At 60.4% G+C, this 55,349-nt stretch carries 58 protein-coding genes, 1 tRNA gene and 1 pseudogene (2 of these 60 only partly in view); 17 read left to right on the forward strand and 43 right to left on the reverse strand.

Annotation, left to right across the window (positions count from 1 at the left end; translation table 11 throughout):
• Positions 1-60: the final stretch of a glutamate 5-kinase gene (proB, locus tag MK745_RS08175; protein ID WP_243612796.1), read on the forward strand. Its footprint begins 1,047 nt before the window's first position; only the last 60 of its 1,107 coding nucleotides appear in the window; its start codon lies off the left edge, out of view; the stop codon is at positions 58-60.
• A gap of 33 nt (positions 61-93) precedes the next feature.
• Positions 94-1,359, forward strand: coding sequence for a glutamate-5-semialdehyde dehydrogenase (locus MK745_RS08180; RefSeq protein WP_243612797.1), 1,266 nt, complete (start codon positions 94-96; stop codon positions 1,357-1,359).
• A 6-nt stretch (positions 1,360-1,365) separates the two neighbouring features.
• On the opposite strand, the gene MK745_RS08185 is transcribed toward MK745_RS08180, so the two are convergent.
• On the reverse strand, positions 1,366-1,968 hold the full coding sequence (locus tag MK745_RS08185) for a histidine phosphotransferase family protein (protein WP_243612798.1): 603 nt from the start codon (positions 1,966-1,968) through the stop codon (positions 1,366-1,368).
• A gap of 32 nt (positions 1,969-2,000) precedes the next feature.
• On the opposite strand from MK745_RS08185, the gene MK745_RS08190 reads away from it, so the two are divergent.
• The 5 genes from MK745_RS08190 (at position 2,001) to tsf (ending at position 5,828) form a co-directional block, all read left to right on the forward strand.
• A complete protein-coding gene (locus MK745_RS08190) occupies positions 2,001-2,192 on the forward strand; it encodes a DUF3553 domain-containing protein (protein ID WP_243612799.1) in 192 nt (63 codons plus the stop codon).
• Between the two features lie 113 nt (positions 2,193-2,305).
• Entirely contained in the window at positions 2,306-3,085 is a 780-nt protein-coding gene (locus MK745_RS08195; protein WP_243612800.1) for a GNAT family N-acetyltransferase, read from the forward strand.
• A complete protein-coding gene (locus MK745_RS08200) occupies positions 3,082-3,915 on the forward strand; it encodes a lysophospholipid acyltransferase family protein (RefSeq protein ID WP_243612801.1) in 834 nt (277 codons plus the stop codon). The genes MK745_RS08195 and MK745_RS08200 overlap by 4 nt, the downstream gene beginning before the upstream one ends.
• A gap of 190 nt (positions 3,916-4,105) precedes the next feature.
• Positions 4,106-4,879 (forward strand): 30S ribosomal protein S2, encoded by a 774-nt coding sequence (rpsB, locus tag MK745_RS08205; protein WP_243612802.1) that lies wholly within the window; start codon positions 4,106-4,108, stop codon positions 4,877-4,879.
• A 73-nt stretch (positions 4,880-4,952) separates the two neighbouring features.
• Entirely contained in the window at positions 4,953-5,828 is an 876-nt protein-coding gene (tsf, locus tag MK745_RS08210) for a translation elongation factor Ts (RefSeq protein ID WP_243612803.1), read from the forward strand.
• A 375-nt stretch (positions 5,829-6,203) separates the two neighbouring features.
• On the opposite strand, the gene MK745_RS08215 is transcribed toward tsf, so the two are convergent.
• The 13 genes from MK745_RS08215 to MK745_RS08275 all read right to left on the reverse strand — a co-directional run bounded on the left by MK745_RS08215 (position 6,204) and on the right by MK745_RS08275 (position 18,538).
• Entirely contained in the window at positions 6,204-6,968 is a 765-nt protein-coding gene (locus tag MK745_RS08215) for a LuxR family transcriptional regulator (protein WP_243612804.1), read from the reverse strand.
• On the reverse strand, positions 6,965-7,411 hold the full coding sequence (aroQ, locus tag MK745_RS08220) for a type II 3-dehydroquinate dehydratase (protein ID WP_243612805.1): 447 nt from the start codon (positions 7,409-7,411) through the stop codon (positions 6,965-6,967). Before aroQ ends, MK745_RS08215 begins: the two co-directional genes overlap by 4 nt.
• Before the next feature lie 139 nt (positions 7,412-7,550).
• Positions 7,551-8,819 (reverse strand): NAD(P)/FAD-dependent oxidoreductase, encoded by a 1,269-nt coding sequence (locus MK745_RS08225; protein WP_243612806.1) that lies wholly within the window; start codon positions 8,817-8,819, stop codon positions 7,551-7,553.
• 111 nt (positions 8,820-8,930) lie between these two features.
• Positions 8,931-9,620, reverse strand: coding sequence for a phosphate regulon transcriptional regulator PhoB (gene phoB, locus MK745_RS08230; RefSeq protein ID WP_243612807.1), 690 nt, complete (start codon positions 9,618-9,620; stop codon positions 8,931-8,933).
• A 24-nt stretch (positions 9,621-9,644) separates the two neighbouring features.
• Positions 9,645-10,358, reverse strand: a complete 714-nt coding sequence (gene phoU, locus MK745_RS08235; protein WP_243612808.1) for a phosphate signaling complex protein PhoU — start codon at positions 10,356-10,358, stop codon at positions 9,645-9,647.
• 14 nt (positions 10,359-10,372) lie between these two features.
• A complete protein-coding gene (gene pstB / locus MK745_RS08240; RefSeq protein ID WP_243612809.1) occupies positions 10,373-11,170 on the reverse strand; it encodes a phosphate ABC transporter ATP-binding protein PstB in 798 nt (265 codons plus the stop codon).
• Positions 11,171-11,187: 17 nt separating this feature from the next.
• Complete coding sequence (gene pstA, locus MK745_RS08245) at positions 11,188-12,552, reverse strand: phosphate ABC transporter permease PstA (RefSeq protein WP_243612810.1); 1,365 nt, start codon at positions 12,550-12,552, stop codon at positions 11,188-11,190.
• Positions 12,549-14,045, reverse strand: coding sequence for a phosphate ABC transporter permease subunit PstC (gene pstC / locus MK745_RS08250; protein WP_243612811.1), 1,497 nt, complete (start codon positions 14,043-14,045; stop codon positions 12,549-12,551). The genes pstA and pstC overlap by 4 nt, the downstream gene beginning before the upstream one ends.
• Before the next feature lie 87 nt (positions 14,046-14,132).
• Positions 14,133-15,161 (reverse strand): substrate-binding domain-containing protein, encoded by a 1,029-nt coding sequence (locus MK745_RS08255; RefSeq protein WP_243612812.1) that lies wholly within the window; start codon positions 15,159-15,161, stop codon positions 14,133-14,135.
• A 128-nt stretch (positions 15,162-15,289) separates the two neighbouring features.
• Positions 15,290-16,324, reverse strand: coding sequence for a sensor histidine kinase (locus tag MK745_RS08260; RefSeq protein WP_243612813.1), 1,035 nt, complete (start codon positions 16,322-16,324; stop codon positions 15,290-15,292).
• 151 nt (positions 16,325-16,475) lie between these two features.
• Complete coding sequence (locus MK745_RS08265; protein ID WP_243612814.1) at positions 16,476-16,997, reverse strand: gamma carbonic anhydrase family protein; 522 nt, start codon at positions 16,995-16,997, stop codon at positions 16,476-16,478.
• On the reverse strand, positions 16,997-17,638 hold the full coding sequence (gene gmk / locus MK745_RS08270; protein ID WP_243612815.1) for a guanylate kinase: 642 nt from the start codon (positions 17,636-17,638) through the stop codon (positions 16,997-16,999). The genes MK745_RS08265 and gmk overlap by 1 nt, the downstream gene beginning before the upstream one ends.
• A 9-nt stretch (positions 17,639-17,647) precedes the next feature.
• A complete protein-coding gene (locus tag MK745_RS08275; protein WP_243612816.1) occupies positions 17,648-18,538 on the reverse strand; it encodes a YicC/YloC family endoribonuclease in 891 nt (296 codons plus the stop codon).
• A 204-nt stretch (positions 18,539-18,742) separates the two neighbouring features.
• On the opposite strand from MK745_RS08275, the gene MK745_RS08280 reads away from it, so the two are divergent.
• A complete protein-coding gene (locus MK745_RS08280) occupies positions 18,743-19,354 on the forward strand; it encodes a PAS domain-containing protein (protein ID WP_243612817.1) in 612 nt (203 codons plus the stop codon).
• A gap of 76 nt (positions 19,355-19,430) precedes the next feature.
• On the opposite strand, the gene MK745_RS08285 is transcribed toward MK745_RS08280, so the two are convergent.
• The gene (locus MK745_RS08285) at positions 19,431-20,798 is read right to left on the reverse strand and encodes a class II 3-deoxy-7-phosphoheptulonate synthase (RefSeq protein ID WP_243612818.1); all 1,368 of its coding nucleotides are present in this window, start codon (positions 20,796-20,798) and stop codon (positions 19,431-19,433) included.
• 159 nt (positions 20,799-20,957) lie between these two features.
• Here MK745_RS08285 and MK745_RS08290 point away from each other — a divergent pair, with 159 nt between their 5' ends.
• A complete protein-coding gene (locus tag MK745_RS08290) occupies positions 20,958-21,962 on the forward strand; it encodes a GlxA family transcriptional regulator (RefSeq protein WP_243612819.1) in 1,005 nt (334 codons plus the stop codon).
• Here the strand turns inward: MK745_RS08290 and MK745_RS08295 are convergent.
• Positions 21,959-23,041, reverse strand: a pseudogene (locus MK745_RS08295) (PQQ-dependent sugar dehydrogenase). The gene MK745_RS08290 and the pseudogene MK745_RS08295 overlap by 4 nt on opposite strands.
• Before the next feature lie 169 nt (positions 23,042-23,210).
• Here MK745_RS08295 and MK745_RS08300 point away from each other — a divergent pair.
• From MK745_RS08300 to MK745_RS08320, 5 genes are all read left to right on the forward strand, one after another.
• On the forward strand, positions 23,211-24,395 hold the full coding sequence (locus tag MK745_RS08300; protein ID WP_243612820.1) for an ABC transporter substrate-binding protein: 1,185 nt from the start codon (positions 23,211-23,213) through the stop codon (positions 24,393-24,395).
• A 93-nt stretch (positions 24,396-24,488) separates the two neighbouring features.
• Positions 24,489-25,271, forward strand: coding sequence for an ABC transporter ATP-binding protein (locus MK745_RS08305; RefSeq protein WP_243612821.1), 783 nt, complete (start codon positions 24,489-24,491; stop codon positions 25,269-25,271).
• 48 nt (positions 25,272-25,319) lie between these two features.
• Positions 25,320-26,027, forward strand: a complete 708-nt coding sequence (locus MK745_RS08310; RefSeq protein ID WP_243612822.1) for an ABC transporter ATP-binding protein — start codon at positions 25,320-25,322, stop codon at positions 26,025-26,027.
• An 88-nt stretch (positions 26,028-26,115) separates the two neighbouring features.
• On the forward strand, positions 26,116-27,126 hold the full coding sequence (locus tag MK745_RS08315) for a branched-chain amino acid ABC transporter permease (protein WP_243612823.1): 1,011 nt from the start codon (positions 26,116-26,118) through the stop codon (positions 27,124-27,126).
• Positions 27,123-28,424, forward strand: a complete 1,302-nt coding sequence (locus MK745_RS08320) for a branched-chain amino acid ABC transporter permease (RefSeq protein ID WP_243612824.1) — start codon at positions 27,123-27,125, stop codon at positions 28,422-28,424. The genes MK745_RS08315 and MK745_RS08320 overlap by 4 nt, the downstream gene beginning before the upstream one ends.
• A gap of 64 nt (positions 28,425-28,488) precedes the next feature.
• Here MK745_RS08320 and MK745_RS08325 read toward each other — a convergent pair whose 3' ends face one another.
• Entirely contained in the window at positions 28,489-30,030 is a 1,542-nt protein-coding gene (locus MK745_RS08325) for a helicase HerA-like domain-containing protein (RefSeq protein WP_243612825.1), read from the reverse strand.
• Between the two features lie 454 nt (positions 30,031-30,484).
• On the opposite strand from MK745_RS08325, the gene MK745_RS08330 reads away from it, so the two are divergent.
• Positions 30,485-31,066, forward strand: coding sequence for an invasion associated locus B family protein (locus MK745_RS08330; RefSeq protein WP_243612826.1), 582 nt, complete (start codon positions 30,485-30,487; stop codon positions 31,064-31,066).
• A gap of 71 nt (positions 31,067-31,137) precedes the next feature.
• Here the strand turns inward: MK745_RS08330 and MK745_RS08335 are convergent, their stop codons facing one another.
• Genes MK745_RS08335 through MK745_RS08350 form a run of 4 tightly spaced genes read right to left on the reverse strand, consistent with a single transcriptional unit; the run spans position 31,138 to position 35,389 of the window.
• A complete protein-coding gene (locus MK745_RS08335; RefSeq protein ID WP_243612827.1) occupies positions 31,138-32,346 on the reverse strand; it encodes a beta-ketoacyl-[acyl-carrier-protein] synthase family protein in 1,209 nt (402 codons plus the stop codon).
• 27 nt (positions 32,347-32,373) lie between these two features.
• The gene (locus MK745_RS08340; protein WP_243612828.1) at positions 32,374-32,631 is read right to left on the reverse strand and encodes an acyl carrier protein; all 258 of its coding nucleotides are present in this window, start codon (positions 32,629-32,631) and stop codon (positions 32,374-32,376) included.
• A gap of 31 nt (positions 32,632-32,662) precedes the next feature.
• The gene (gene lpxD, locus MK745_RS08345; protein ID WP_243612829.1) at positions 32,663-33,754 is read right to left on the reverse strand and encodes a UDP-3-O-(3-hydroxymyristoyl)glucosamine N-acyltransferase; all 1,092 of its coding nucleotides are present in this window, start codon (positions 33,752-33,754) and stop codon (positions 32,663-32,665) included.
• 27 nt (positions 33,755-33,781) lie between these two features.
• The gene (locus MK745_RS08350; protein WP_243612830.1) at positions 33,782-35,389 is read right to left on the reverse strand and encodes a L,D-transpeptidase family protein; all 1,608 of its coding nucleotides are present in this window, start codon (positions 35,387-35,389) and stop codon (positions 33,782-33,784) included.
• Between the two features lie 307 nt (positions 35,390-35,696).
• On the opposite strand from MK745_RS08350, the gene MK745_RS08355 reads away from it, so the two are divergent.
• Positions 35,697-36,263, forward strand: coding sequence for a YcbK family protein (locus tag MK745_RS08355; RefSeq protein WP_243612831.1), 567 nt, complete (start codon positions 35,697-35,699; stop codon positions 36,261-36,263).
• A 350-nt stretch (positions 36,264-36,613) separates the two neighbouring features.
• Here the strand turns inward: MK745_RS08355 and MK745_RS08360 are convergent, their stop codons facing one another.
• From MK745_RS08360 to MK745_RS08465, 22 genes are all read right to left on the reverse strand, one after another.
• Complete coding sequence (locus MK745_RS08360; protein ID WP_243612832.1) at positions 36,614-37,276, reverse strand: cytochrome b/b6 domain-containing protein; 663 nt, start codon at positions 37,274-37,276, stop codon at positions 36,614-36,616.
• A complete protein-coding gene (locus tag MK745_RS08365; RefSeq protein ID WP_243612833.1) occupies positions 37,269-38,891 on the reverse strand; it encodes a tetrathionate reductase family octaheme c-type cytochrome in 1,623 nt (540 codons plus the stop codon). Before MK745_RS08365 ends, MK745_RS08360 begins: the two co-directional genes overlap by 8 nt.
• Positions 38,892-39,016: 125 nt before the next feature.
• Positions 39,017-39,658 (reverse strand): ChrR family anti-sigma-E factor, encoded by a 642-nt coding sequence (locus tag MK745_RS08370; RefSeq protein ID WP_243612834.1) that lies wholly within the window; start codon positions 39,656-39,658, stop codon positions 39,017-39,019.
• The gene (locus MK745_RS08375) at positions 39,655-40,239 is read right to left on the reverse strand and encodes a sigma-70 family RNA polymerase sigma factor (RefSeq protein ID WP_279391765.1); all 585 of its coding nucleotides are present in this window, start codon (positions 40,237-40,239) and stop codon (positions 39,655-39,657) included. The genes MK745_RS08370 and MK745_RS08375 overlap by 4 nt, the downstream gene beginning before the upstream one ends.
• Before the next feature lie 108 nt (positions 40,240-40,347).
• Complete coding sequence (rfbA, locus tag MK745_RS08380) at positions 40,348-41,223, reverse strand: glucose-1-phosphate thymidylyltransferase RfbA (protein ID WP_243612835.1); 876 nt, start codon at positions 41,221-41,223, stop codon at positions 40,348-40,350.
• On the reverse strand, positions 41,220-42,071 hold the full coding sequence (gene rfbD, locus MK745_RS08385) for a dTDP-4-dehydrorhamnose reductase (RefSeq protein WP_243612836.1): 852 nt from the start codon (positions 42,069-42,071) through the stop codon (positions 41,220-41,222). The genes rfbA and rfbD overlap by 4 nt, the downstream gene beginning before the upstream one ends.
• Positions 42,068-43,120, reverse strand: coding sequence for a dTDP-glucose 4,6-dehydratase (gene rfbB, locus MK745_RS08390; protein ID WP_243612837.1), 1,053 nt, complete (start codon positions 43,118-43,120; stop codon positions 42,068-42,070). Before rfbB ends, rfbD begins: the two co-directional genes overlap by 4 nt.
• Complete coding sequence (rfbC, locus tag MK745_RS08395) at positions 43,117-43,683, reverse strand: dTDP-4-dehydrorhamnose 3,5-epimerase (RefSeq protein WP_243612838.1); 567 nt, start codon at positions 43,681-43,683, stop codon at positions 43,117-43,119. The genes rfbB and rfbC overlap by 4 nt, the downstream gene beginning before the upstream one ends.
• 69 nt (positions 43,684-43,752) lie before the next feature.
• Positions 43,753-44,670, reverse strand: coding sequence for a heparin lyase I family protein (locus MK745_RS08400; RefSeq protein WP_243612839.1), 918 nt, complete (start codon positions 44,668-44,670; stop codon positions 43,753-43,755).
• Between the two features lie 200 nt (positions 44,671-44,870).
• Positions 44,871-44,947 (reverse strand) — tRNA-Arg (locus tag MK745_RS08405).
• Positions 44,948-45,044: 97 nt separating this feature from the next.
• On the reverse strand, positions 45,045-46,061 hold the full coding sequence (locus MK745_RS08410; RefSeq protein ID WP_243612840.1) for an acetylserotonin O-methyltransferase: 1,017 nt from the start codon (positions 46,059-46,061) through the stop codon (positions 45,045-45,047).
• A gap of 120 nt (positions 46,062-46,181) precedes the next feature.
• Entirely contained in the window at positions 46,182-47,402 is a 1,221-nt protein-coding gene (locus MK745_RS08415) for a cysteine desulfurase (RefSeq protein ID WP_243612841.1), read from the reverse strand.
• The gene (locus MK745_RS08420) at positions 47,402-47,983 is read right to left on the reverse strand and encodes a Yip1 family protein (RefSeq protein WP_243612842.1); all 582 of its coding nucleotides are present in this window, start codon (positions 47,981-47,983) and stop codon (positions 47,402-47,404) included. The genes MK745_RS08415 and MK745_RS08420 overlap by 1 nt, the downstream gene beginning before the upstream one ends.
• Entirely contained in the window at positions 47,980-48,465 is a 486-nt protein-coding gene (locus MK745_RS08425; RefSeq protein ID WP_243612843.1) for a YIP1 family protein, read from the reverse strand. Before MK745_RS08425 ends, MK745_RS08420 begins: the two co-directional genes overlap by 4 nt.
• On the reverse strand, positions 48,465-49,760 hold the full coding sequence (gene sufD / locus MK745_RS08430) for a Fe-S cluster assembly protein SufD (protein ID WP_243612844.1): 1,296 nt from the start codon (positions 49,758-49,760) through the stop codon (positions 48,465-48,467). Before sufD ends, MK745_RS08425 begins: the two co-directional genes overlap by 1 nt.
• Positions 49,760-50,515, reverse strand: a complete 756-nt coding sequence (sufC, locus tag MK745_RS08435; protein ID WP_243612845.1) for a Fe-S cluster assembly ATPase SufC — start codon at positions 50,513-50,515, stop codon at positions 49,760-49,762. The genes sufD and sufC overlap by 1 nt, the downstream gene beginning before the upstream one ends.
• A gap of 45 nt (positions 50,516-50,560) precedes the next feature.
• Positions 50,561-51,172 carry a hypothetical protein gene (locus MK745_RS08440; protein WP_243612846.1) on the reverse strand — a complete coding sequence of 204 codons (612 nt, stop codon included), beginning with the start codon at positions 51,170-51,172 and terminating at the stop codon, positions 50,561-50,563.
• Positions 51,173-51,493 (reverse strand): heavy metal-binding domain-containing protein, encoded by a 321-nt coding sequence (locus MK745_RS08445; RefSeq protein ID WP_243612847.1) that lies wholly within the window; start codon positions 51,491-51,493, stop codon positions 51,173-51,175.
• A complete protein-coding gene (locus MK745_RS08450; protein WP_243612848.1) occupies positions 51,490-51,696 on the reverse strand; it encodes a hypothetical protein in 207 nt (68 codons plus the stop codon). The genes MK745_RS08445 and MK745_RS08450 overlap by 4 nt, the downstream gene beginning before the upstream one ends.
• Positions 51,697-51,726: 30 nt before the next feature.
• Positions 51,727-53,250: a Fe-S cluster assembly protein SufB gene (gene sufB, locus MK745_RS08455; protein WP_243612849.1), complete on the reverse strand. Its 1,524-nt coding sequence runs from the start codon at positions 53,248-53,250 to the stop codon at positions 51,727-51,729.
• 17 nt (positions 53,251-53,267) lie between these two features.
• Positions 53,268-54,311: a cysteine desulfurase family protein gene (locus MK745_RS08460; protein WP_243612850.1), complete on the reverse strand. Its 1,044-nt coding sequence runs from the start codon at positions 54,309-54,311 to the stop codon at positions 53,268-53,270.
• Entirely contained in the window at positions 54,308-54,769 is a 462-nt protein-coding gene (locus MK745_RS08465; protein WP_243612851.1) for an Rrf2 family transcriptional regulator, read from the reverse strand. The genes MK745_RS08460 and MK745_RS08465 overlap by 4 nt, the downstream gene beginning before the upstream one ends.
• Before the next feature lie 158 nt (positions 54,770-54,927).
• Here MK745_RS08465 and MK745_RS08470 point away from each other — a divergent pair, with 158 nt between their 5' ends.
• Positions 54,928-55,349: the 5' portion of an alpha/beta hydrolase gene (locus tag MK745_RS08470; protein ID WP_243612852.1), read on the forward strand. 235 nt of this gene lie beyond the right edge of the window; 422 of the gene's 657 nt are visible here — the first part of the coding sequence; the start codon lies at positions 54,928-54,930; its stop codon lies beyond the right edge, outside the window.

Consider the following 55,349-nt stretch of genomic DNA (forward strand, 5'->3'; position numbering starts at 1 on the left):
GAGATTCTCGGCTATCCGGGGCGCACGGCGCTTATTCACCGGGACGACATGGCGCTTTGAGGCGCAAGAGCATTGAACACGAAGGACCAGATGATGACGGACATCACAGACATTCCCGCCCTGATGGCAGAGATTGGCCAGAAGGCCAAAGCCGCAAGCGCGGAGCTGGCCTTTGCCCCGGCGGAGGTCAAGACCAAGGCGCTTGAGGCGGCGGCTGAGGCGGTCTGGGCGCGCCGGGCCGAGATCATTGAGGCCAACGCCAAGGACATGGATTTCGGGCGCGAGAAGGGGCTCTCCGACGCGATGATGGACCGCCTGATGCTCGACGAAGGGCGTATTCAGGGGATCGTGGACGGCCTGCGCGCCGTGGCGGCGCAGGATGATCCGGTGGGGGAAGTCCTGACCGAATGGGACCGCCCTTCGGGCCTTCATATCAAACGCGTGCGCACGCCGCTTGGCGTTGTCGGGGTGATCTATGAGAGCCGTCCGAATGTCACTGCGGATGCGGGTGCGCTCTGCCTCAAGTCGGGCAACGCGGTGATTCTGCGCGGTGGCTCGGAGAGCTTCCATTCCTCGGGTGCGATCCATGCCTGCCTTGTCGAGGGCCTAAAGGCGGCGGGGCTGCCGGAGGATGCGATTCAGCTTATTCCCACGCGGGACCGGGCGGCGGTGCAGGAACTTCTGACCATGGTCGATACCGTGGACGTGATCGTGCCGCGCGGGGGCAAGGGGCTTGTCGGTCTCGTGCAGCGCGAGGCGCGAGTGCCGGTTTTCGCCCATCTCGAAGGGATCGTGCATATCTATCTCGACGCCGATGCCGACCCGGTGAAGGCGCTCGATGTGGTGACTAACGCCAAGACCCGGCGGACCGGGATTTGCGGCGCTGCAGAATGCCTTTTGATCCATGAGAGCCTTGTCGACACGATCGGGCAGGGCGTCTTGCGCGCCCTTCTGGACAAAGGGGTGCGGGTGCATGGCGACGACACGCTTCAGAAGATCGAAGGCGTGATGGCCGCGACGGACGCGGATTGGGGCAAGGAATACCTCGACATGGATATCGCGGCCAAGGTCGTTGGCGATGTGGATGGCGCGATTGCTCATATCCGGCAGTTCGGATCGAACCACACCGACTGTATCATCACGGAGAATGACGCCACGGCGGCGCGGTTCTTCCAGCGGCTCGATAGTGCGATCCTGATGCGCAACGCCTCGACCCAGTTCGCCGATGGTGGCGAGTTCGGCATGGGCGCGGAGATCGGTATCGCGACCGGCAAAATGCACGCGCGCGGCCCGGTGGGGGCCGCACAACTTACGAGCTTTAAATACCTTGTCGAAGGCGACGGCACCATCCGGGGCTAAAGCCGGTCAGAAACTAAGCGTGATCCGGTCTTCTTCGCGGGTCACAGCGAGCCTGCGTTGCAGCGTTTCAATGACACAGGGCAGAAGTCCAAACTCGACCTCATTCGGGGTCAGCCCTTCTGGTGGCAGGCCGGTTTCGATCGCCTGCCAGCTGCTTTCTTTCAGGGTCAGCGTGTCGGAGAGCGCCACCACCTGCCAGATACCAGACGCCTGCCGCAGGATGCTCAACACACCACCGCGGCCAAGTGCCGTCTCGGCGCAGAGCAGGGCCAGGAAAACCGCACGCAATTCGGGACGGGCAACGGCGCCTTCGACGAGCCAATCAAGGGAAATCCGGCTCTCGTGATAGCTATCGGCGAGGATGGTGCGGATTTCCAGTTCGGGGACAAGCTGATTGCCGGAGGCAAGGCCAAAGGCAATCCGGAAAAATCGGATACGTGCGGTGGCGTTGCTGACACTGCCGGAGATGAGGCCAATCTCGGGGCCAGTGGCATCGCCAGACATTGTGATGAGTTCGAGGCCGTTGCCAATAGCGCCGACCGGCGAGATGAGATCATGGCAGATCCGCGACCCTACCAGCGCCGCGAGATCTGTATTAGGGTTGGGCATAAGTCGGGCCTTGCATAATAGGATTTGAGAAAATGGATGATCTAAATGCGTTTCTTGAACCGGGAATGCTTGTGCGCCACCCGGATCGTCCGGATTGGGGCACCGGGCAGGTCCAATCGAATATCGGCGGCAAGATCACGGTTAATTTCCGTGAAGAAGGCAAAGTCGTCATAAACGGCTCCAGAGTAATGCTCTTGCCAGTCATTGAAAATGACAGTGATTGACGTAAAGTTAACACAACTCCTGATTGTCTATCAGCGCACCCCCTGTCGCACGATGTTGCCAATTGTCACACCAATGCCTAAAACGCGGAAATTCCACTTTGCAGTCGGACAAGATGGCCAGCCAAGATCCTGATTTCACGTTGAAACTTGCCGAGACGCCGGAAGAGCTCATGGCGGCGCAGCGGCTGCGCTACCGGGTTTTCATCGAAGAACTTGGCGGGGCGGGCGCGTTGGTCGATCACGAGGCGCGGCTCGAGAAGGATCGGTTTGATCCGTATTTCGATCACCTGATCCTCATAGACAACGCGCTTGACGTGCCGGAGATCGACCGGGTTGTCGGCGTTTATCGGCTCTTGCAGGACACACAGGCGCGTGAAATTGGCCAGTTCTACGGCGAAGATGAATATGACCTGACGGTCCTGAAGGAGAGCGGGCGCAAGCTCTTGGAACTTGGCCGGAGCTGTCTGCTGCCGGACTACCGGGGCGGGGCAGCGATGTTTCATCTCTGGAATGGGCTCGCGGCCTATGTGTTCGAGCATGAGATCGAGGTTCTTTTCGGGGTCGCGAGTTTCCACGGCACAGATATCGAGGCGCTCGCCGGGCCGCTCTCGCTTTTGCATGCCCGCCACCTCGCGCCGGAAGACCTTCGGGTGCGGACGCAGGCCGCGCATTTTCAGCCGATGGACCTCATCCCCGAGGACCAGATCGACCGCCGCAAGGCAATGCTCGCAGTGCCGGCGCTGATTAAGGCCTATCTGAGGCTTGGCGGCTTCGTGGGCGAGGGGGCCTATGTCGACCATGCGTTCAACACGGTCGATGTGTGCCTCGTGATGGATACGGAGCGTATGAACGCGAAGCAAAAAGCGATCTATACGAAAGGCCTTGAGACGTGAACCAGACCTGGACCGGCGAAGACAGCTATCCGCAGGACCGCCCGATCACGGCGATGGGTTGGCTGCGCGTGGTGGTTCGCGGCGCGGTCTTGATCGCGTTGATCTCGGTCTGTCTCGTCGGTCTCTTGCTGATCCGTTTCGTGGAAAAGCCGGTGCATGGGCTGCATCGACCGTGGACCCCCTTCATCACGCAGTTTGTCTGTCGCAATGCGCTTCGGATTCTCGGGATCGGGTTTCGGAGCGAAGGTACGCTGATGACGGGGCCGGGCGCGGTTGTCGCCAATCATAGCTCTTGGCTTGATATCTTTACGCTGAACGCGCGCAAACGCATCTACTTTGTCTCCAAGGCAGAGGTGGCGGATTGGCCGGGGATCGGATGGCTCGCCAAGGCGACGGGGACAGTCTTCATCAACCGGAATCCGAAAGAAGCGCAGGCACAGAAGGTGCTATTTGAAGAGCGTCTTCTGGCTGGGCACAAGCTCTTGTTCTTTCCGGAAGGCACGAGCACGGATGCGATCCGCGTGCTGCCGTTCAAGCCGACGCTATTTGCGGCGTTTTTTTCGCACGAGCTACGCGACAGGCTTTCAGTGCAGCCGGTGACGGTTCTTTACCATGCGCCTGAGGGCGAGGATAAACGCTTTTACGGCTGGTGGGGCGACATGGGGTTTGGGCCGCATGTACTCAAGGTTCTGGCGCAAGGGCGGCAGGGGCGCGTCGAGGTGATCTACCACACGCCGCTCAAGGTTTCCGAGTTCGCCAACCGCAAGACACTTGCCATGGCCTCGGAAGAGGCGGTGCGCGGCGCGCATAGCCTGGCCATAAAGGGGTAGGGCGCAGTTTTGCGTGGATTGGCACGTTTATAGGCTTGCAACCCTGCCCAGCCTTGCGTATATGCGCGCGTATTCAAACCCGCAGGCGAGGTTTGGGTTGCTCCGGGGAGACATCCCGGACAGTCCGCCGGTTGGAGCATCCGCTCTCAATTGACCCCGCCAAGGCGTAAACCGGAAAAGGAAAACAAGCATGGCTCTTCCCGAGTTCTCCATGCGCCAGCTGCTCGAAGCAGGCGTTCACTTTGGTCACCAGACTCAGCGTTGGAATCCCCGTATGGGCGAGTTCATCTATGGCTCGCGCAATGGCATCCACATCATGGACCTCACCCAGACGGTCCCGATGCTCGACGCAGCGCTGAACGTGATCCGCGAAACCGTCGCGAAAAACGGCCGCGTTCTTTTCGTCGGCACCAAGCGTCAGGCCGCAGCGCCGATCGCAGACGCAGCCGAGAAATGCGCACAGTATTACATGAACCACCGCTGGCTCGGTGGCACGCTCACCAACTGGAAAACCGTTTCCCAGTCGATCAACCGCCTGAAGGAAATCGACGAGAAAATGGCGAACGGCGCAGAAGGCCTCACCAAAAAAGAGCGTCTCGGCATGGAACGCGACCAGGCGAAGCTTCAAGCCTCGCTCGGCGGGATCCGCGAAATGGGCGGTGTTCCGGATCTTCTCTTCGTCATCGACGTGAAGAAAGAAGCACTTGCCATCGCAGAAGCCAACAAGCTCGGTATCCCGGTTGTGGCCGTGGTTGACACCAACTGCTCGCCCGATGGCGTAGACTACATCATCCCGGGCAACGACGACGCGGCACGCGCCATCGCGCTCTACTGCGATCTGGCCTCGCGCGCAGCCCTCGACGGCATGTCGGCCCAGCTTGGCGCCGCAGGCGTTGACCTTGGCGCGCTCGAAGAAGCTCCGGTGGAAGAAGCCGTGGCCGAAGACGCCGCAGCCGAAGCGTAAGCGTTACAGAACTGACACGGGGGCAGGGTAAGCCCGCCCCCGACAACTCTTTAGAACATCGAGGAGAGCCAAGATGGCGATCACAGCAGCAATGGTAAAAGAACTGCGCGAAATGACCGGCGCAGGCATGATGGACGCGAAAAAGGCCCTGACCGAAACCGACGGTGACCAGGAAGCGGCCATCGACTGGCTGCGCACGAAGGGTCTCGCGAAAGCCGCCAAGAAATCCGGCCGCACCGCAGCTGAGGGCCTCGTGGCCGTCAAGGTTGACGGTGGCAAGGGCGTGGCCGTCGAGGTCAACTCGGAAACCGACTTTGTCGGCAAGAACGCTGACTTCCAGAAAATGGTTGCAGGCATTGCTGATGTTGCGATCACCGTGTCCGACGTTGAGGCGCTGAAAGCGGCCGAAATGAACGGCAAGACCGTCGCAGACGTTGTGACCGACGCGGTCGCCACCATCGGCGAGAACATGTCGGTACGCCGCATGGCGAGCGTCGAAGGCGACATCGTGACCTCCTACATCCACAACCCGGCCGCAGACGGCATGGGCAAGATCGGCGTTCTCGTGGCGCTCAAGGGCGGCGACGAAGGGTTCGGCAAGCAGGTTGCCATGCACATCGCAGCAGCCAACCCGCAGGCTCTCTCGGAAGCGGACCTTGATCCGGCAGTTGTCGAAAAAGAGCGCTCCGTGCAGATCGACATCGCACGTGAATCCGGCAAGCCCGAGCAGGTCATCGAGAAGATGATCGTTGGCCGCATGAAGAAATTCATGGCCGAAGTGACCCTGCTTGGTCAGGACTTTGTCATCAACCCCGACCTGACCGTGGAAGCCGCGGCCAAGGAAGCCGGTGCCGAGATCGTGGGCTATGTCCGCATGGAAGTCGGTGAAGGCATCGAGAAGAAAGAAGAAGATTTCGCAGCAGAAGTGGCCAAGGCCGCTCAGGGCTAACGCCTGAACGCACGCGAAACGAGGGACAACGCCGCTCACATTTCGTGGGCGGCGTTTTCTTTTGTCTGGTTGGCGGATTGCCAGGCTTGGAAACGAAAAAGGCGACGCCGCCGGGGAAGGCAACGCCGCCGAAATCGAGCTCCCCTGTGCATGGGGATGGGGAAACCCGAACGTCGACCCGAAAGCGAAAATACACTCCGGGACCGACAACCGGACTGAAACCGGACAGCCGCAAGAGCCTCGGAATGGCGAGGGTTACAGCCATAATGTTCCAAGGCTAAAGCCACCACTCACGGAACAGTCTCTAAATGCCTGATTGACGCAAGGTCACACAAGTAAGGGAAACCTGACTTTTGACGCTTTCTTGCGTCAGGTCTAGCTTTCTGGCTTGTAAATCTGCTTTAGAAACGAGGCCTTGAGCAGCGCCTGTGCCGTGGTTTCCACGTCGAGCGCTTCCCGTGCGAGGCGCAGGTGCTTTTCGACGGTCGCCGGCGTGCGGTCTAGCAAGGTCGCGATGTCTTGGATCGTCTTGCCATCGCCAACCCATTCGAGCACCTCGCGCTGGCGTCCGGTCAGGGCGCGGCGCGGGTGTTCATAGGGCAGGGAGAGGATCTTGAGATGGGCGATCTGGCTCGAGAGCTCGATGAACCGGCCATGTTCTTGCCAGATCTCATCCACCTCGTCCTGTGTCATCCCAAGACGCGCCGTCAGCGCGAGCGCGCCCTTGGCCCGCGAGGACACCGTTGGAAAGCTGATCGAATAGCCCGCGGTGACACCCATGCTCAGGTTGAAATCGCTCACGGCGAGCTCAGTGGGCGACAGCGCGCCCGCGGCGCGCCGCTCAGCCATCCAGCGCCAGCTACAGGCCCCGGTGTTGTGCAGGCACCAATGCATCATCGGACCGTTGAAATAGAGCCCATCTCCCAGAAAGGCGTTGAGATAGGCGGGATCGTGGTTCGACAGGATGGTGAAATCATCCACATCGCCAAGCGAGGCGTCCGTGCGAAATCCGGTATAGCCATAGATCAACCGATCAAAGCCAAAGGTGGCCATCATCTCGGTGTGCATAGACCAAAGTGTTTCTTGCGACCGTGCCTCGGTCAGTGCTTCGATATAGTCGAGAGAAGCGTCTGGTGTCATGCGGGCGATTGCTCGAGATGCGCCTTGAGGGCATCGAGCGCGAGGATATAGCCATGCGCGCCAAAGCCGCAGATCTGTCCGACCGCCACCGGGGCGATATAGGATGTGTGGCGGAAATTTTCGCGCGCGTGGATATTCGAAAGGTGGAGTTCCACCACGGGCAGTTCGACCGAGGCAATCGCATCCATCAGAGCGATGGATGTGTGGGTATAGGCACCGGCGTTGAGGATGATCCCGTCATGCATGCCCTTGGAGGCGTGGATCGCATCGACGAGCGCGCCTTCGTGGTTGCTCTGGGCGCAGATCACAGAGAAACCGGAGGCTTCGGCATGGGCGGCGCAGGCGGCTTCGATATCGGCGAGCGTCGTGGAACCGTACACCTCGGGCTGGCGTTGGCCGAGAAGATTAAGGTTGGGGCCGTTCAGGACGAGTATAGAAGTCATGGTGTCCTCAGTCGTTCATTTGACCATATCGCCAGTGTTCTTGCGCTGTCTAGCGTCAAGTTCCTCATTTCCAACATCAATTTGGATTGGGGGGTGCCGTATCTGTAGGTGTTTTATTTACATAATATGGATTATGGGATTAACCTAACACCCGATCCGCCATATGGATGAGCCGCGCCCCGCTTTCGTAATATGCCGTGCGCGTACCACAGAACCGTTCACTATACTGTTCCAGCACCGGTAGCGGCAGATCTTGATCTGACCCGCTCAACACCGCCGCGCCCGCGAGACGCCCAAGCCGTGTGCCAGGTGCGATGCCGCGCCCGGAGAAGCCCATGAGGCTCATCGCGTTGGGACCGAAGCGGATCGCCTTTGGCACATGGTCAGAGGTCATGGCGATATTGCCGACCCAGAAATGCGCAATCTCCTGCCCTTCCAAGGCCGGATAGAGCCGCGTGAGCGCTTTCAAGGCCCAGGCGCGATGCACAGCATGGCCAAGCCCCTCGGGATTGCCCATTGCGCCAAAGATCAGCCGTCCTGCCGTGTCTCGACGCAAAGACGACATGATGAGCGCAGTGTCCCAGCAACCTTCACCACCGGCAAGGATCGTCTCGCCAATGCGCTTTGGAAGCGGTTCAGTGGCGAGTTGAAAGAACGAGACCTGGGCGCTTCGCGCCTCATGTACGCCAGCGATCCCAAGATGGTAAGCATTTGTTGCCAATAGACAATTCTTGGCTCGGACTGTGCCATGCGCGGTCGTCCCGCGCCATAACCGGCCGTCATGGGCCAGCGCCTTGACCGGGCTTTCGGTAAAAATCTCCGCGCCTGCGTCTTGTGCGGCGCGGGCAAGGCCTTGGACATAGGCGAGCGGCTGCACTGTCCCTGCCCTGCGGTCATGCAACGCGCCGTGATAGGCGTCGGTCCCGGTGCGGCGCGCGGTTTCGGCGGCGTCGAGCAGTGCCACCGGCGCTTGCCGTGCTTCTTGTTGCGCAAGGCGCATCTCGAGGTCTTTTAGCCCACGTGGTGCATGGGCGAGATGCAATGTGCCATTCCGCGTCGCTTCGCATTGGATGCCGTGCCGGGCGATCAGGTCAAACACTTCGTCCGGCGCTCCGGCAAGCGCGTGGTTGAGCGCCTGCCCCACCTCGGCCCCCATCACCGACTCGACCTCATCGGGCGGTAGCCAGAGACCCGCGTTGACAAGGCCCACATTGCGCCCCGAGCCGCCATGCCCGATTGAATGAGCTTCGAGAAGCGCCACGGAGGCGCCAGCCTCGGAGGCGGCCAGAGCCGCAGAACAGCCCGTAAAGCCGCCACCAATGACAAGAAAATCAACGTGAAGGTCGCCCTTCAAGCAATTGTATTTTCGTAATTCTTTACTGCTGCTGCGCCAGAGTGAGCTATCCATGTGCGGCGCTCCGATCTGGTGTAGCAAACTGATTTTGAATGAGGTCAGGCATCAGGGAACTCCCGGCGTGGTTCCCGGAAGTTAGCCCCCGATTTCAATCAGATGCAAGCCTTAGCCGAGCGCGTAGCCCGCACCGCGCACCGTGCGCAGCGGATCATCTCCGCCATGCTTGCAAAGCGCCTTGCGCAGCCGACCGATATGGACATCCACGGTGCGGCTATCGACATAGATGTCGCGGCCCCAAACCCGATCCAGAAGCTGTTCCCGGCTCCAGACGCGGCCCGGTTTTTCCATGAAGGTCGACAGCAGACGGAATTCCGTCGGACCGAGCTTTAGCGGCTTCTCATCGCGGGTCACGCGATGGGTTTCAGCGTCGAGGATGATATCCTCGTATTCCAAACGTTGGCCCACCGCGGCGGGGCGCACGCGGCGCAGTTGGTTGCGGACGCGCGCCATCAGTTCCATGACGGAATAGGGTTTGACCACATAGTCGTCAGCCCCGGTTTCAAGCCCCCTCACCCGGTCAACCTCTTCCGAGCGCGCCGAGAGCATGAGCACAGGAATGCCCGCGGTTTCGGATTTGGTCTTCAGACGGCGGCAGATCTCGATCCCCGAAATACCCGGCAGCATCCAGTCGAGCACGATGATATCGGGCACGACTTCTGCGACGAGCAGAAGGGCCTCTTCGCCGTCGCCTGCGCTCACCACCTCGAAGCCTTCGGCCTCGAGGTTATAGGTCAGAACATCGCGTTGTGCAGGCTCATCCTCGACGACGAGAACGGTGGGGTGATCTTTGGCCATCTTACTAGGTCGTCCGTACTGGTATTATTCCGTCGTGTGCAGCGCAGGGTCATAGTGATCCTCGCGCGGGCGGTTGTCTTCGGGCAGTTCACCGGTCACCAGGTAGATCACCTGTTCGGCGATCGAGGTCACATGGTCCCCCATGCGCTCGGTATTCTTGGCGATGAAATGCAGATGCATACAGGGCGTGATGTAGCGCGGGTCTTCCATCATGAAGGTGAGGAATTCGCGGAACAGCGCATTGTACATCTGGTCGATGTCGCGGTCGCGCTCGAGGATGTCACGGGCCAGCTCGGCGTCGCGCTGAATATAGGCGTCGAGCGCATCCTTGAGCATGAGCTGCACTTCGCGGGCCATGCGGCGCAGCGCCCCGCGCGCGCCTTCGACCGGCGCCATATGCACAAGAACCGAGGTCCGTTTGGCCATGTTCTTTGCATAGTCGCCAATACGCTCGAGGTTGCCCGCGATCTTCAGCACCGAGAGCGCGACGCGCAGGTCGATTGCCGTTGGTGCGCGCAGCGCGATCAGTTTGATACACTCGTCATTGATAAGCTCTTCGAGCTCGTCGATGGCCTTGTCATTGTTGCGCACCTGCTCAGCCAGTTCCTCATCGCGATTTTTGAGCGACTTGGACGCGTCGAGGATAGCTTCTTCGACCAGACCACCCATTTTCATGATATGGGCCTGGACCTTTTCGAGATCCGCATCAAAGGCGGAAACGATATGTTTATCGTTCATCGGTAATGGCTCCCTTAGCCGATACGGCCAGTGATGTAGCTTTCGGTGCGCTCATCACGGGGGTTGGTAAAGATCGTTCCGGTGTCGTCGTATTCCACGAGGTTGCCGAGGTGGAAGAAGGCGGTCTTCTGGCTGACGCGGGCGGCCTGCTGCATCGAGTGGGTCACGATGACAACGGAATACTGCGCGCGCAGTTCGTCGATGAGTTCTTCAACCTGAGCCGTGGCGATGGGGTCGAGTGCCGAGCAAGGTTCATCCATGAGGAGGACCTCCGGCTCGGTCGCGACCGCACGCGCGATGCAGAGGCGCTGTTGTTGGCCACCGGAGAGGCCGGTGCCGGGCGCATGCAGGCGGTCCTTGACCTCGTCCCAGATTGCACCGCGGCGGAGCGATTTTTCGACAATCACGTCAAGGTCGGCCTTGTTCTTCGCGAGGCCGTGGATACGCGGGCCATAGGCGATATTGTCGTAGATCGATTTGGGGAACGGGTTCGGTTTCTGGAACACCATGCCCACCTTGGCGCGCAGTTGCACCGGGTCGACCTTTTTGTCGTAGATGTCCTCGCCATCAAGCAGGATATCGCCTTCGACACGGCACACATCGATCGTGTCGTTCATGCGGTTCAGGCAGCGCAGGAAGGTCGACTTGCCACAGCCCGAGGGGCCGATGAAGGCGGTGACGGTCTTGTCTTCGACCTCGATATCCACGTCCTTGATGGCGTGCGTCTCGCCATAATAGACCTGAACCTTGTTGGCGGAAATCTTGATGTCTTTCTGGTCCACGTTGGCCCCCGGGTTCGGTGCGTCGTACATTGGTTCGTTTTCCCGTCTTACCAGCGGCGCTCGAAGCGGCGGCGCAGGAGGATGGCGATGATGTTCATAGTGATGAGGAACACCAGCAGGATGATGATACCGCCCCAGGCACGTTCATAGAAGGCCGGGTCGGCGCGTTTGGCCCATTCGTAAATCTGGGCCGGCATGGCGGAGTTGGGCGAGACGAAGCCGTCCATGACGCCTTCGGGGTAGTTCGAGGCGATGAAGCCCACCATCCCGATAAGGAGAAGCGGCGCGGTCTCACCAAGAGCTTGGGCCAAGCCGATGATGGTCCCGGTGAGAATTCCCGGCGCGGCAAGCGGCAGCACATGGTGAAAGACCGATTGCATCTTCGAGGCCCCAACCCCAAGCGCGGCGTCGCGGATCGAGGGCGGCACAGCCTTGAGTGAGGCGCGGGTCGCGATGATGATTGTCGGCAAGGTCATCAGCGTCAGCACGAGGCCACCAACAAGCGGCGCCGATTGCGGCAGGTGCGCAAACTGGATGAAGACCGCGAGGCCAAGGATACCGAAGACAATCGACGGCACGGCCGCGAGGTTGGAGATGTTCACCTCGATCAGGTCGGTCCAGCGGTTCTGCGGCGCGAATTCCTCAAGGTAGATCGAGGCGGCCACGCCGATCGGCAGCGACAGGCCCAGCACGACAAGCATCATGAAGAGCGACCCGAGCATCGAGACCCCCATGCCGGCAGCTTCAGGACGAGTATCCGAGGCGTCCGAGCCGGTGATGAAGGACCAGTTGAAGGTCTTTTCGATGACACCAACCTCGAGCAGCGCGTCGACGAGATCGAGATGCGCCGCGTCGATGTTCTTGTCGCGGGCAATCGACTCGCGGGTGACACGGCCCTTGAGGTAGCCATCGACACGGCTCGACGCGAGGAAGCGGAATTCGACCGTTTCACCGATCTTGTCGGGGTTGGCGATCACATAGTCACGCAGTTGGGCAGCCGCAGAGGCCGACAGGATCGGCTTCATGTCCTTGCCTTTGGACAGCGGCGTTTCGGCACCGCTTTGGTCCACCGCGCTCAGGAGACCGTTTTGCACCAACGGGCTATAGCCGAAGGTCGAGACCTTCTTGATATCCTCGAGATTGCGATTGCCGTTCTTGTCGAGCTTGCTTTCGAGCAGCTCGACCTGAACCGACACAAAGGTCTGGCTAAAGGCCTGCGCGCCGTTGGTGATAATCGCCCACAGCAGCACGAGCAGGAAAAGCAGCCCCGTGCCGACGGCCAGAACGCCGTAGAACTTAAAGCGAGATTCGGCGGCATTGCGGCGTTTGGTGCGCGCGTCCTGCTGAAGGAGCGAGCCCTTCTTGGAGCCGGACGGCTGCGGCGCGGCGGTACCTGCGGTTGCGTCACTCATTCGTACTGCTCCCGGTATTTGCGCACGATATAGAGCGCGAAGATGTTGAGACCGAGCGTGACGATGAAGAGCGTCATGCCCAAGGCAAAGGCGACCAGAGCTTCGGGCGAGGCGAAATCGGCGTCGCCCGTGAGCTGGCTTACGATCTTGGCGGTGACCGTGGTCATCGCGTCAAAGGGATTGAGGCTCAGGCGGGCCGCGGCCCCTGCCCCGAGGACAACAATCATCGTCTCACCAATGGCGCGCGAGGCCGCCAGAAGAATGGCGCCGACGATCCCCGGAAGTGCGGCCGGAAGGACCACCTGGCGGATGGTTTCCGATTTCGTCGCGCCAAGGCCGAGCGAGCCATCCCGCATGGCCTGCGGCACGGCGTTGATGATGTCGTCAGACAGAGACGAGACGAAGGGGATCAGCATGATCCCCATCACGAGACCGGCGGTCATGACGGCCGTGCCGCCCTGCATCCAGCCAACGCCGAGCATACCACCCTCACCGAAGATATCGACCAGAAGCGGCCCGACCGTCAGCAGCGCGAAGAGACCGTAAACGATGGTCGGGATACCGGCGAGCACCTCGATCAGCGGCTTGGCGATGGCGCGGGTATGCGCCCCGGCATATTCCGACAGGAAGATCGCGGCAAAGAGACCAATCGGCACCGCGACAGCGAGCGCGATCAGCGAGATATAGAGCGTGCCCCACAAAAGCGGCAGGATACCGAGCTTCGACAGCGGGTTGCCATCGCTATCAGTGCCGCCGCCGAAGGACGGAAGCCACGTCGGCTCAAAAAAGAAGCTCGTCACCGGGTAGAGGCGGAAGAACTCGACCGTGTTGAAGATCAGGGACAGCACGATGCCGACCGTGGTCAGGATGGCGATGGTCGATGCCATGACCAGAAGCGACTTGATGGCTGATTCAACCACGTTGCGCGCGCGGAAATCCTTGTGGCTGCGGGCCCACGCATAGGCGAGCCCTGCGAGCGACAGGCCGATGGCCGCGATCGTCAGGAAAAGCGTGTAGCGCCCACTGAGGACGCGGTAGCGTTGTGCGGCCTTGAGCACTTCCGGGCGCACGTCGGAGCCAAGCGCAACGCCGACTTCGCCAAGGCGCTGACGAATGTCGGAAAACTCGGCGCGGATCGACCCGGCCTGTTCCTGTGTCATCGCGCCGGCGGTGACGGCGGCATCAAGGCCATCCGCGACGCGCCGCACATCTGCCATGACGAGGCCGATGCTCGAGCCTTCGGAGACCGCTTCGGCGGGGATCATGTGAGACACCTGGCTATTGATGACCAGCGGCTGCACCAACAGCCAGATCACCAGCAGGAGAAGCGACGGCACCGTCGCAGCAAGAAAGACATGCGCCCCGTAATAATTGGGGAGTGAATGCAAGTGACGGGCATCACCATCCGCAGACGCCAAGGCGCGCATCCGCCCCAAGACATAGCCCGCGCCCCCAAGCGCAAGCACGACAGCAACGATCCAAAGCACAGGCATCAGCGCCCCTCTTGTTTCTTGGAAAAGGTTCTAAAAGCAGAAGAAAGACGGCGCGAAACCCGCGCCGTCCCTGGTAAGGCGGGGGCCTTACTTCATGGTCTCTTCAGCGGAAACAGCCGCCTGAGTTGCCGCGAGTTCCGGGTCCGACACGAGGCCATACTCGGAGAGCGGGCCATCGGGGCCTGCGATCTCGTCTGCAACGAAGAACTCAGCATACTCTTTGAGGCCCGGGATCACGCCGATATGAGCTTTCTTCACGTAGAAGAACAGCGGGCGGGACACAGGGTATTCGCCGGTCGCGATGGTTTCGGTCGACGGAGCAACGCCACCCATGGTCGCAACTTTGAGCTTGTCGGTGTTGTTCTCGTAGAAGGCGAGACCGAAGACGCCGACACCGTTCGGGTTGGCGTCGATGCGTGCGAGGGTTTCGGTGTAGTCGCCGTCGATGTCGACCGACACGCCGTCGGTGCGCACTTCGTAGCAGGCTTTTCCAGCGGCTTTCTTGTCGCCACCGTTCTCGGCCATGTAGATGTCGAATGCGCCAGCTTCTTTACAGCCTTCAACCATCACTTTTTCTTCGAAGACTTCACGGGTGCCGTGCTTGGTGCCCGGGATGAACGCGGCGATGTCCGCGGCGGGAAGGTCGCCGTTGAAATCGGCCCACTGTTTGTGGGTGTTCTCGACGAGCGCGCCGTCTTTGACAACTTTCGCCGACAGAGCGTTGAAGATGTCGACCGGCTGGAATGCGGTGTAGGCCGGGCCGTTGATCTGCGATGCGAACACGATGCCGTCATAGCCGATGCGGACTTCGATGATGTCGGTCACGCCAGCTTCGGCGCAGGCTTTGACTTCTTTGTCCTTGATCTTGCGCGATGCGTTGGCGACGTCGATGGTGTTCTCGCCCACGCCTTCGCAGAAGCGCTTGAGACCTGCCGAGGAGCCACCGGATTCAACAACCGGGGTCGGGAAGTCAAAGTTTTCACCGAAGGCTTCGGCAACGATCGACGCGTAGGGAAGAACGGTCGAGGACCCGGCGACCTGAACCTGGTCACGAGCGGCAGCGGTGGTGGCGACGGCTGCGATAGCCAGTGCCGATGCGGTCAGTTTGACGGACATATGATTAACTCCATTGGTGTTGACCGTCTGAGCATGACGGTCTCAGCGGGGTGCTACGGACCCGGCGCGAACCTTTTGTGACACCAACGTAACGCTTTTATGACACCCGAGAGTGAGGCGCAGATTCTTTAGCTGAGCGGCAGGATCACCGTGAAAACCGACCCCTCTCCTACCGTGCTTTCGACGGCCAAACGGCCACGATGGCGGTTGAGGATGTGTTTCACGATGGCGAGGCCCAGCCCCGTACCGCCCATCTCACGCGAACGGTGAGAATCGATGCGATAGAATCGCTCGGTCAGGCGCGGGATATGAGTCGGGGCGATGCCGGGCCCTGTGTCTTCTACGCTGATGCGTAGGACCGGCACGCGCAACACGTGGTCGTGGGGCGATTTGGCGATGCGCAGCGTCACCTGCGTGCCTTTGCCGCCGTATTTGAGCGCGTTCTCGATCAGATTGGTGAACACCTGAAAGAGCTGATCGGAATCAGCCGCGAGCTTGTGCGGTTCCTCGGGGGCATCGAAGATCAGCGCGCCGCCGACCTCCTCGGCCACGGGTTCGAGATTGCGCACGGTCGAGCGGATCAGTTGCACAAGGTCCACCATGGTGGTCGGGCGCACCCGCGCCTCTTCCTCGACCCGGCTTAGCGACAGCAGATCCCCAACAAGGCGGTTCATCCGCCCGGCTTCGGCCGCCATGGTCGACAAAAAGCGATCCTGCGCCTTCTGGTCGCCGCGCGCCGGGCCTTGCAAAGTCTCGATAAAGCCAAGGATCGCGGTCAGTGGCGTGCGCAATTCGTGGCTCACATTGGCGACGAAATCACGCCGCATCTGATCGGCTTGCTTGAGGTGCGTGGTGTCATTGAAACACAGCAGACAGCCATCAATCTCTCCCCCCTGCACGCGGCTCAATGTGACCTCGTAGCGGATTTCATGCGGACCGTCGGTATGATGATAGATCGCACGCTGCGCGGCACCCGAGGCAAGGCAGGTCTCAAGCGCGGACCCAAGCGACGGCTGACGAAAAACGAGGACGAAGGGGCGCGTTTCTTTGGCGTTCGGATTGAGCGCAAGCGCCCTGTCATTGGCGCCGACAATACGCATTTGCGTCTCGACGAAGACCGCGGGCATGGGAATGGCGTCGAGAAAGGACTGGACGGATTTCATGGATGTCTCACACGCAAGATATCGTTGCGCGCAAGAGTTTCCGAGCCGGTCCGTTTTGTAAACGGTTTATTCAGAGAGCGGGTATTTATCAAACACTCCATGCAAAACCAAAGACTTACATGGAGTATCTAATGTAAAACCTAGTTGAGGATCACACCTGCTTTAGCCCTGCGCGAAAGCGGCGCATGTTTTCCTGGTAGTGTAACGCGCTTGCCCGTAGGCCTTGAATCGCGGCCTCGTCGAGTGTCCGCACAACCTTGCCCGGCGCGCCCATGACGAGCGCACCATCTGGGATTTCCTTGCCCTCGGTGACAAGCGCCCCTGCCCCGATCAGGCAGTTCTTGCCGATCTTCGCCCCGTTCAGAACCGTCGCGCCCATGCCGATGAGGCTATTGTCGCCAATGGTGCAGCCGTGCAGCATAGCCTTGTGCCCAATGGTGCACCCCGCGCCGATGGAGAGCGGGAAACCCAAATCAGTATGCATGACGGTGTTTTCCTGCACGTTGGACCCCGCGCCAATGCGAATCTCTTCGTTGTCGCCGCGCAGCGTCGCGCCAAACCAGACCGACGCCCCCTCTTCGAGGACAATCCGCCCGATCAAATTTGCATCGGGCGCGACCCAGCTATCTTCGGCGATCTCGGGGCGCACCCCGTCAAGCTCATATATCGGCATCAGGACATCTCCTCGAATTCAGTTTGTAGCGTGCGCACATGGTCTTGCAGCATTGGCTGTTGTTCACGGCGCATACGTTCGGCCGTGATGATGGTCTTGAGCTGAGACTCGGTCGCGTCGAGATCGTCGTTGATCAACACATAATCATAAGCGCCCCAGTGGCTTATCTCGTCCCAGCTTTTGTTCATGCGCCGCGTGATGACCTCTTCGCTATCTTGGGCGCGGGTCACGAGACGGCGATGCAATTCCTTGATCGAGGGCGGCAGGATGAAGATCGAAAGCGCATGCTTGCCGAGGTCAGAGTTGCGAATTTGCTGTTCGCCTTGCCAATCGACATCAAAGAGCACGTCATTGCCCGCGTCGATCGTCTCTTTGACCGGGCCTGCCGGAGAACCATAGAAATTGCCGAAGACATGCGCATGTTCGAGCATTCCCCCATTGCCCACTTCGCGCTTAAACGCCTCTTCGGAGAGAAAGAAATACTCGCGCCCGTGCTCTTCGCCGGGGCGCGGTTTGCGCGTGGTGGCAGAGATTGAAAACCGCAACCCCGCGTCCCACTGCATCAGGCGGCGGGCGAGTGTCGATTTCCCGGCACCGGAGGGCGAGGACAGGATGATAAGAAGGCCGCGTCGGTTGGTCATGTCTGTCCCCTACTCTACGTTCTGAACCTGTTCACGCATTTGGTCGATCACCGCCTTAAGGTCCAGCCCGATCCGCGTCAGCGCGACAGATTGCGACTTGGAGCAGAGCGTATTGGCCTCGCGATTGAACTCTTGCATGAGGAAATCGAGTTTGCGGCCCACCGGACTTCCGCCTGCGAGGAGGTCACGCGCTGCATCCACATGAGCGCGTAGCCGGTCAAGCTCTTCCGTCACATCCTGTTTCACGGCAAGCATGGCCAGCTCTTGGGCGATGCGGGCCTCATCGACGTTATCGGCATTCTCGAGCACGCGGGCGAGATTGGCTTGCAGCGTGGCGCGGGCCTCGCCCTTGCGCGCCTCGGCTTCCTTCGCGGCGGCTTCGGTCAGCCGGGCGATCTGTCCGAGTTGATCCTTGAGCACTGAATCGAGCGCCTCGCCTTCAGCCCGGCGCATGTCTGCAAAAGCCCCGAGAAGATCGGGCAGGTCTTTCAAGAGCGCCTCGCGCAGGGCTTTGGTGTCGGTCTCGCGTGCTGTGACGTCAAGGATTCCCCGCAAGGAGAGAAGATCGCTCGCCTTGGAAGGCGCGAGTGTAACGCCGTGTTCGGCGGCATGGTGTTCCACGGCTGCAAGCGCGGTGAGCACGGGGGCAAGCTGTGTCTTGTTGAGCGCGAGGGAGGCCTCTTCCTCGCCCTTCTGCAGGCGGAGAGAGAGGTTGACCGAACCTCGGTCAAGCGCCTTGGTCAATGTCGCGCGCACGGCGGGTTCCAAGCCTTCGACCCAATCCGGTACACGAAGACGCAGATCAAGCCCCTTGGCATTCACGCTGCGCAAATCCCAGACCCAGTCGAAACCGAGGGCTTCACCCTTCATTGTGGCAAAGCCCGTCATCGAATTCAGCACATGCGCCTCCCATCTTTCCTTTTGTCACCTAAAGCCATTGCAGGGGGGCGTGCAAGCCATCGCCCTGACCGCGTCCGGGGCAACGGTTAACCATTCCTGACGAAAGAGCGCCGTATTTGCCCTTAATGTGAGATGATTTTTCTGTGGTTTGGAGAAAAGAGTCGCTGGCCTGCCCCTGTGGGCCAACGGCGGGAGATTGGGGAAATGTTTGGACAGAAAAGATCGGGCGGGTCCGAGGGCACATCGCTACGGGCCTTTGCCCCGATAAACCGGATCGAGGCCTATTGGCAGGGCCTCCGCGATGGGACCGCGGGCGGATTGGGCCTTCCGACGCGCAGCGAGATAGATCCGCGGGGCATCGGGCACGACCTGCGACATGCTTTTGTGCTTGAGCGCATTGGGCCTGACCTTTGCCGTATCCGCGTGTCCGGTTCTGTGCTGAGCGAGGTGATGGGATGCGAGGCGCGCGGCCTACCTTTTTCGCGCGCCTTCGATACTGCCTCGCAGGCGAGCCTTGCGCAGGTGGTCGACGCGGTTTTTCGCGGCCCGGCCACCGCACGCTTGACGCTCCGCACAGTGCGCCGCGGGCTGCACCCCGGCGGTATTGGTGAAATTCGTCTCTTGCCGCTGGTGGATCGTGACGGCGCGGTGTCGCGGTTGCTTGGGGCGATTGCCTTTGCCGGGCGGGTATCGCCAGTGGCGCAGGCGGTTACACTTAGCGGCTCTTTCGGTCGGACCTTGCGGTTTGATCCCCACGCGGGACAAATGCGCGAGACCCAAGTGCCATATCTCAGGCTGGTGGCCACAGAGGCCTAGAGCAAGGAAGAAAAGGCGGATTGCCCTACAGAGCAATCCGCCTTCCCTATTACTTTCAAAGCTTTAAGCGGTCCTATTAACCCGCTGCAACCTGACGTGCTTCGCGCAAGTCCGACAGTTCCTCGGCCACGAGGAACGCCAGCTCGAGCGATTGCGACGCGTTGAGGCGCGGATCGCACGCCGTGTGGTAGCGGGCCGAGAGGTCGCCCTCGGTTACCGCACGCACGCCGCCGGTGCATTCGGTCACGTCCTGACCGGTCATCTCGAAATGAACACCGCCCGGGATCGTGCCCTCGGCTTTGTGCACGCCAAAGAACTCGCGCACTTCGCGCAGCACGCTGTCGAAGGGACGCGTCTTGTAGCCGCTGGCCGATTTGATCGTGTTGCCATGCATCGGATCGCACACCCAAAGGACTTTCGCGCCCTCTTCCTGCACCGTCTTGATGAGACGCGGCAGATGCTCCGAGACCTTGCCCGCACCGAAACGCGCGATGAGCGTCAGACGGCCTTCTTCGTTTTCGGGGTTGAGCTTGTTCAAGAGAACCTTGAGATCTTCCGAGGTCATCGACGGGCCGCATTTGAGGCCAATCGGGTTCAAAACGCCCCGGCAGAATTCAACATGCGCGCCGTCGGGCTGACGGGTGCGGTCGCCGATCCAGATCATGTGGCCCGAACCAGCAAGCCAGTTGCCGGAGGTCGAGTCGAGACGGGTGAGCGCCTCTTCATATTCAAGAAGCAGGCTCTCGTGGCTTGTATAGAAATCCACGGTCCGCAGTGCAGCAGACGACGCCGAGTTGATGCCCGCCGATTTCATGAAATCGAGCGCGTCGGAAATCCGGTTCGCCATATCGCGGTATTGCGTGGCTTTTTCGCCTTCGGTGAAGCCAAGCGTCCAGCTATGAACCTGATGCACATCAGCATAGCCCCCGGTCGAGAACGCGCGCAGGAGGTTCAGCGTTGCGGCGGCCTGAGTATAGGCCTGCAGCATCTTGCGCGGGTCCGGAATGCGGGCATTCGGGGTGAAGTCCAGCTCGTTGATGATGTCACCACGGTAGCTCGGCAGTTCAACACCATCGACCGTCTCGGTCGGGGCGGAGCGCGGCTTGGCAAATTGGCCCGCCATGCGCCCGACCTTCACCACAGGCACCTTGGCACCATAGGTCAGGACCATGGCCATCTGCAGCATGACCTTGAATGTGTCGCGGATCGCGTCGGCCGAGAATTGCTCAAAGCTCTCGGCGCAATCGCCGCCTTGAAGAAGGAACGCCTCGCCGCGTGCGGCGGCCCCGAGATCGGCCTTCAGGCGGCGCGCCTCACCGGCAAAGACGAGCGGCGGATAGCTGGCAAGCTGGGCCTCCACGGCCTTCAGCGCGTCCTCATCCGTATACTCAGGCATCTGGATCCGCGGTTTGTTCCGCCAGCCAGATTTTACCCATTCTGCCATTGTCTTTGCTCCGGTCTATATCTCCATGAATGGCCCTTATACAAAACCACTGCCACAAGGACCATATCTGAATTATCGCTCTTGACCTTGGTGTCGTGAAAAGCGCTAACATCACCGGATCAGCGAAATGGACCCAGCAATCAGCAAGGATTCGTGCCTATGGCCCAGCCGGCAAGATCAGGCGAAACCACAGAAACCCACACGAAGCCCATCCGCTTTGTGTTTGTTTTGCTTGATAATTTTACTCTTTTGTCCTTTGCCTCTGCACTGGACTGCCTAAGGCTGGCCAATCGGAACACCGCGACCCCACGCTATGAATGGATCCTTGTCGGCGAAGGCGGTGACACGGTCTCCTGCTCGACGAATACCGAGTTCAAGCTCGATGACGACCTGATTGAACTGCATCGTGATGATCGCGTGATGCTGTGCGGCGGGATTGAAATCCAGAAGGCCACGAGCAAACGACTCATCTCTTGGCTGCGGCGCGAGGCCCGAAAAGGGATCAAGATCGGCGGTCTGTGCACCGCGGCCTATGTCCTTGCCAAGGCAGGGTTGCTTGATGGCAAGAAGGCCACGATCCATTGGGAAAACCAAGATAGTTTCTCGGAGGATTTTCCGGAGGTCGACCTGAGCAAGTCTGTCTACAAGATCGACGGCAACCGGATGACCACGGCGGGCGGCACCTCGTCCATCGACATGTTCCTCCAGATCATCTCGGATGATTTCGGGGAAGATATCGCCAACTGGGTCGCGGATCAGCAGATTTACTCCTCGATCCGGACCGATCAGGATACTCAACGTCTTTCCGTGCCGACACGGATCGGCGTGCGTCACCCAAAGCTCAGCCAAGTGATCCAGATGATGGAAGGCAATATCGAAGAGCCGATCAGCCCCTCGATCCTTGCCAAGGACGTGGGCATGTCCACACGCCAGCTTGAACGGTTGTTCAGACGCTATCTCAACCGGTCGCCGAAGCGCTACTACATGGAGTTGCGGCTCCAGAAAGCGCGCAACCTGCTGATGCAAACGGATATGAGCGTGATCAATGTGGCGCTGGCCTGTGGTTTTGCCTCGCCCTCGCATTTCTCGAAATGCTACCGCGCGCATTATGACACCACGCCCTATCGCGAGCGTGGCAGTCAATCGACCCGCCTTTCGATCTAGTTCGGGACAAGCCGGTAAATCGTGCCGCGTGGCTCGGAAAGGAAGTAGAGGTTTCCGTCCGGCCCCTCGCGCACATCACGCACGCGCTCTGTCTCGGAAAGTTCGATTTGTGCAACTTCTGAGAGCGGTTTTCTCTTCAGGACTGCAATATAGTCGTATTTTAGACTGCCAACGAGGATTGCGCCGCGCTAGTCGGGGATGCTTTTGCCGCTATGGAACGCCATGCCAGAGGGCGCGATGGACGGATCCCAGTAGAAAACAGGCTGCGCCATACCGTCCTTGGCGGTGCCTTCCCCGATCTTGAGACCGCTATAGTGTCGGCCATAAGAAATCACCGGCCAGCCATAGTTGGTGCCGGGGCGAATACGGTTGACCTCATCGCCACCGCGCGCGCCATGCTCCACGGCCCAGAGATTGCCATCAGAATCGAGCGCCGCGCCCTGCGGATTGCGGTGGCCATAGGTCCAGATTTCCGGCTCTGCGCCATCTTGTCCGACGAAAGGATTGTCGGCAGGCACTGATCCGTCGCGGTTGAGGCGCACGATACTGCCATTGTGGCGTGTGAGGTCTTGCGCCGAGGGGCGATCCCCGCGTTCTCCGATGGTCATGAAGAGCGTGCCGTCCGGGGCCTCGACGATCCGACTGCCGAAATGGCGCCCACCGCTCGATCCAGGGGTCATCTCAAAGAGGATGCGGCCTTTTTCCAGCCGCGTCCGCCCCTCGGGCAATAGCGCACGATAGAGCGCCGTGCCGAGGCCACCGCGCTGGGGTTTTGAATAGCTTAGGAAGATTTCCCGGCTTTGCAGAAAATCACGCGGCACGAGCACATCGAGAAGACCGCCCTGCCCGCGCACCCTGATATCCGGCAGGCCGGCGATCTCTTCCCGGCTTCCATCGGCCTTCACATGCCAAAGCGCGCCGGGCCGTTCCGTCACAAGCATCCCTCCGTCCGGCAGGAACGCAAAGCTCCAGGGCTCTACGAATCCCTCTGCGACCGGCTCGGCACGCAGGCTCGGCGCGGTTTGCGACAGGGCCGCAATCGGGGTGAAAATCAGGACAAGCAGGGCAATCAAACGCATCTCGGGCTCCTTTCAAAGGCAAGGGGTCTTCGACTTTTCTTCAAATATAGGGCATCCGCCCCAATTTGCTTTCTTTCCTTTGCGCGACCTCCCGCTCAAGCCCCCTTTTCTTTTGAAAATTCCGCGCTAGGCTACGTCCGGATAACAACACTATTTTGGGAGTGAACCGATGAAAAAACTGCTGATGGCATCTGCTGCCACCGCACTTATGGCTGGCGCTGCGTCGGCCGAGGACATCAAGCTTGGCGTGATCCTTGGCTTTACCGGCCCGATCGAATCCCTGACCCCGGCAATGGCTGGCGGTGCAGAAGTCGCGATGCAAGAAGTCACCGAGTCGGGCAAACTGCTCGGCGGTTCGACCGTGACCCCGGTGCGCGCTGACTCGACCTGTATCGACGCAGGTGCAGCCACCGCAGCGGCGGAACGCCTGATCACCAGCGAAGGTGTCAAAGGTATCATGGGCGCCGACTGTTCCGGTGTGACGGGCGCGGTTCTCGCCAACGTCGCCGTGCCGAACGGCGTCGTGATGATTTCGCCCTCCGCAACCTCGCCCGCGCTCTCGAGCGCCGAGGACAACGGCCTGTTCTTCCGCACCGCCCCGTCGGATGCGCGTCAAGGTCAGGTTCTCGCAGAGGTACTGATGGAGCGCGGCTTCAAGTCGGCAGCGATCACCTACACCAACAACGACTACGGCAAGGGCCTTGCAGACAGCATCGCCGCCGCATTCGAAGGCGCTGGCGGTGAAATCACCACCGTGGCGGCACACGAAGACGGCAAAGCCGACTACTCGGCCGAAGTTGGCGCACTGGCCGCAGCCGGCGGCGATATCCTCATCGTTGCGGGCTATGTTGACCAAGGTGGCCCCGGTGTGATCCGTGCTGCGCTCGACACTGGCGCGTTCGACACTTTCGCCCTGCCCGACGGGATGATCGGCTCGGCGCTTGAAGAAGCGTTCGGCGACGAGATCGAAGGCTCGATCGGCACGGTTCCGGGCAGCGAAGCGGCAGATGCTTCCATGGTCAAGGAAAAGGTCGCCGCCACTGGCGCGGATGCCTCTGGCCCCTATGTTGGCGAAAGCTATGACGCCGCAGCGCTCATCATGCTCGCCATGCAGGCGGCTGGGTCGTCGAACTCCTCGGACTACGCGGGCAAGATCATGGACGTGGCCAACGCGCCGGGCGAGAAAATCATGGCCGGTGAACTCGACAAGGCGCTCGAGCTGCTCGCGAACGGCACCGACATCGACTATGTCGGCGCAACTGCGGTTGAACTGATCGGCCCCGGCGAAGCCGCAGGCGGCTACCGTGAGATCGTCATCGAAGGTGGCAAGATGACCACGGCGCAGTACCGCTAAGTCAGCGCTTGAACATTGGAGCAGCCCGGAGTATCCGCTCCGGGCTGTTTCGTATAGAAAAGACGCGGAAAACGCGCTTTCGGGGGAAAAGACATGATCGTTGTCGAGGACGTGCACAAGCATTTCGGCGGGTTTCACGCGGTGGATGGCGCAAGCCTTTCGATCGAGCCGGGCTCTATCACCGGGCTGATCGGGCCGAATGGCGCGGGTAAGACCACCCTTTTCAACGTGATCGCAGGCGTGCTCAAGCCGACCTCTGGCCGTGTCACCATGGCAGGCGAAGACATCACCGGACTGCCGCCGCACGAACTGTTCCACAAAGGTCTTCTGCGCACGTTCCAGATCGCGCATGAGTTCTCTTCGATGACCTGCCGCGAGAACCTGATGATGGTGCCGGGCGCGCAATCGGGCGAAAAGCTCTGGAATACCTGGTTCGGTCGCAAGCGCATTGCCGATGAAGAGCGGGCCCTGCGTGCCAAGGCGGACGAAGTGCTTGAATTCCTGACCGTGGAACACCTTGCCGACCACAAGGCCGGGCAGGTTTCTGGCGGCCAGAAGAAACTTCTCGAGCTTGGCCGCACGATGATGGTCGATGCCAAGATCGTCTTTCTCGACGAAGTGGGCGCAGGCGTGAACCGCACCCTTCTCAACACCATTGGCGACGCGATCCTGCGGCTCAACAAGGAACGCAACTACACGTTCGTTGTCATCGAGCATGACATGGATTTCATCGGCAAGATTTGTGACCCTGTCATCTGTATGGCCGAGGGCAAGGTTCTTGCCGAGGGCACATTGGCTGAGATCAAGGCCAATGAACAGGTGATCGAGGCCTATCTCGGCACCGGCCTGAAGAACAAAGACATGATGGAGGCCTGATCCGGCCCCGTCTTCCGTGACACGGATCATTCAAGAGGATTGCATAGTATGAGCTTTCTCACAGGCGCCAATATGACCGGCGGGTACGGCAAGGGGCCGGATATCCTGCATGACTGTACGGTGGCCGTCGACAAGGGCGAAATCGCCGTGATCGTCGGACCGAACGGCGCCGGTAAATCCACCGCCATGAAGGCCGTGTTCGGGATGCTCAATATCCACTCGGGCCATGTGACGCTTGATGGTGAGGACATCACCAAGCTCAGCCCGCAGCAGCGTGTGGTCAAGGGCATGGGCTTTGTCCCGCAGACCCAGAACATCTTTACCTCGATGACGGTCGAGGAAAACCTCGAGATGGGCGCCTTCATCCGCACCGACGATTTCTCGGACACGATGGCACAGGTCTATGACCTGTTCCCGATCCTCAAGGAAAAGCGGCATCAGCACGCAGGCGAGCTTTCTGGCGGTCAGCGCCAGCAAGTCGCCGTGGGCCGGGCGCTGATGACCAAACCGAAGGTCTTGATGCTCGACGAACCGACAGCAGGCGTCTCGCCTATCGTCATGGACGAGCTGTTCGACCGGATCATCGAGGTCAGCCGCACAGGCATTCCGATCCTGATGGTCGAGCAGAACGCGCGCCAGGCGCTCGAGATCGCCGACAAGGGCTATGTGCTCGTGCAAGGGCGCAACGCTTATTCCGGCACCGGCAAAGAACTTCTGGCCGACCCGGAAGTGCGCAAGTCCTTCCTTGGCGGGTGATCCGAATGACACGCTCTGACACCTCTCAATTCGGCCGCGCCCCGCGCGGCGGCACGGAACCGACCCACTCACCAGCGAGGTCAGCTTGATGGACTTTCTCAACGGCTTTGTCGCCCTCTCCAACTTTGTGCTGATCCCCGCGATCGCCTATGGCAGCCAGCTCGCGCTTGGCGCGCTCGGTGTCACCCTGATCTATGGCATCCTGCGGTTCTCAAACTTTGCCCACGGCGACACGATGGCCTTTGGCTCGATGATCGCAGTGCTCGTGACCTGGTGGTTTCAGGGTATGGGCCTTAGCCTCGGGCCGCTTCCGACGGCGCTTCTTGCCCTGCCCTTCGCGATCCTTGGCACCATCGCGCTTTTGCTCATCACGGACCGGACCGTCTATCGCTTTTATCGGGCGCAGAAGGCCAAGCCGGTGATCCTCGTAATCGTGTCGATGGGTGTGATGTTCATCATGAACGGCCTCGTGCGGTTCATCATCGGACCGAACGATCAGAAGTTCCTCGACGGGGAACGCTTCATCATTTCGGTGCGCGAATTCAAACAGATGACCGGCCTGCGCGAAGGTCTTGCGATCAAGACCACCCAAGGCCTAACCGTCGTCGTAGCCGTGATCTGTGTTATCGCCCTGTTCTGGTTCCTGAACCGCACGCGCACCGGTAAATCCATGCGCGCCTATTCCGACAACGAGGATCTTGCGCTCCTGTCGGGGATCAACCCCGAGCGCGTGGTGATGTACACATGGATGATCGTCGGCGCGCTCACCGCCATTGCCGGGACGCTCTACGGTCTCGACAAGACCTTCAAACCCTTCGTCTATTTCATGCTGCTGCTGCCGATCTTTGCCTCGGCCATCGTCGGCGGCCTTGGTAGCCCGCTTGGCGCCATCGCGGGTGGCTTCATCGTCGCCTTCTCGGAAGTGACGATCACCTATGCGTGGAAGAAGGTTCTCACATACTGGATGCCAGAATCGCTCGAGCCTGACGGGCTCGTGCAACTTCTGAGCACGGACTACAAATTCGCGGTGAGCTTCGTGATCCTGATCGTCGTGCTCCTGTTCAAGCCCACCGGCATTTTCAAGGGGAAATCGGTATGAGCGATACGGTCAAAAATACCCTTCTCTTCGCCTGCATGGCGCTGCTCATCCTTGGCACAGGCTTTGTGCAGAGCTGGAACAGCGCGTTGTTCATCCTCAACATGGGACTGATCTCGGCGATCATGGCTTTGGGGGTCAACCTTCAATGGGGCTTTGCCGGCCTGTTCAACGTCGGTGTCATGGGCTTTGTCGCGCTTGGTGGTCTAGCCGTTGTCCTGACCTCCATGCCGCCCGTGGGCGAGGCTTGGGCCGCTGGCGGTCTGCGCGTCCTTGGCGGGCTGGTGATCGGCGCAGCGACCATTGTCGGTGCAGTGTTCCTCAACAAACGCCTTTCGGGACGTGCGCGCCTCATCGGCTTGCCGCTCTTCCTGATCGTGGGCTTCTTCGTCTATCGCTTTGTCTTTGACCCGGCGGTTGAGGCCATCGAAGCGGTGAACCCGGCAGGCACAGGCTATCTCGGCGGGCTTGGCCTTCCGGTGCTCCTGGCTTGGCCGATGGGCGGTCTTCTGGCCGCAGGCGCAGCCTGGCTGATCGGCAAGACCGCGCTTGGTCTGCGCTCGGACTATCTTGCCATTGCAACGCTCGGCATCGCGGAAATCATCATTGCCGTTCTCAAGAACGAAGACTGGCTTGGCCGCGGCGTGAAGAACGTCAACGGCCTGCCCCGCCCCGTGCCCTATGAGATCGACCTCCAGAAAAGCGAAAGCTTCATCAAGAGCGCCGAAGGCTTCGGGCTTGATCCTGTCACCGCCTCGACCCTCTTCGTCAAGCTTGGCTACTCTGTCCTGTTCACCATCGTGCTGGTGGTGATTTTCGTCATGGCGCAGGCCGCTCTGAAGAGCCCCTGGGGCCGGATGATGCGCGCGATCCGAGACAACGAAGTGGCCGCCGAAGCGATGGGCAAGAACGTGACCCGACGCCATTTGCAGATCTTCGTTCTGGGGTCGGCCGTCTGCGGGATCGCAGGCGCCATGCTGACCACGCTCGATGGTCAGTTGACCCCCGGCACCTACCAGCCGCTGCGCTTTACCTTCCTGATCTGGGTGATGGTCATCGTCGGAGGTTCCGGCAACAACCTTGGCGCAGTGCTTGGCGGGTTCCTGATCTGGTGGCTTTGGGTCGAGGTGGAACCGCTCGGGCATTGGGCGATGGAATTCGTGACCTCCGGCATGGCTGAGGATAGCGCGCTTCGCAACCACCTGATCGACAGCGCCGCGCATATGCGCCTGTTGACGATGGGTGTGATCCTGCTGCTCGTCCTGCGCTTTAGCCCACGCGGGCTCATCCCAGAAAGATAGGCCGAGGCGCGACAAAAAAGGCCCGCTCAAACGAGCGGGCCTTTTTGTTTGCGTTGGGATTTGATCAACGGCCCCGAAACAGCCCACCTAAGATTCCGCGCACGATCTTGCGCCCGGTGGTGCCCGTGAGTTCTTTCATCACCATTTTCCCCATAGCCTCGCCAAAACTATCGCCCCGGCGAGTGCTGCGCGACGTAGAGCGTGTCACCCGCGTTCCGGAATAGCGCCGCCCTGCGCTGTATTCGCGCGCAGCCGTCTCCATCTCCTCTTCGCGGGCCTCTGCCGCTTCGGCCTCTGCAGCGGCCTTCTCGGCGCGGTCCTTGAGCATCTCATAGGCAGAGCGGCGATCCTTGAGCGCCTCGTATTTTCCGGCCACAGGAGAGGCGTTGATAACCGTCTTGCGAAGGCTCGGCTCGATCGGGCCAAGACGCGAGGACGGCGGACGGATCAGCGTGCGTTCGACGACCCCCGGAATACCTTTCTTCATCAGGAAGGACGTGACCGCCTCACCGACCCCAACCTCACGGATCGCGGTTTCTGTGCTGAAACGCGGGTTTTCGCGATAGGTCTCGGCAGCGAGACGCAACGCCCGCCGATCCCGCGCGGTAAAAGCGCGGAGGGCATGCTGTACACGGTTGCCAAGCTGGCCAAGGATATCCTCGGGAATGTCGTCAGGGTTCTGTGTCACGAAATAGATACCGACCCCCTTGGAGCGGATCAGGCGCGCCACCTGTTCAACCTTATCGACGAGCGCCTTGGGCGCACCGTCGAACAGGAGATGCGCCTCATCGAAGAAGAAAACAAGGCGCGGCTTGTCCGGGTCTCCGACCTCGGGCAGTTCCTCGAACAGTTCGGACAGGAGCCAGAGCAGAAACGTTGCATAAAGCCGTGGCGACCCCATGAGCTTGTCCGAGGCGAGGATATTGATCCGCCCGCGACCATCAGTATCCGTCCGTATGATATCCGACAACTCAAGCGCGGGTTCACCAAAGAGCTTCGCACCGCCTTGGTTCTCGAGCACGAGAAGCCGACGCTGGATCGCGCCGATCGAGGAGACCGAGACGTTGCCATATCGCAGCGAAAGATCGTCCTTGTTTTCACCGACCCAGACCAGAAGCGCCTGCAAGTCCTTGAGATCAAGAAGCGGCAGCCCCTCTTCATCGGCGAGCCGGAAGGCAATGTTGAGGATACCTTCCTGCGCTTCGGTCAACTCCATCAGCCGGGACAGGAGAAGCGGCCCCATTTCGGCGACGGTCGTGCGAATCGGGTGGCCTTGTTCCCCGAAGAGATCCCAGAACGTGACTGGAAAACTCTCGTACCTATAGTCGTCAAACCCGATCTTGCCGGCCCGATCCATGAAGGCCTCGTGCAGCTTGAACTCGGCGCTGCCCGCATCGGCGAGCCCCGAGAGATCGCCTTTCACATCCGACAGGAAGACCGGAACGCCCGCCTTGGAAAAACCTTCGGCCAAGATCTGAAGCGTGACCGTCTTGCCGGTGCCTGTCGCCCCCGCGACGAGGCCATGACGGTTGGCATATTCGAGTTTCAGCCCCTGTTTGGTGCCATAGTCTTCTCCGCCGCCACCGACAAAAATTGCATCTTCCAAATACTTGCTCCTTGTAATCAGGCCGCCGTTCCGCATCAAAAATACATTGTTAACCCCCTCGTGCCAGTATTGATTTCGTTCTGATCGCTGCGGTGATCGCAAAGAACGGTTTTCCTCCCTGTTGGACTTGGCCGCCCCTTTCTTGGAGCGGCCTTTTTTCAGGCTAAACATGCGGAAACCCGTGTATTTTTTCCTGTTGACGGGTCGTTGAAATCTTCGTAGCGTTCACGACAGAAAACAAGTCGGCCAGTCCGACGGGGAGTGAAATGGGGAGGGAGCCGCAAGGCTCCTTCTTCTTTTTCGCGGGGTCGATTTCCGAATTGCCGCGCAGGCCCGGACCCCTTGAAGCGAAAAACCGCCCTCTGCGGCCATTTTGCAAAGGGCTTTGCCTGACAAGCGGTTACGGGCATGGTAAGCGATATCTGACTCGCATACACAACGACGGGAACTCGAGATGTCCAAGCACGTTAAACCCCTTTTCGCCGCCGCACTGATCGCACTGGCTGCTCCGCTTTCGGCGCAGGTGGGCTCTCTCTCGGATGGCTCCATCATGGAAGGCCAAGCCGCCGCTCCGGCCGCAAAGCCCGGTGAAGAGGTCAGCTCCGAGAAGATCGGTGCGTGGGATCTGCAATGCGCCAAGACGGGCCCCGAGCCGCGCCCCTGCCGCATGTATCAGCTCCTGACCGACTCCGAGGACACACCGGTGATCGAGATGACCATGTATCGTCTTCCCGAAGGTGCCCCGGCAGCGGCCGGCGCGACCTTTGTGGCACCGCTCAACACGCTCCTGACGGCTCAGCTCGCGGTCGCAATCGATGGTGTTCTGGTACAGCGCGTACCGTTCACGCTCTGCTATGAAGCCGGGTGTGTTGCGCGCATGTTCATGTCGCCGATCGAAGTTCAGGCCTTCCAGAACGGCAAATCCTCGACGGTCTCGCTGGTTCCGGCGCTGGCCCCCGATCAGGTGGTGTCGGTGGAAATGAAACTCGATGGTCTGAAAGCGTCCTTCGAGAAGGCGAACCCCGTCAATCAATAATCGATCAAAGACCGATCAAACAAAAACGCCGCTCTCAATAGAGCGGCGTTTTTAGTTTCCGAGATAACCGCCTAGACCTTGCGCAGCGCAATCACCGCGTTCAAGCCGCCGAAGGCAAAGGCGTTGGACAGCGCCACATCGACCTTGGCCTCGCGCGCCTCGTTCGGCACCACGTCGAGTGCACATTCCGGATCCGGTTCTTCATAGCCAATGGTCGGCGCGATCACCCCGTCGCGTAGCGCCATGATACAGGCCAAAAGCTCGACCGCGCCGGTGCCGCCGATCAGGTGGCCGTGCATGGACTTGGTCGAGGAGATCATCAACTCGTCTGCGTGCTGGCCGAAGACATCCGCCACCGCGGCGCACTCTGTCTTGTCATTCGCGGCCGTGCCCGTGCCATGCGCGTTGATATAGCCGACTTCCTCGGTATTGATCCGGCCATCGGCCAGCGCCCCGGCAATGGCGCGCGCAGCGCCTTGCTTGGACGGCATGACGATATCTGAGGCGTCCGATGTCATGGCAAAGCCGACGACCTCGGCCAGAATCTCGGCTCCACGGGCGCGGGCGTGATCGTATTCCTCGAAGACGAACACCCCAGCCCCTTCGCCCTGTACCATGCCGTTGCGGTTGGCCGAGAACGGGCGGCAGGCGTCCTTGGACATGACGCGCAGGCCTTCCCAGGCCTTGATCCCGCCAAAGCACAGCATGGATTCCGCCCCACCAGTGATCATCACAGGCGCAGCGCCGGCGCGCACGAGTTGAAAGGCCTGGCTCATGGCGTGGTTCGAGGAGGCACAAGCCGTTGCAACGGTAAAGCTCGGCCCCTTGAGATTGAACTCCATCGAGATATGGCTCGCGGCGGCGTTGTTCATGAGCTTCGGCACCACGAAGGGATGCACGCGGTTCTTGCCGTCCTCATAGACCGAGCGGTAATTCTCGTCGAGGGTCTGCATACCGCCGCCCGATGTCCCGAGCACCACGCCACAGCGCGCCGCAAGATCCCCGGAGAAGGACAGGCCCGCCTGCCCGATCGCCTCGCGCGCCGCGACAAGCGCGAACTGCGTGAACCGGTCGTAAAGGGCGATCTGCTGGCGATTGAAAAGGCCTTCGCTTTCAAAGCCCCGCACTTGCCCGCCGATCTTGATCGCAAGGCGGTCCACATCGCGCACGTCCAAAGGTCCGATTCCGCAGCGCCCGTCTTTCATGGCGGAAAACGTCTCGGACACGTTGTGGCCAAGCGCATTGATCGTGCCGGCCCCTGTGATGACGACCCGTTTCATCCTATCCCCTCCACTTGCAGGCAGATGTCACGATTGGTCTGCGATGAGTTTGTCGATCCCGGCCACGATCGAGGCCACCGAAGAGATATCGAAGTCGCTATCGCTTGGATCATTGGCATTGAAGGGCACAGAGATATCAAAGGCCTCTTCGATGGCAAAAATGCTTTCCACGAGACCGAGGCTATCGATCCCGAGATCTTCAAGCGTGCTGTCCATGGTCACGTCCGAGGGGTCGAGAACGGCTTGCTCCGCAATGATTTCGATCACCTTGTCCTTGACGCTCATTTGTCTTCCTTTCGCCAATACTGGCTGTCATTTAGTCCTTCGTCTCCAACTTGGAAACGGTTTTTTGCAGTGCCGCGAATTCTTTGAGAAGCCGGGGCAAACGCCGGAGACCCTTATACATCTCCAAATGTGACTCCATCTTGACAGCCGGGTATCCGAGGACCACCCGTCCCGCTGGCACCTTGGAGAGCATCTTGGAGGCGCCACCCGCGATCACATTGTCGCCGATGGTGGTATTGTCGCTCACGCCGCATTGCCCGCCCATCACGACATTGCGGCCGATCTTCGTCGAGCCAGCCACGCCCACCTGCCCGGCAAGCAGCGTATCATCGCCAATCTCGACATTGTGGGCAATGTGCACGAGGTTATCGAGCTTCACGCCATTGCCGATTTTTGTGTCGCGTACCGTGCCGCAATCAATACAGGTATTGGCGCCGATCTCGACATCATCTCCGATGGTGACAGAGCCGAGGCTATGGATACGGGCCCAGGACTGCGATTTGACCTCGCCCTGATCGCCGAGGGTTTCGCGGGCGGCTTCGACGCCGGATTTCTCGGGCGTGACAAAAGAAAACCCGTCAGAGGCGATGCGTGCGCCCGGCTGGGCGATGAAACGCGCACCGATTGTGGCGCGGGCGCCGATCGACACCATTTCGCGCAGATAGGCCTTTTCCCCAAGCTTCACATCCGCGCCGATGACACAATGCGGCCCGATCAAAGACCCGTTGCCGATCCGGGCGCGCGGGCCCACGACAGTCAGCGGACCGATCGTGACGCCTTCGCCGATCTCGGCACTGGGATCGATGACCGCACTTGGATGAATACCGGTGCCGAAATGCTGACCGGGGTCCATGATCGCGGAAAGCCCGGACATGGCAAAGCGGCCGCGCGGCGAGGTGATCGCCGCCTCAAGGCCAAGCGCCTGCCAGTCAGCACCGGGCCATAGCATTGCAGCGCGTGCCCGGCCCTTGCTCAGCCCTTCGGCGTATTGTGGATTGGTCACCAACGCGAGGTCATCCGAGCCTGCCGATGCTGGCTCCGAAACCCGGCTCACGATCAGTTTGGTGTTGCCAAAGGCCTCCGCCCCAAGGGCGTCGGCAATCTCTTGGATAGTATGGGCCATGTGTCCCCCGCGAATTGCGGGCAATACCTACCCCTGAACCGAGCGCAAAGCCACCCCTTCATTCACCATCGCCTGCCAGATCTTGGCATCGCGACCGTAAACGTCACGGCGGTATTGCACAGGGCCCTTCGCATTGGTGAAGGCGGTTCGGTAGATGATATGCACCGGGATCGGTTTCTGCAGGTCAACCTGCGTTTCACGGCCCGTCTTGAGCGTCGAATGGAAGAACCCTTTGGGATCGCTTTCCTGACGTGCGAGCAGCGCATAGGCGAACTCGAACGGCTTTTGCAGGCGGATACAGCCATGGCTGAAGGCACGCACTTCGCGGGCAAACAAGCTCTTGGACGGTGTGTCGTGCAGGTAGATGTTGTGACGGTTCGGGAACATGAACTTCACCAGACCAAGCGCGTTGCGAGCGCCCGGGGGTTGTTTGATATCAAACGGGAAGTTCCGGGTGCTGAACTGGGTGAAATCCACCGCGCCGCGATTGACCACGCGCCCGCGTCCGTCGATCAGCTTGAGATAGCTGACCGCGTTCGGATTGCGCTGCAACATCGGCAGGTATTCCTTGGTCGCGATCGAGCGCGGGACGTTCCAAGTCGGGTTGATGACCATATGCTCCATCACGTCCGAAAATTCCGGGCTGCGATGGTCGTGGCGGTTCTTGCCGACAACAGAGCGGGTCATGAACGTCACACGATCATTGTCGACGATGCGAGCGTGGAAATCGGTCAGGTTCACAAGAACATGACGCTCGCCGCGCGGTTTGTTGAGCCAGCGCTCCCGCTCCATCGCCACCATGACGGACTTGACCCGGTCCACGGGAGAGCGGTTGATCTCGGAAATGGTCGACTCTCCGGCAACGCCATCCGCTTCAAGCCCATGATCAAGCTGAAACGCTTGCACGGCTTTCTCCAGCACGGAGTCATATTCCGCGGTGGCGCTACGTCCCAGGTAGCCGAGCGCCACGAGACGATCGCGCAATGCGACGACCGCCGTGCCACGATCTCCGGGCTCGAGTTTGCGCGATTTGACCTCAGAGCCCCACCCTCCGGCAGTCGCCAGGTGTTCAAGACGCATCTTCTCTTTGAAGAGACGGACATACTCGGGTGTGCGCGGCGCAAGGCCACGCATGTAAGAATTCGGCTCGGAAGCAATAAGGTTTGTGAGATAACCGCGCCGATCACGACGCGGCGAGTCACGCTTGATGCCATCGTCAAGTTGGGTCGGAACGAACATGCCGGTCTGGAGATCGCGGGCATAGCTCAGGAAAGCCTTGGAAAGCGCGACCTCTGCCATGCCGAGCGCGCGGGGCGTGTGCGCGGCGCGCAGTTGACCATAGAGCGCATCAAAATCGTAGCGGGCCACGGGAAGCCCATGGTCATCCGCCGTCTCGATGGCCTTCAGAAGCGCTTGTCGACGGGCAAGATCATCGGCATCGGTGCCGGTCCAGATCGGTTGATAATTGGTGTCGCGGTAGAAGCCTGCGATGTCGGCGTCGCGGGCGGCGGCTTCGGCGACGGCTTGTTTGAAGGCGGTCACTTCGGCTTGGGCAGAGGGCGCAAACGCCCCGGTCGCAACCGTAAAGGCAAGGCCCGCTACGGTAAGAAATCGGCGAGTAATCATCCTAGGCATCGAAATAAGCTCTCTCTGTCTCGGCAGTCCACAACATGCTGACCCAGTGTGCCGATTTGCATCGGGCTGTCTATTCACAGTTTCATCAAATCCTCACATCTGATGCAGGGAGGTCGCAGTTTCCCCTTAAGGGGATTGAAACGCATTTCAGCAAAATTCCGCCCAAATCCTTCATATAAAAGGAAAGGTCGGAAATGAACGCTTGGTCGCCGAATCGTCTTGTGGCATAAAACGCGCATCTGGGGATGGATATGACGATCGCGAATAATCGCGGCTTGACGAACGAGACGGGACAGGCATTCGACCAATGAGTGACTCAACGCTGAATTTCACGCGGCGCGGCCTCTTGCGCGCCTTTGCGGCAACCACGGTAGCAGCAGCCCCCACATTCTCCCACGCGGCAGGTTTCCTGCGAGGCTCCGGCGATATTCGCCGGATCCGCATGTATTCCGCCCGCACCGGGGAACGCATGGACACAATCTATTGGATCGAGGGCGAGTACATCAAGGAAGCCGTCAACGAAATCAATAGCTTCATGCGCGACTGGCGCACCAACGACGTGAAGAAAATCGACCTGCGCACCATCGATATCATGGCCGCATCGCACAACCTTCTCGACGTGCACGAACCCTATATGCTCCTGTCGGGCTACCGCAGCCCACAGACCAACGCGATGCTGCGCTCGCGCTCTCGCGGGGTGGCAAAGAACTCGCTGCACATGAAGGGCCAGGCGGCGGATTTGCGTCTCGCGAATCGCTCGGTCAACCAGATGGCCAAGGCAGCCCTTGCCTGTCACGCGGGCGGTGTCGGGCGCTACTCGGGCTCCAATTTCGTCCATATGGATTGCGGCCCGGTCCGCAGCTGGGGCCGGTAAAGCCAAAAACCTTAAGCTTGTCTTAAGAGATATGAACCGAATCGACCGGCCTCATCGTGAGAGCCGGTTTTTTCTTTTTGGATCAACACGTTGCAGCGCGGCACGGCGCCAAAGTTCCGATGTAGGTATCACGTCGGTATTGCGTCTGTATTGCGTCAGCGCGGCGCGAAACCGCCGATCCCCTTGCCCTGCCGCACGGTCCATGAACGGACACAGACCTTCGTCCTTCTGCCAGACATGGAAAAGGCGCCGCAGGGGCGACGCCTTTTCTTGAGAGGGAGGCTCCAAGGGAAGGAAGAAAAGAGCCACCGGTCTCTGCCGAAGAAGGGAACTGCGATCCCCCTCCTCCGTCAGCTCTCGATCGGTTTGAGCCGACCGGGTTCGTTTGTCTCGAGATAGGCCTCCTGCTCGGGCGTGAGGTCGATCTCGTCATAACCGGTGACCATCGGTCTCACATGTTCGCGGAAGCCATGGCCCACGGTGAGCAAGTAGATATGCACGATGATGAAGGCACCAATCACGTAGGCCGCGAAAAGATGCAGGTTCGCGATCAGGGTAATCGCCAGCACGCTATTGCTATCGGCCCAGAAATTATAGGTCAGGTAGAGCAGCCCCGTGACCCAGATCGCCGGGAAGATGAACCATTTCAGGACAAAGTAGGTCGCGGCCTGAAGCGGGTTATGCTTGCGCCAGAAGATCTTTTCGTAGGGGTGCTCTTCGCCCTTGAAGACGCCGTAGGCGTAGAAGCGGGCGACCGAGACCATGCCTTCGATCTTGGGAATGAACTGACGCCATGTGCCCGTGGTGAATAGCCAGAAGGTCGCGAAAATCCACAAGCCAAGCAACGCCAGCGCCGCCATCGTGTGCAGCATGACCGCCGGGCCGAAGGGGATCAGGGCATGCACCCCGTTGAGCCCCATGCCCGTCACCATCAGCGCCATGATGAGAAGCACCTGCATCCAATGCCAGAGGCGTTCGAAGCGGGGGTAAACCTTGACGATACGCTTAGTCATGATGGCCTCCTTCGGTTTTGCGCGAGAAGATACGGATGAGCGCGTGCGCCGCGACACCCAATAAGGTCAGAAGGATCAACGCCTTACCCAGAAGGCCGACCGGCCCGTTGGTATTGGTGCCGGGCATGAAGACACCCGCAACATTGGAAAGGCGGCCATCCTGCTGGTGACACTCGACGCAATCCACGGCGTTTTCGGCCGGGGCGACCATGTGGGTAATCGGCCAGTACATGTAGGTGTCGACGAAATCGAACTCGCCCGAATAGGGCTTGTTCGCAGCTTTCATGCCCGCATCAATCGCCTTGCCCCAATCGAAATTGGTCCAGAAGGCGGTGTCGGTCGTCGGTCCCCAGACATGGGTATAGACGAGGTTGTTGTTGACCTTGTCATAGGCCTGCCGGCCTTCCATGCGCTTGAAGGGCCAGATGCGCGAGGTGCCGTCTTCGCGGTCACCATGGATGCGGTTGACCTCGACGGTGTTTGCCGGGTCGATCTTGCGATCATAGGTGGTGTATTCCACCTGCCCGTCGAACCATGCGTAATAGGCCGTGGCGTCTTCCTGATAGGCGAAATTGCCCTTGGTCGACATATAGGTGTGCATGTGCTTGCCCTTCGAAGAGGTAAAGTTCTCTTCGCTGAACGGTTTGCCGTTCTCGTCAAGCTTGCCCGCAGTGGACCAGTCCCACATGGATTTCGTCGGTACACCGCCACGGGCGTATTCCGGAATGTGACAGGACTGACAGGCGAGCGTGTCGGTATGGTCGTTGAGCTTCAGGCCCTTGATATTGGTCGGGTGCGGTTCTTGACCGTGGCAGGATTGGCAGGAGGCCGCATGTCGCGCCTCGCCCGGTTTGCCGGTGCCATGCGGATCGGAAGCCAGCACGTTATAGCGCGATCCGGCCCATTGGTGACGGTCCGAGACGTGGCAATCGGCGCAGACCATGCCCTCGCCGCCCTCTTCGACCGAGGACATATGCACGTCGACATCATGGGTCGGGTTGTAGAGCGCCGACGACAGATCGCCGTGTTTCACGTTATCGCCGCCACCGCCATAGAAGTGACAATTGCCGCAGTTGTCGCGGTCGGGCATGCCGACGCTCATCGCCGCTTTCTTGAGGTCTACGGCCCAGGCCTTGGCCCCGGTGATGGTCTTGCCCTTGGCCTCCATCGGTGGGTGGCCCGCCCCGGTGGCCAGCTTGGTATATTGGTCCGACTTGTCGTGACAGACGAGGCAGTCCTTTGCGTTGGCCTGTTGCGGCGGTTCCTGGCTCATGTCGTCCCAGCCATAGCCGGCGTGACAAGAGGTACAGCGCGGTTCATTGCCCGCGACCGAGCCGCAGAAGGCGTTGATCACGTTCTTCTTGCCAAGGCGCTGGCCGGTTTCGGGGTGCTCGTAATCCCACTTGAAGTGGATCGAGTGCATCATCTGATCGTCGGCCTCGGTATGACACTCGAGGCAGGCTTCGGTCACTTCCGGGCCCGATTGGAAATCCTTTTGCAGGCTCAGGAACTTGGAGTGATCCGCCGTGGACTTGCTCACCTCATCCTGTGCCATGGCGAGCGTGGCGGATGAAAAGGCTATGGCAAGGCCGAATACGGCCCTTTTGAAATACATGACGTCTCCTCCCTGGCGTCGGCTGGGACTTTGCGCGTTCCCGTTAGGTAAACACACACTCGGGAGACATCTTTGACATATATCAATTTTGCGATGTTAAGCGCCGCACGGGGCGAGATTCGCCTTCAAATGCGGAAGAACGGCTGAAGCAGGCGCGGCACAAGGCTCTTGAAGCGCAGGCGCGCATCGGTCGCGGCAAGGCAGATGCAATCCGGACCGGGATCGGCGACCGGCGTATGTTCGAGCGCGTCATGCCCGATCTCGACATCGCCGCGTCCGAAACGGCCCTCCTCGTCCGAGAAGCTCCCCTGCAGGACGAGGGTCATCTCAAGGCCGTTGTGGCCGTGTTCCGGCATCGCGCGGCCGGCAGGGATGTAGAGCAGGCGCAAGGAGTCCTCGGATGTGTCGCGCAGGATCGCCTGTTTGACGCCAAAGCCGAGCGATTTCCACGGTGCCTGCCCGTCGGGACCAAGAAGCGCGGCGACGGGGCCGGGATAGATGCCGTTGCGCCGCGGCGGGGCGGGTTCGACGGGCGCAGGTGCATCAAGCATATCAAAGAGCCGGTTGCGCAGATCTTCCGAGACGGCCTCTTCCTTTTCGACCTCGAGAAGCGCGCCGCCAACGGCCTCATGCGCGGCCAGCGCGGCGCGGCATTCAGCACAGAGCGAGATATGCGCCGCGACCACGACCGCATGGGCCTGCGGCAAGGTGCCAGCGGCATAGGCGACAAGAATCTCGTCGGGGATATGGTGCGCGATCTCGGTCATGACGGGCGCATATCCTTCAACTCATGGCGCAGTTTGTCGAGGGCCAATCGAATCCGCGACTTGATCGTGCCGAGCGGCAGCCCGGTTTCGGCCTGAATCTCGCTATGGCTCAACTCGCCGAGATAGGCGCGTTCGACCATCTCGCGTTGATCGGGTTTCAGCCGGGAAAGCGCCTCGCGCAGGCCCGCGGCCTCTTGTTCAAGAGCCACCACCTGCCCCGCATCGGGCGCGGTGTCTTCCTCCGCCAAGAGCATCTCTGGTTCGGGACGGCGTTCCTTGCGGAAGCGGTCGATCTGTTGGTTGCGGGCGATACGGTAGATCCAGCCAGACACCTGCGCCTGTTCGGGATCGAACTGATGGGCGCGGTGCCAGACCTTGATCATCACGTCCTGCACAATGTCCTCGGCCTCGGCCGCGCTGGCCCCGCCCCGGATCGCGAATCCTTTCAGACGCGGCGCGTAGTGATCGAAGAGACAGGCAAAGGCCTCGCGGTCTCGCGTATCGCGCACCGCAAGCATCCATACTGTTTCCTGCGTGGGCGTTTGTGTCGTTTCGTCAGGCACGCTCGTGTCGTCTTTCATGGCTGCGCATCAAGACCCGCGCGGCCGATTGCTTCCCCCGAGCCTAGCCCGCCGCGGTGCAGCGGGCCAAGCAAATTCGTGGGTCAGAGGAAAATCTCCGCAGCGGCGTCATTCGTGACAGAGGGATTCAAGGTATCGCCCATAGCTGTTCTTGTGAAACAGGGCAGCGCGCTCTTGCAGGTGGGCGCGATTGATCCAGCCCGCGCGGAAGGCGATTTCATCCGGCGAGCCAACCTGTTGGCCTTGGCGTTCGGTCAGGGTTCGGACAAAGTTCCCGGCATCGAGCAAAGAGGCATGTGTACCGGTATCAAGCCAAGCATAGCCCCGTCCCATGATGCGCACCGATAGCGCGCCGTCGGCGAGGTAACTTTCGAGAAGCGTGGTGATCTCCAATTCACTACGTGCCGAAGGTGCAACCTGCCGCGCCCGTTCCGGGGCACTTCCATCGAGGAAATAAAGCCCCGTGACCGCATAGTTCGAGGGCGGTGTCGCGGGTTTCTCGACAAGGTGGCGCACATTGCCTTCGGCATCGAAATCCACCACACCATAGCGTTGCGGATCAGCGACCCGATAGCCAAAGACCGTCGCCGCCCGGCCTGCCTGATCCGCTTCTTGCAGCAGCTCGGGAAAGCCGTGTCCAAAGAAGATATTGTCGCCCAAAACCATCGCCGAAGGCGCGCCATCGAGGAATTCCTCGGCCAGAAGATAGGCCTGGGCAAGGCCATCGGGGCTTGGCTGTTCGATGTAGCTTAGGGAAAGGCCCCACTGGCTCCCGTCGCCAAGCGTGTCGATGAACTGCTGCTGATCCTGAGGCGTGGTGATGATCGCAATCTCTCGGATCCCGGCCAGCATCAGCGCGCTGAGTGGGTAGTAGATCATCGGCTTGTCATAGATCGGCAAGAGCTGTTTCGAGACGCCCATCGTGATCGGGTAGAGCCGCGTGCCGGAGCCACCAGCCAGAATGATCCCCTTGCGTTGCGTCATTTTTCGCTCTCCAATTCCTTGAGCACCCTGTCCAACGCCGCGCGCCAGTCGGGCCGTGCGATGGCAAAGACCTCGTAGAGGCTCTGACAGTTCAGCCGCGAATTCAATGGGCGCATGGCAGGCGTCGGATAGTCGCGTGTCGGGATCGGCGTAAGCACCACCTTGCGCCCGGCGCGGTGAAAGATCGCTTCGGCAAAATCGCACCAACTGACCTCCGGTGCGCCACTCAGATGAAATATGCCGCTTTTCTTTTTATTATCAGTTAATTGCGCTGCGATACTCATGCAAGTTTCGGCAATGGCGCGCGCCGGGGTCGGGCCGCCGATCTGGTCCGAGACAACACTCAAGCGATCGCGATTGTCCGACAGGCGCAGCATGGTCTTGACGAAATTCGCCCCCTGCGCCGAGAACACCCAAGAGGTGCGCAGGATCGCATAGCGCCCGCCTGCGGCGACAACCGCACGCTCGCCCGCCAATTTGGACCGCCCATAGGCGTTTTGCGGCGCAGTGGGATCGTCCGGCCGCCACGGCACCTCGCCTGCGCCAGAGAAAACGTAGTCCGTCGAGATGTGCACAAAGGGAATATCAAGTGCCGCGCAGGCCTCGGCCATGGCCCCCGGGGCATCTCCATTGATGATGGTCGCAAGCGCCTCGTCCTCTTCGGCGCGGTCGACGGCGGTATAGGCGGCGGCGTTGATAGCGGCGCGCGGCGCATGGGCGCGGATCGCAGCGGCGCAGGCGGCAGGGTCGCTCAGGTCCACCTCGGTTCGCGAAAGCGCAACCACCTCGGGGAAGCGGCGCAATTCGGTCGCGACCTGACCGTCATGACCAAAGACGAGCACCGTCATGGCGCGCCCGTCCCGAGGCGTTCGCCCACGCCCTTACGGTCTAGGAGCGGACACCACCAGGCCTCGTTGTCGAGATACCATTGCACCGTGCGCTCCAGCCCCTCATCCAGCGTCACCAAGGGGCGCCAGCCAAGCTCGGATCGCATCCGGCGCGGATCAATCGCATAGCGTGCATCATGGCCGGGGCGGTCGGCGACGAAGGTGATGAGGTCGCCATAAGAGCCATCCGCGCGTGGGCGCAGGCGGTCGAGGATCGTGCAAATGCTCTTTACGAGGTCGAGATTGCTGCGCTCATTCTCGCCACCGATATTGTAGCTCTCCCCGACCCGGCCCTTTTCGACCACATGCAAAAGCGCATCGGCATGGTCCTCGACATAAAGCCAGTCACGGATATTGGAGCCATCGCCATAGATCGGCAGCTGTTTCCCTGCGAGCGCGTTGAGGATCACCACCGGGATAAGCTTTTCCGGAAAATGATAGGGGCCATAGTTGTTCGAGCAATTGGTGAGCAGCACCGGCAGGCCATAGGTCTCGAACCATGCGCGCACGAGGTGATCCGAGCTTGCCTTGGAGGCAGCATAGGGGCTGCGCGGGGCGTAGGGCGTCTCTTCAGTGAACTTCTGCGCCGGATCGGGCGGCAGGGAGCCATAGACCTCATCGGTCGAGATATGATGAAAGCGAAAGCCTTCGGGTCGCCCCTGTCCCTCCCAGTAGCTGCGCGCGGCCTCGAGCATGGTGTAGGTGCCGGTGATATTGGTGTCGACGAAGGCGGCGGGGCCGTCGATCGAGCGATCCACATGGGTTTCCGCGGCGAGATGCATGACGACCTCGGGACGATGGGCGGCGAAGATCCGACCCAGCGCGGCGCGGTCGCGGATATCGGCCTTCTCGAAAACATAGAGCGGGCTATCCGCGACGGGCGCGACATTCTCAAGACAGGCGGCATAGGTCAGCGCGTCGAGGTTGATGACCTCATGGCCTCGCGCCACGGCAAGGCGCACCACAGCGGAGCCGATGAACCCCGCCCCGCCCGTCACAAGGATCTTCATACCGCGCCCTCCCATCTGAAGGGGCTTTGCAGATCGGCCAGCGGAGGCGCGACGGCGTCCTTGTCGCTCAAGATCGCGTCGCCCGAAAGCGGCCAGTCGATGCCAAGCGCCGGATCGTTCCACAGAAGCGCGCCTTCGGTCTCGGGCGCGTAATAGTCCGAGCACTTATAGACGATTTCGCTATTTGGCTGGAGCGTGGCGAAACCGTGGGCGAACCCAGCCGGGATGAAAAGCTGCGCGCCCGTCTCGGCGCTGAGCTCATAGCCGACCCATTGGCCGTAGGTCGGACTTCCCCGCCGGATATCAACGGCCACATCGAAGATCGCTCCGCGCCCACAACGCACGAGCTTGGCCTGCGCATGGGGTGGCGCCTGAAAATGCAGGCCGCGCACCGTCCCCACGTCGGTAGAGAGGGAATGGTTGTCCTGCACGAACTCGAGGTCGATGCCGATCTCGCGATAGGCGCGACGGCTATAGGTTTCGGCAAAGACCCCGCGATGATCGCCAAACCGGCGCGGCGTGATCAGGAGAACGCCGGGAAGCGTCGTCTCTTCATGGTCCATAGCTGCTCTTCCACGGTTTTCCCAAGGTGTAACGCCCTTTGCCGCGCCGGGCCATGGTTTTGATCCGCCCTAGTCGACAGGCTTTCCACCTCTTTCTTCGATCATGCGCACATCGACAGCTTCGCGGCTGCCGCCAAATCGCATCTCATCGTAGAACACGACTTGTGTCGGCAACTCGACCCCCCATTCGTAGTTGAACGGCTGCGATGCTGCGCTCTTGGATGTCTTGCTGCCACCGGTGCTTACGGCATGATTGTCGTTGAACGCCTTTGCCGAGACGGCCTGCGTCTTGCGGCGATCGAGCCAACGGCTCACATAGCTATTGTAGACGCCATATTTGAGATAAAGCTTTCCCTTGCTTTCATTGAGCATGCGCTGGGTGACCATGGTGCGTGACCGACGACAAACCTGTTTGCCATCCAGATACATGAGAAAACTCGGTCCCTTGGGCGAGAGGCTATAGTCGGCAAAGATCGTCACATCGATCCATTTGCCGCGTAGCCTTGAGACACGTCCGACCGTACAACCGCCCTCATCCCCGAACCACATCATCGCCTTGCCGTCGCGCATGTTGAAATGCCAAAGCGGCGTGCGCCATCCCTGCATCTTCATTTGGCCCAATGTGGTATTCGCGGGTCCAACATCGACAAAGTCCGATTGCAAGAAGAAGGACCACCCGTACCAAACCTGCTGACCGACGCGTTGAATACGGTTCTTGGGGTCTTCCTTGCGCTCAACGCGCTGACGATCATTGGTGCAATCGTCCCAGTATTTATTGCCACCACAGTCGCCATGGCGAAGCTCAAACCGTTGAGCACGCCGACCAAGACGTGTGTGCTCGCGGATACGCGTAAAGCCATATCGCTTGTTTGCACTGACCTCTTTTTCTATTCGGGTCATGCCAAGAATGGATTTGCCGTTATCCGCTGCGATGGCCGGAAGCGCCATGGCAGTGATGATCGCTGCAGAAGCAAGAACACGTTTCATGTCTATCAATACCTCGTCGAAATCACTGGTCCTGACTTTAGGCATCGGACCAGAAGCGCACAAGTTTCTCGCAATCCGTGAAACGGCCCGCCAGCTCGGGCGCATCGGGGGGCGTTAGGGAAACAGGCGCTCCCGCCGAACGCGCGCCACGTTTCAAGGCGCGAAAAAGTCCGAAACACATCAACAGTATAAGAGAAAAGTGGCGCACCTTAGAGGATTCGAACCTCTGGCCTCTGCCTTCGGAGGGCAGCGCTCTATCCAGCTGAGCTAAAGGTGCGTCTTGGGCGGGGTATATCCAGAGGCGCGCGCTGCCGCAATCGGAAAAATCACGCCGGGTTGGGGATTCCGGAGGACAGGGCGCGGCGTGGCCTTGGTCAGCCGGGCTTCTGGCCGATGGCGAGCATGGTCATCTCGGGGATCATTTCCGAGACACTTACCCCATCAAACCCTTTCTCGGTCAGAGCCGCCTTGAGCCAGCCCTTATCAAGCGAGACGGCGCGTGGGGTAAAGGCGGTGTGCTGGAGTTGCCAGAGGGCGGCGAGCTTGGGGCCGTCGCGGCTTTCCTCGACGACGAAATCATGCACGAGGAGCCGCCCGCCGGGGTTGAGACAGGCATAGGCCTGCGCCAAGAGGCGATCATGGGTTTCACCGGGCACGCCGGAGAAGAGATAAGACATCAGGATCAGGTCTTGCCCGCCCGGCCAGTCGGTCTCGAGCGCGTTGCCCTCAATGTAGGAAATCCGCTCGGAGAGGCCTGCCTCGGCGACATAATCCCGGCCAAGCGCGGCCACGTTGGGAAAATCGACGATGGTCGCGGAAAGCCCTTCGACCGCGTGACAAAGCGTGATGGCAAAGGCCCCGGTGCCGCCGCCCACGTCGAGCATCGTCTTGGCGCCAGAAAGGTCCATCGACTTCACAAGTTGACGCGCCGGACCGAGAGAGCCCGCATGTTGCGAGGCCGAGTAGAGCCGCGCCTCGTCTGGGTCCGAGAACCATTCCGCATAAGAGGCCGTCGCCTCGGGCGGCAGACGGTTCATCAGCGCATCATCAATCTGGTCGAGAAGGCCATACATCTGGCGCCCCACCTGTAGGCGCAGGTAGTCGCCAAAATCGTATTTCGCGCCCTTCACAAGGAACATTTCCGCCGCCGGACCATTGGCGAACTTACCCGCCTCCACCGTCACAAGGCCAAGCCCCGCCAGTGCCGTCAGAAGCGTCTCGGCGCGGTCGGCATCGAGGGGGACGAAATTGGCCAGTTCCCGTGCGCTCATCGGTCCCTTCTCGGAGAGCTGCGAAAAGGTATCCGCCTCAAGCGCCGCGAAAAGCGCCTTGGATCCCATGAACCCGAAGGCGATATCGGAAATCTGGTCGGCGGTGGTCAGGGCGGTCATACTGGTCTCCTTGCTGATTTAGCCGGAGACTAGCCGCCGCAGGCGGGAATGGCCAGAAAGCGACATGAAGAAGTCGCTTTCTGACGTCATGTCAGGCTGAACGCCCGTTTTCTCAGCAAATCAGGCGAAAAGCTCGTGCGCCAGTTCAAGCGCGTCGATCAGCGTGTCGACCTCTTCGGTCGTGTTGTAGAGGCCGAAAGAGGCGCGGCAGGTGGCCGAAACGCCCAAGTGATCCATCAGGGGACCGGCGCAATGGTGGCCCGCGCGCACGGCGACGCCCTTCTTGTCAAGAATGGTCGAGATGTCGTGCGGATGCCCTGCCCCGTCGAGCGTGAAGGAAAAGATCGCCGCCTTGTCAGAGGTCGTCCCCTGCACCTGAAGCCAGTTGAGGCCGGTGAGACGCTGCATGGCATAGTCGCGCAACCCCGCCTCATGAGCGGCGATGTTCGCCATCCCGAGATCCATCATGTAGTCGAGCGCGACGCCAAGGCCGATGGTTTGAACGATGCCCGGCGTGCCAGCCTCGAACATCATTGGCGGGTCGTTATAGACCACGGCGTCCTTGGAGACTTCCTTGATCATGTCGCCACCGCCAAGGAAGGGGCGCATCTCGGCCATGCGCTCGGATTTGCAATAGATCGCGCCAGAGCCGGAGGGACCATAGAGCTTGTGCCCGGTGATGGCATAGAAATCGCAATCGAGATCCTGCACATCGACGGGCGCGTGCACCGCGCCTTGCGACCCATCGACGAGGACCGGCACGCCCTTGGCATGGGCGCCTGCGGCAATCGCCTTTACGTCGACCATCGTGCCAAGCACGTTGGAGCACTGAGTCACGGCGACAAGCTTTGTCTTGGGACCGATGGCGTCGATCACGGCCTGCGGATCAAGCGCACCCGTGGCATCCACGTCGACCCACTTGAGCACAACGCCTTGACGTTCGCGCAGGAAATGCCAGGGCACGATATTGGCGTGGTGTTCCATCACCGAAAGCACGATCTCATCGCCCGGCTCCATGCGCGGCATGGCCCAGCCATAGGCGACCATGTTGATCCCTTCGGTGGTGCCGGAGTTGAGCACGATCTCATCTTCGCTCGCGGCATTGAGAAAGCGCGCGATGGTGCCGCGCACGGCCTCATATTTGTCGGTCGCAAGGTTCGACAAGTAGTGCAGCCCGCGATGCACATTGGCATATTCGTTGGCATAGGCATTGGTGATCGCGTCGATCACCACCTGCGGTTTTTGCGCCGAGGCCCCATTGTCGAGATAGACCAAGGGCTTGCCGTTGACCTCACGCGAGAGGATCGGGAAATCGGCGCGGATTTTCGCGATGTCATACATCAGTTCACTCCAGTCACCGCCACGCCCAGAAACGAGAGCGTGAGGGAAAGCATCATGACAAGGGCCACCATGGTCAGGATCACGTTCATCACCGCCTTGCCGATAGAAGCATAGGCTTGGGCGACGTTGACGAACTGGATCAAGATCCAGATGCCGTAGATTCCCGCCCCGAAGGCCAAAAGCGCGCCGATGAAGGGGGCAACGAGGCTCAGGACAATCGTCACCACCTGCACCGCGACGCGCATGATCTGAAGCCAAGCGATCATGGCCAGAATGTCGCCAAAGCGCGCCTTGCCGTCGAGGATACGGCCGCTCCAGTAGAGCGCGACAACAGACATCGCCACGGCAACGAACATCGTCAGGGCAACGCGCCAAGGCACGCTCAGAAAGACAAAGGGCATGGCGTTGGGCGCCGGGAACATGGCGCTCATGGCAAAGAACAAAAGCGTGTTCAGAACCGTGGCGAGGCCAAGCAGCATCCAGCCCGTGTTGGGCGCGATATCAAGCGCCACGATGCGCCGCCCGGCCCCGGCCGGGTCAAAGATCGTTTCGCGGAACAGGTTCTTGGCGAAATCCATCATGCCGGCGTTCTCCCTGCTTGTTGAAGCCCTGCGATCCAGAACCATCCGAAGACAAGAATCCAGATCAGACCGACGACGCTCAGCGCGAGTCCCGGCCCGGCAAACCCCGCCACAAGACCGTTCAGAAGCACGAGCGGCGACGCCGCCAGCAAGGCCCAGAAAAGCGCGATGCGACTGCCATAGCCGCCGCCTTTCCAGCCCAGAACCCCGAGGATCACCCCAAGGAGCCACGAGAGCGTATAGAAGGCCAAGGGCGCGATGAAGATCCAGCCGAGCAGCGAGCCGCCCAAGAGCGGGTTCAGCTCTTTGTCTTCAAGGTGCGCAATGCGCGCAAGACGCGGCCAACTCGAGATGAAGAACACCACACAGGCCGCCATGAGGATCACGAGCGCGCGGTCTTCGCGCGCGCCCGTGGCGAGATGACGTGCCACGACAGGCTGCGGTCCGCGATAGCTGACCGCGATGTCGCGCAGAACCGACATCAGCCCTTGCGCCGCCGCGTGAGCCACGCATCGAGACGCGACACGATCTCTTCGGCCAGCGCCTCGTCCTCGATTTCCTCGACCGCTTCGGCAAGGAAGGCGAGCGTCAGAAGGTCGGTGGCGATGCCTTCGGGAAGACCGCGCGAGCGCAGGTAGAACAGCGCCTCATCGTCGATCGCGCCCGAGGTGGAGCCGTGCGAACAGGCCACGTCATCGGCGTAGATCTCAAGCTCTGGCTTGGCGTAGAACTGGCTATCGTCGTCGAGAAGGAGCGATTGGCTGATCTGGTAGCCGTCGGTGCGCTGGGCCTTGTTCTTGACGAGGATCTTGCCCTGGAACACGCCGGTTGCACCGTTGCGAAGCACCTTTTTATAGACCTGACGGCTTTCGCAATTCTCGGCGTCATGGGTGATGAACACCGTGTCGTCGTGATGGAAATCACCGTCACCAAGACAGGCGCCTGCCACATGGGCCACCGCGTCATCGCCCGTGAGTTCGAGGATCGCTTCGTTGCGCGTCATCTGGCCGTTGACCGTCAGGGTGAAGGATTTGAACGTGCTTTCGGCGCCGAGACGACCAAAGATATGCGTCACAGCGCGGCGTTCATGATCGCGACCTTGGGCGCGCACATGATGAAAGCCTGCCTTGTCGGCCACATCCACCTCAAGCACCTTGTTGAAACGCGCCGCCGCCGGACCATTCTCGAGAAGGGTGAAATCCGCACCTTCCTCAAGCTTGATCACGTGGTGGAGCATCGCATCAGAAGCCTCTGATTCATGGACATAAATCAGGCTAACAGGGCGCGAGACCTTGCCGGTGACGCGGATCACGACACCATCATAGGCAAAGGCGGTGTTGAGCGCCGCGAGCGGGCGTTTGACAGGATCCTGACCGTTGGTTTCAAGCGTGCCATAAAGGTCTTTGGCCCAGTGAATGTCCTTATCGGCCACGTCGCTCAGGCGTTCGATGGTAAAGCCCTCGCCCTCGAGCGGGTCAGAGAGGTCACTGCTGAAGACGCCATCGACAAAGACGACCTTGAGACGATCGACCGTATCGAACACCGGCGCCTCTTCGCCATGATCGAACACCGCCGCCGTGGGGGCTTCGGGTTGGACCAGCGTGTCGGGACGGGTGTATTTCCAATACTCGTCCCGGCGTCCCGGCAGACCAGCGGCCCGCACGCGCGTCAGAGCGGCTTCGCGCGCTTCGGCAAGCCAAGGCGCGGACTCGGGAAGGTCAAGCGTCGCAAGGCGCGCTTCGGTGGCGTCCATTTTCTGTTGCGTCACGGCAGCCATCACGCGGTCTCCGCGAGAATGTCGGCATACCCGTTCTGTTCCACCTCAAGCGCGAGCTCGGGGCCACCGGTTTTGACGATGCGGCCATCGGCCATGATGTGCACAACGTCCGGTTTGATGTGGTCGAGAAGACGCTGATAGTGGGTGATGACAAGGAAGCCACGGCCCGCATCGCGCAGCGCGTTCACACCTTCGGAGACAAGCTTCATTGCGTCCACGTCGAGGCCCGAGTCGGTCTCGTCGAGGATGCACATCTTCGGCTCGAGCATCGCCATCTGGAGGATCTCGTTGCGTTTCTTCTCACCGCCGGAAAAGCCGACATTGACCGGACGCTTGAGCATCTCGGCGTCAATCTTGAGCGTCTTGGCTTTCTCGCGGATGAGCTTGAGGAAATCGCCGGCGCTGATCTCGTCTTCGCCGCGCGCCTTGCGTTGCGCGTTCACGGCGGTGCGCAGGAAGGTCATGTTGCCGACGCCGGGAATTTCAACCGGGTATTGGAACGCCAGGAAAAGGCCCGCCGCGGCGCGCTCTTCCGGCTCCATGTCGAGCAGGTCTTCGCCCTCAAGCGACGCTTCGCCGCCCGTCACCTCATAGCCGTCACGGCCCGAGAGCACATAGGACAGCGTCGATTTACCCGAGCCATTCGGGCCCATGATCGCATGCACCTTGCCAGCCTCGACTGTGAGGTTGACGCCTTTGAGGATTTGCTTGTCCTCTTCTTCAAGTTTGACCTTCAGGTCTTTGATCTCAAGCATATTTCTGCCTTTCGCGCGTTTACTGTGCTGCTATCGGAGCAGCCGTCAGAAGGATTTCGTATAAAGCGTCAGGATCTCGGTCAGATCCTTTCGCGGGAGGTCTGTTGGGGTGATGTCAAAACGGGCCATGCGGCCCTTGATTTCTACCGGTTCGAGCCAGCGTTCGACCCGCGTATACTGTCGCCGACCGACATAATCGTCGAACAAGAGTGTCACGGGCTTCTCGGTCCTGAGCATCGTGGTGACAAAGCACGCAGGCCGGAACCGCCCATCCACGAGCACAAGATCCGGGGCCTCGAACCCCTCGAGATCCCAGATACCGTTCGGGTAGCGGTGATACTTGCGCCAAGCGGTTTCATTTTCGGGTTTGCCCCATTTGCCGACCTTGCCGATATTGGAATAGTGCAACGTCACTGGCGACGTCATGCCCGCATGATCGAAATAACGCTGCATCATGGCACACCAGTGTTTGCTGGACTCGACCGAAAAGATGCGTTTGCCTTCCATCTCGGAGCCCATAACGGTCGACCCGCCGGAGCCGTATTCAAGGATGACATTCGCGGCCTCATAGTGGCCACGCACCCAATCGGCAACGTCCTTCGGAAAGGTGAGTTGCGGGCGGTCGATGATCTCGGGGGTGTTATCCTTGGGCGCCATCTAGATCTTCTCCACGCTCACGGCGGTGCCGCTCGCTGACACCATCAACATGGACTGGCCGACCACCTCATAGTCGAGATCAACACCGACCACGGCATTGGCCCCGGCCGCCGTGGCGCGCTCTTCAAGCTCACGCAGGGCAGTGTCGCGAGCGTCCTGAAGCTTGCTCTCATAAGCGCCGGAACGACCACCGACAATATCGGTGATCTGGGCAAACACATCACGGACCACATTGGCCCCCATGATCGCCTCGCCCACAACGATGCCACGGTAGGCGGTGATGGTGTGGCCCTCGATGCTGTTGGTGGTGGTGACGATCATTGGCCAAACCCCAGGTAGGTGACGAGCATATGCACCGCCATGGCAAGAAAGCCGACAAGCGCCGCGGTGATGAACACGGAATCCGCCACCAACGCCTTGGAGTTGCCGCGTTTCTTGGCAATGGACAGCCCGACAAGCGCGCCGAGCGTCACGCCCGCGCCAATGCCTGCCGATTGCTGCATCAAGTGGTGGAGGGTTTCCATGATCTTCCTTTCCCACAGGTTGGGGCCCTATTAGCCGACGGACCCTTCGAGCGAGATCGCCACAAGTTGCTGGGCTTCCATGGCGAATTCCATGGGAAGCGCCTGAAGCACTTCCTTGGCAAAGCCGTTGACGATGAGCGCCACGGCTTCTTCCTCGTCCATGCCCCGCTGGCGGCAGTAGAACATCTGCTCGTCATCCACCTTGGACGTGGTCGCCTCGTGTTCACAACGCGACGAGTTGTTGCGGATCTCAATATACGGCACCGTGTGCGCCCCGCATTTGTCACCAATGAGAAGCGAGTCGCATTGGGTATAGTTGCGGCTTTCCTTGGCCTTGGGGTGCATCGAGACGAGACCGCGATAGGTATTTTGCGACTTACCCGCCGAGATGCCCTTAGAGACGATCCGGCTCTTGGTGTTCTTGCCAAGGTGGGTCATCTTGGTGCCGGTATCGGCCTGCTGGTGGTTGTTGGTGATGGCGATCGAGTAGAACTCGCCCTGGCTCTCGTCACCGCGCAGGATGCAGGACGGGTATTTCCAAGTCACGGCAGAGCCGGTTTCGACCTGCGTCCACATCACCTTGGCCCGATCACCGCGGCAATCGGCGCGTTTGGTGACGAAGTTGTAGATACCGCCCTTGCCGTTCTCGTCGCCGGGATACCAGTTCTGAACGGTGGAGTATTTCACCTCGGCATCTTCCTCGATGATGATTTCCACCACTGCGGCGTGAAGCTGCGAGGTGTCGCGCTGGGGCGCGGTGCAGCCTTCGAGATAGGACACGTAAGAGCCCTTGTCGGCGATGATGAGCGTGCGCTCGAACTGGCCGGTGTTCTCGGCGTTGATGCGGAAATAGGTCGAAAGCTCCATCGGGCAGCGCACGCCCGGCGGCACATAGACGAACGAGCCATCCGAGAACACGGCCGAGTTCAGCGTCGCATAGAAGTTGTCCGACACCGGCACGACCGAGCCGAGGTATTTCTTCACAAGCTCCGGGTGGTTTTTGATCGCCTCGGAGATCGAGCAAAAGATCACGCCCGCCTCCTGAAGCTCTTTCTGGAAGGTGGTGCCAACCGAGACGGAATCGAACACCGCATCGACGGCGACCTTGCGGCCTTCTGCGGGCGCGGCATCGGCGCCTTCGACACCGGCAAGGATCATCTGTTCCTTGAGCGGAATACCAAGCTTTTCATAGGTCGCGAGAAGCTTGGGATCGACCTCGTCGAGGGATTTCGGCTTTTCTTCCATGCTCTTGGGACGGGCATAGTAATACTGGTCCTGGAAATCGACCTCGGGGTAGTCGAGCATCGCCCAGTCCGGCTCTTTGAGCTGCACCCAGCGTTGATAGGCCTGAAGGCGCCATTCGGTCATCCACTCCGGCTCTTCGTTCTTGTCCGAGATGAGGCGCACGATATCCTCGGTCAGCCCTTTCGGGGCATATTCCATCTCGATCTCGGTTTCCCAGCCGTATTTGTACTTGCCACCGACTTCGCGCACGGCGTCGACGGTTTCCTGGTCGACCCCTTCCTTGACTTGCGTCTGGTCCATACTGGCCATGGTGTTCTCCTGTTCGCTTACGCCGCGCGGGCGCGGTGTTTCCTGAGACGTTCAAGCCAGGCTTCTGCAAAGCCGAGCACGTCCTGTTGCTTCGTCTCGGGGCCAAGCGAGACGCGAATTGCGCCAGCCGCCGTGGCCTCGTCATATCCCATCGCGCGCAAGACCCGGCTTGCCCGCACTTTTCCGCTGGAACAGGCAGAGCCCGCAGAAATCGCGTAGCCCGCAAGATCCATCTGCATCACCTGTGTCTCGCCTTTCCAACCCGGAGTCGCGAGGCAGAGCGTGTTCGGCAGGCGCATTGCGCCCTTCCCTACGAAAATGGTGCCATCCGCCTCGGCTGCAAGGGTGTCTTCCAGCAAATCACGCAAGGATGCAACCTCATCCCAAACCCCATCGGCCAGATCGCGCGCCGCAGCCGTCGCAGCGGCGGCAAAGCCGGCCGCGCCGAGGATATTCTCGGTGCCTGCACGGCGGCCCATCTCCTGCCCACCGCCCTTGAGCTGGGCCGCGAGATCGGTGCCGCGCTTGACGATGAGCGCGCCAATCCCCTTGGGACCGCCAATCTTATGCGCCGAGGCGAGCGCCATGGTCGCACCGGACCAGTTAAAGGCCACCGGCAGCTTGCCAAAGCCCTGCGTCATATCGCTCACGGCAAGGCCCTCGGGCAGGGCTTGCACCACGCCGGTCTCAGAATTGGCAAGTTGCAGCGCGGTCTGGCCCGGATCGGTGACCCGCACCTGACCCTGCCCGTCAACGGCAAGATCATCCGTGATCCACGCATCCACCGCATCATGCTCGATCCCGCCGCCATGCAGGCCCCGCCCCGCAAGTGCCAATGCCGCCGCCTCGGTCGCGCCGGAGGTAAAGACCACATCCGCCCCGTCCGCACCAAAGGCGGTCGCGAATTCGGCGCGGGCCTTCTCAAGCAGGGCCTTGGCCGCACGGCCCTCAGCATGAACAGACGACGGATTCCCAACCACATCCATCGCCGCGATCATCGCGGCGCGGGCCTCTGCGCGCAGCGGCGCCGTGGCGTTATGGTCGAGATAGGTCCGCATCAATCGGCATCCACCACGGCAAAAATGTTCGGGATCGCCGGGCACGGCGCGAGATCGTTCTCAATCACATCCGACAGGCGCGTCTGATGCAGGAACACATACACATGCGCCGAAAGCCCTTCCCATAGACGGTTGGCCAGTGATTGCGCGCGCGAGCCGGACGAGCCGCCCGTCGCCCCTGCGCCGGTATGCAGCGCCGAGACGGTTTCATCGACCGCCGCAAGCACATCAACGATGCGAATTTCCGATGCCGGGCGCGCAAGACGATACCCGCCCCCTGGGCCGCGCACCGAATCCACAAGCGCGGCACGACGCAATTTTACGAACAACTGTTCAAGATAGGGCAACGAGATGTTCTGGCGTCCGGAAATCTCGGCCAGCGTCACCAGCTTGTCGCCTTTCTGCAGCGCGATATCGGCCAGCGCAACGACAGCATAACGCCCTTTGGTTGAAAGTTTCATGCGGCACCCCCCGCGAATAGATTGACGTTGCGCGTCGCAAGGCATACATCGCTTGCACCGCAACCGGTGGAAACCGGCCAAGTTAGAATTGTTCTAAAGTGACCAAGCATATTCGTCAAGAATAGACTCGGCACGACGCGCAGGAGACACGGACGCCCATGCCCGAGGTGATTTTTCCCGGACCCGAAGGACGGCTTGAAGGCCGCTACCATCCGCAAAAGGAAAAGGACGCACCAATTGCCATCGTGCTCCATCCGCACCCGCAATTTGGCGGGACCATGAACAACAAGGTTGTCTATAACCTGCATTACGCCTTTTTCAACATGGGCTTTACCGTGCTGCGGTTTAATTTCCGCGGTGTCGGCCGGAGCCAGGGCGAATACGACCAAGGCGTCGGAGAGCTCTCGGATGCGGCCTCGGCGCTGGACTACCTTCAGTCGATGAACACCAACTCCAAGCATTGCTGGGTGGCTGGGTTCTCCTTTGGGGCTTGGATCGGCATGCAGCTCTTGATGCGTCGCCCCGAGATCACCGGATTCATCTCGGTCGCACCGCCTGCGAACATGTATGATTTCTCGTT

Source organism: Shimia aestuarii (assembly GCF_022814865.1).
GTDB classification, from domain to species: Bacteria; Pseudomonadota; Alphaproteobacteria; order Rhodobacterales; family Rhodobacteraceae; genus Shimia; species Shimia aestuarii_A.

Coding starts and splice junctions, on each gene's coding strand:
- MK745_RS08180 (WP_243612797.1), top strand. CDS start 94: ATGACGGACATCACAGACATTCCCGCCCTGATGGCAGAGATTGGCCAG.
- MK745_RS08185 (WP_243612798.1), bottom strand. CDS start 1,968: ATGCCCAACCCTAATACAGATCTCGCGGCGCTGGTAGGGTCGCGGATC.
- MK745_RS08190 (WP_243612799.1), top strand. CDS start 2,001: ATGGATGATCTAAATGCGTTTCTTGAACCGGGAATGCTTGTGCGCCAC.
- MK745_RS08195 (WP_243612800.1), top strand. CDS start 2,306: ATGGCCAGCCAAGATCCTGATTTCACGTTGAAACTTGCCGAGACGCCG.
- rpsB (WP_243612802.1), top strand. CDS start 4,106: ATGGCTCTTCCCGAGTTCTCCATGCGCCAGCTGCTCGAAGCAGGCGTT.
- tsf (WP_243612803.1), top strand. CDS start 4,953: ATGGCGATCACAGCAGCAATGGTAAAAGAACTGCGCGAAATGACCGGC.
- MK745_RS08215 (WP_243612804.1), bottom strand. CDS start 6,968: ATGACACCAGACGCTTCTCTCGACTATATCGAAGCACTGACCGAGGCA.
- aroQ (WP_243612805.1), bottom strand. CDS start 7,411: ATGACTTCTATACTCGTCCTGAACGGCCCCAACCTTAATCTTCTCGGC.
- MK745_RS08225 (WP_243612806.1), bottom strand. CDS start 8,819: ATGGATAGCTCACTCTGGCGCAGCAGCAGTAAAGAATTACGAAAATAC.
- phoB (WP_243612807.1), bottom strand. CDS start 9,620: ATGGCCAAAGATCACCCCACCGTTCTCGTCGTCGAGGATGAGCCTGCA.
- phoU (WP_243612808.1), bottom strand. CDS start 10,358: ATGAACGATAAACATATCGTTTCCGCCTTTGATGCGGATCTCGAAAAG.
- pstB (WP_243612809.1), bottom strand. CDS start 11,170: ATGTACGACGCACCGAACCCGGGGGCCAACGTGGACCAGAAAGACATC.
- pstA (WP_243612810.1), bottom strand. CDS start 12,552: ATGAGTGACGCAACCGCAGGTACCGCCGCGCCGCAGCCGTCCGGCTCC.
- pstC (WP_243612811.1), bottom strand. CDS start 14,045: ATGCCTGTGCTTTGGATCGTTGCTGTCGTGCTTGCGCTTGGGGGCGCG.
- MK745_RS08255 (WP_243612812.1), bottom strand. CDS start 15,161: ATGTCCGTCAAACTGACCGCATCGGCACTGGCTATCGCAGCCGTCGCC.
- MK745_RS08260 (WP_243612813.1), bottom strand. CDS start 16,324: ATGAAATCCGTCCAGTCCTTTCTCGACGCCATTCCCATGCCCGCGGTC.
- MK745_RS08265 (WP_243612814.1), bottom strand. CDS start 16,997: ATGCCGATATATGAGCTTGACGGGGTGCGCCCCGAGATCGCCGAAGAT.
- gmk (WP_243612815.1), bottom strand. CDS start 17,638: ATGACCAACCGACGCGGCCTTCTTATCATCCTGTCCTCGCCCTCCGGT.
- MK745_RS08280 (WP_243612817.1), top strand. CDS start 18,743: ATGTTTGGACAGAAAAGATCGGGCGGGTCCGAGGGCACATCGCTACGG.
- MK745_RS08285 (WP_243612818.1), bottom strand. CDS start 20,798: ATGGCAGAATGGGTAAAATCTGGCTGGCGGAACAAACCGCGGATCCAG.
- MK745_RS08290 (WP_243612819.1), top strand. CDS start 20,958: ATGGCCCAGCCGGCAAGATCAGGCGAAACCACAGAAACCCACACGAAG.
- MK745_RS08300 (WP_243612820.1), top strand. CDS start 23,211: ATGAAAAAACTGCTGATGGCATCTGCTGCCACCGCACTTATGGCTGGC.
- MK745_RS08305 (WP_243612821.1), top strand. CDS start 24,489: ATGATCGTTGTCGAGGACGTGCACAAGCATTTCGGCGGGTTTCACGCG.
- MK745_RS08310 (WP_243612822.1), top strand. CDS start 25,320: ATGAGCTTTCTCACAGGCGCCAATATGACCGGCGGGTACGGCAAGGGG.
- MK745_RS08315 (WP_243612823.1), top strand. CDS start 26,116: ATGGACTTTCTCAACGGCTTTGTCGCCCTCTCCAACTTTGTGCTGATC.
- MK745_RS08320 (WP_243612824.1), top strand. CDS start 27,123: ATGAGCGATACGGTCAAAAATACCCTTCTCTTCGCCTGCATGGCGCTG.
- MK745_RS08330 (WP_243612826.1), top strand. CDS start 30,485: ATGTCCAAGCACGTTAAACCCCTTTTCGCCGCCGCACTGATCGCACTG.
- MK745_RS08335 (WP_243612827.1), bottom strand. CDS start 32,346: ATGAAACGGGTCGTCATCACAGGGGCCGGCACGATCAATGCGCTTGGC.
- MK745_RS08340 (WP_243612828.1), bottom strand. CDS start 32,631: ATGAGCGTCAAGGACAAGGTGATCGAAATCATTGCGGAGCAAGCCGTT.
- lpxD (WP_243612829.1), bottom strand. CDS start 33,754: ATGGCCCATACTATCCAAGAGATTGCCGACGCCCTTGGGGCGGAGGCC.
- MK745_RS08350 (WP_243612830.1), bottom strand. CDS start 35,389: ATGCCTAGGATGATTACTCGCCGATTTCTTACCGTAGCGGGCCTTGCC.
- MK745_RS08355 (WP_243612831.1), top strand. CDS start 35,697: ATGAGTGACTCAACGCTGAATTTCACGCGGCGCGGCCTCTTGCGCGCC.
- MK745_RS08360 (WP_243612832.1), bottom strand. CDS start 37,276: ATGACTAAGCGTATCGTCAAGGTTTACCCCCGCTTCGAACGCCTCTGG.
- MK745_RS08365 (WP_243612833.1), bottom strand. CDS start 38,891: ATGTATTTCAAAAGGGCCGTATTCGGCCTTGCCATAGCCTTTTCATCC.
- MK745_RS08370 (WP_243612834.1), bottom strand. CDS start 39,658: ATGACCGAGATCGCGCACCATATCCCCGACGAGATTCTTGTCGCCTAT.
- MK745_RS08375 (WP_279391765.1), bottom strand. CDS start 40,239: ATGAAAGACGACACGAGCGTGCCTGACGAAACGACACAAACGCCCACG.
- rfbA (WP_243612835.1), bottom strand. CDS start 41,223: ATGACGCAACGCAAGGGGATCATTCTGGCTGGTGGCTCCGGCACGCGG.
- rfbD (WP_243612836.1), bottom strand. CDS start 42,071: ATGACGGTGCTCGTCTTTGGTCATGACGGTCAGGTCGCGACCGAATTG.
- rfbB (WP_243612837.1), bottom strand. CDS start 43,120: ATGAAGATCCTTGTGACGGGCGGGGCGGGGTTCATCGGCTCCGCTGTG.
- rfbC (WP_243612838.1), bottom strand. CDS start 43,683: ATGGACCATGAAGAGACGACGCTTCCCGGCGTTCTCCTGATCACGCCG.
- MK745_RS08400 (WP_243612839.1), bottom strand. CDS start 44,670: ATGAAACGTGTTCTTGCTTCTGCAGCGATCATCACTGCCATGGCGCTT.
- MK745_RS08410 (WP_243612840.1), bottom strand. CDS start 46,061: ATGACCGCCCTGACCACCGCCGACCAGATTTCCGATATCGCCTTCGGG.
- MK745_RS08415 (WP_243612841.1), bottom strand. CDS start 47,402: ATGTATGACATCGCGAAAATCCGCGCCGATTTCCCGATCCTCTCGCGT.
- MK745_RS08420 (WP_243612842.1), bottom strand. CDS start 47,983: ATGATGGATTTCGCCAAGAACCTGTTCCGCGAAACGATCTTTGACCCG.
- MK745_RS08425 (WP_243612843.1), bottom strand. CDS start 48,465: ATGTCGGTTCTGCGCGACATCGCGGTCAGCTATCGCGGACCGCAGCCT.
- sufD (WP_243612844.1), bottom strand. CDS start 49,760: ATGGCTGCCGTGACGCAACAGAAAATGGACGCCACCGAAGCGCGCCTT.
- sufC (WP_243612845.1), bottom strand. CDS start 50,515: ATGCTTGAGATCAAAGACCTGAAGGTCAAACTTGAAGAAGAGGACAAG.
- MK745_RS08440 (WP_243612846.1), bottom strand. CDS start 51,172: ATGGCGCCCAAGGATAACACCCCCGAGATCATCGACCGCCCGCAACTC.
- MK745_RS08445 (WP_243612847.1), bottom strand. CDS start 51,493: ATGATCGTCACCACCACCAACAGCATCGAGGGCCACACCATCACCGCC.
- MK745_RS08450 (WP_243612848.1), bottom strand. CDS start 51,696: ATGGAAACCCTCCACCACTTGATGCAGCAATCGGCAGGCATTGGCGCG.
- sufB (WP_243612849.1), bottom strand. CDS start 53,250: ATGGCCAGTATGGACCAGACGCAAGTCAAGGAAGGGGTCGACCAGGAA.
- MK745_RS08465 (WP_243612851.1), bottom strand. CDS start 54,769: ATGAAACTTTCAACCAAAGGGCGTTATGCTGTCGTTGCGCTGGCCGAT.